The following is a 57671-nucleotide window of genomic DNA, read 5'->3' as shown; positions in this document are numbered from 1 at the left end:
TGGGCACCTGGCAGGTCTACTTCATCGATCCGCAGCCGGGCACCGCGCCGGACCTGGAGGCGCTGCGCCGCATCCTGCAGGCCGGCGACACGCCGGCCGCGCGCGAGGACGGGGCCACCAGCCGTCTGGTCGTGCCGCGCCTGGGCACGCGCTCGCCCTGGTCGAGCAAGGCCACCGAACTGCTGCGCGGCGCCGGCATCGCCGTGCACCGGGTCGAGCGCGGCACGCGCGTGGACCTGGCCGGCTGGCCGGACGATGCGGCCGCCCGCACGGCGCTGGACAAGCTGCTGCACGATCCGATGACCCAGTCGCTGCTGGCCGGCGTCGAGCAGGCCGGTGCGCTGTTCGAGGCGCCGCCGCGCGGCGAGCTGGCGCGTGTGCCGCTGGATGCGCTGGAAGCGGCCAACGCGCGCCTCGGCCTGGCCCTGGCGCAGGACGAGATCGACTACCTGCGCGCGCGCTACGCGGCGCTGGGGCGCGACCCGTCCGACGTCGAACTGATGATGTTCGCGCAGGCCAATTCCGAGCACTGCCGGCACAAGATCTTCAACGCCAGCTGGACCATCGACGGCCGCGCCCAGGAGCGCTCGCTGTTCAAGATGATCAAGCACACCCACCAGCAGACCCCGCAGTACACGCTGTCGGCCTACAGCGACAACGCCGCGGTGGTCGAGGGCCTGCCGGCGGCGCGCTACCGGCCCGATCCGGCCAGCGGTCAGTACCGCAGCGAGGCGGTGCTGCCCAGCGCCTTCCAGATCAAGGTCGAGACCCACAACCACCCGACCGCGATCGCGCCGTTCCCCGGCGCCTCGACCGGCGCCGGCGGCGAGATCCGCGACGAGGGCGCCACCGGGCGCGGCGGCAAGCCCAAGGCCGGCCTGACCGGCTTCAGCGTCTCGCACCTGCGCATCCCCACGCTGCCGCAGCCGTGGGAGGCCCCGCGCGCGCTCAACCCGCGCATGGCGCCGGCGCTGGAGATCATGCTCGACGGCCCGCTGGGCGGGGCGGCGTTCAACAACGAATTCGGTCGGCCCAACCTGCTGGGCTACTTCCGCAGTTTCGAGCTGCCCGAAGGCGCCGGCCTGACCCGCGCCTACGACAAGCCGATCATGCTGGCCGGCGGCCTGGGCGCGATCGACCGCTGCCAGGTCGAGAAGAAGACCCTGCAGCCGGGCGATGCGGTGATCGTGCTGGGCGGCCCGGCGATGCTGATCGGGCTGGGCGGCGGCGCGGCCAGTTCGGTCGCCTCCGGCGACAGCGCCGAGGACCTCGACTTCGCCAGCGTGCAGCGCGACAACCCGGAGATGGAGCGCCGCTGCCAGGAGGTCATCGACCGCTGCGTGGCGCTGGGCGCGGACAATCCGATCCGCTGGTTCCACGACGTCGGCGCCGGCGGCCTGTCCAACGCCATCCCCGAACTGCTGCACGACTCGGGCGTGGGCGGCATCATCGACCTGGACAAGGTGCCCAGCGACGATCCCTCGCTCTCGCCGCTGGAGCTGTGGTGCAACGAATCGCAGGAGCGCTACGTGCTGGGCGTGCCGCAGGCGCGCCTGGCCGAGTTCGCCGCGATCTGCGAGCGTGAGCGTTGTCCGTTTGCCGCGGTTGGTGTGGCGACCGCCGAGGAGCGGCTCGTTGTGGGATATGGCGTTCTCGGCGGCGGGATTCGGGATTCGGGATTCGGGATCGGCCAGACCGTCGCTTCCGCCCAATCCCCAATCCCCAATCCCCAATCCCCGCACCCGATCGACTTGCCGATGGACGTGCTCTTCGGCAAGGCACCGAAGATGCATCGCGAGACGGCGCATCCGGCGCCGGCGCGCTGGCCCGAGCTGAAGACCGAGGGGCTGGAGCTGCGCGAGGCGGGGCTGCGCGTGCTGGCGCATCCGTCGGTGGCGTCCAAGAGCTTCCTGGTCACCATCGGCGACCGCAGCGTCGGCGGGCTCACCGCGCGCGATCAGATGATCGGCCCCTGGCAGTTGCCGCTGGCCGACTGCGCGATCACGCTGGCCGGGTTCGACACCTTCGCCGGTGAGGCGATGTCCATTGGCGAACGCGCCCCTCTGGCGCTGCTGAATGCCGCCGCCTCGGCGCGCATGGCCGTGGGCGAGGCGATCACCAACCTCTGCGCCGCGCCGGTGCCGGCGCTGGAACACGTCAAGCTGTCGGCCAACTGGATGGCCGCGGCCAACCACGCCGGCGAGGACGCGCTGCTGTTCGACGCCGTGCGCGCGGTCGGCATGGAGCTGTGTCCGCAGCTGGGCCTGAGCATCCCGGTGGGCAAGGACTCGCTGTCGATGCAGGCGGTGTGGACGGCTGGGAATGGGGAATCGGGAGTCGGGAATCGGGAAGCGGCGGTCGCCGCGGTTGCCGACGCTTCTGCTTCGCCCACTCCCCATTCCCCATTCCCCATTCCCGGCGAAACGCTGAAAAGCGTTTCGCCCGTCTCCCTGGTCATCTCCGCCTTCGCGCCGGTCGACGATGCGCGCACGCAGCTCACCCCGCTGCTGTCGCGCGAGCCGGACACCGAGCTGTGGCTGATCGGGCTGGGCGGCGGCAAGCAGCGCCTGGGCGGTTCGGTGCTGGCGCAGGTGTTCGCCGGCGACGAGGCGCTGCCGGCCTTCGGCGGCGACGTGCCGGACCTGGACAACCCCGAGCTGCTGCGCAATTTCTTCGAGATGGTGCGCGAGGCGCGCGCGGCCGGGCTGCTGCTGGCCTATCACGACCGCAGCGACGGCGGTGCCTTCGCCGCGCTGTGCGAGATGGCCTTCGCCGCGCGTCTGGGCGTGGACATCGCGCTGGATGCCTGGGGCGAGGACGCCTTTCGCGCGCTGTTCAACGAGGAACTCGGCGCCATCGTGCAGATCGCCGCCGAAGACCGCGCCGCCTTCGCCGACCTGGTCGAGCGCCATGCGCTGACCGAATGCGCGCAGCGCATCGCCAAGCCCACCACCGCGCCGAGCGTGCGCGTCACCCAGGCCGGCCAGCCGCTGGCAGAGTGGCGCTGGGAGGAGCTGTTCGACGCGTGGTGGTCGGTGACCCACGCCATGCAGCGCCTGCGCGACAACCCCGAGAGCGCCGACGAGGAGCGCCACACCGCGCGCACCTTCGCCGAGCCGGGCCTGAAGCCCAAGCTGGTGTTCGATCCGGCCGAGGACGTGGCCGCGCCGTTCATCGCCACCGGGGCGCGGCCGAAGGTCGCGATCCTGCGCGAGCAGGGCGTCAACGGCCAGATCGAGATGGCCAACGCCTTCGAACGTGCCGGCTTCGACGCCTTCGACGTGCACATGAGCGATCTGATCGAGGGCCGCGTGACGCTGGAGCGCTTCACTGGCCTGGCCGCGTGCGGCGGCTTCAGCTATGGCGACGTGCTCGGCGCGGGCCGCGGCTGGGCGACCTCGATCCTGGAGCGGCCGGCACTGCGCGCGCAGTTCGCCGCATTCTTCGCGCGCGAGGCGACCTTCTCGCTGGGCGTGTGCAACGGCTGCCAGATGCTGAGCCAGCTCAAGGACATCATTCCCGGCGCCGAGCACTGGCCGCGCTTCCTGCGCAACCGCAGCGAGCAGTTCGAGGCGCGCACCGCACTGCTGGAGGTGGTGGAATCGCCGTCGGTGTTCTTCCGCGGCATGGCCGGCTCGCGCATTCCGGTGGCCGTGGCCCATGGCGAGGGCCGCGCCGAGTTCGATTCGGCGGTGGACCTGGCCGCCGCGCGCGTGTCGCTGCGCTATGTCGATGGCGATGGCCAGGTGGCCACGCGCTACCCGACCAATCCCAACGGTTCGCCTGAAGGCATCACGGGCCTCACCACCAGCGACGGCCGCGCCACCATCCTGATGCCGCATCCGGAACGCACGCCGCGCACGGTCAATCTGAGCTGGTCGCCGGCCGGCTGGGCGGACGATTCGCCGTGGCTGCGCATGTTCCGCAATGCGCGGGTGTGGTGCGGCTAGCGCCAGGTTTTCGACCCGCGCGACATTGCGCCGCACATATCGACGCCCATCGCTTGCGATGGGCGTCGTGCGTTATGTGACCTCTGTTCCTTTACGCGATATTCGTTGTCGCAATTTGCGCAGGCCATCTCGGCATGAAGTCGTTGAAATGGCTTGTTTTGCCGCGTCTTCGCATGGCGTTGCAATGCATGAACGGCACTTGACGTCAAGAAATTGACTCGCGGACTATCGATCCAGACGCATGACGCAAGTCCATGCGTTCGGTCCGCCATTAAATCCCCCGCAAGGTGGACCGTCGCCGTTCAACGAGAGAGAGACATCCGACTGCTGTGACCGTGTGCGCGAAGCGATTCGCGCGCCGACGGGGGTCTCTTGCCCGCAACAACACAACGCCAAGGAAAGGAACGCATGAATCGCATCTTCTGCAAGCTGTGGGATGCCCGACGCGGGCAGGTCGTGGTGGCCTCGGAACTGGCCTCGCGCCACGGCAAGGGCAAGGGGGCGCGCATGGTGCGGGCCGCGCTCGCCGCGGTGGTGGTGTTCGCCGCGCACAGCGCGCTGGCGCAATCGGTGGGCGGTGGTGTTGCCTCCGGCAAGGCCAGCACCGCGATCTCGCCGCAGACGGCCGACTGCGCCGATGCGGTCACGCGCACGGCGCGGGCCGGCGGCGGAAACGGCATCGCGATCGGCTGCGGCGCCGATGCCTCGGGCGATGCGTCCACGGCGGTGGGCTTCCAGAGCGAGGCCAGCGGCGCGCAGTCCACCGCCAGCGGCGCGGCCGCGCTGGCCAGCGGCGATGGGGGCGTGGCGCACGGTGCGCTGAGCGAGGCGTCCGGCGTGGAATCCACGGCCAGCGGCTACTACAGCGCCGCCACCGCCGACGGCGCCACGGCGCATGGCGCGGAGAGTGTGGCCAGCGGCATCGAATCGACCGCTGGCGGTTTTTTGTCCACCGCCAGCGGCGCCGGGGCGACCGCGCACGGCGCCGAATCCGTGGCCAGCGGCGACTACGCCACCAGCCTGGGATTGGCCGCGCAGGCCACCGGCACCAGCGCTACGGCGCTGGGTGAGTTCTCCATCGCCGGCGGCGAGGAAAGCACCGCGGTCGGCGGCTCGGCGCTGGGCGGCACCTACCAGACCCAGGCGCTGGGCGAGGGCGGCGCGGCCTTCGGCAACGGCGCCTGGGCCAATGGCGATTACGGCACCGCGCTGGGCTATCTGAGCTCGGCCGATGCGCAAGGCGCCAGTGCGCTGGGCGCGGGCGCGTGGGCGCAGGCCGGCGACAGCACCGCGCTGGGCTTCGGCGCGCACGGCGCCGCGGCCAACAGCGTGGCGCTGGGCGCGCGCTCGGTGGCGCAGCGCGAGAACAGCGTGTCGGTCGGCGATGCCGGCGCCGAGCGCCAGATCGTCAACGTGGCCGCCGGCACCGAAGCCACCGATGCGGTCAACAAGGCGCAGCTGGATGAAGTCGCCGCGACCGCCAATACCACCAGCACGTATTTCCAGGCCAGCGGCAGCGCCGACAGCGATGCCGGTGCCTACGTCGAAGGCGACAACGCCGTGGCCGCGGGCGAGGCCGCCAATGCCATCGGCAACGGCGCCTCGGCGCTCGGCGGCGGCGCCACGGCGGCCGGCGTCAATGCCACCGCCAGCGGCTTCAATGCCACCGCCAGCGCCGACTCGGCGACCGCGGTGGGCGGCACGCTGACCTATGCCGATCCGGACACCGGCGAGGTGCTGCTGGACCAGACCACCAGCGCCAGCGCGGTGGGCGCCAGCGCGCTGGGCGCCGGTGCGCAGGCCAGCGGCGCGTTCAGCACCGCCACCGGCGCCGCTGCCACGGCGGCGGGCCTGCAGGCCACGGCGAGCGGCTTCAGCAGCAGCGCGGCCGGGCTGGCCGCCACGGCCAACGGCGGCTTCGCCAGCGCGGCCGGGGACTTCGGCTCGGCCTTCGGTTATGGCAGCGAGGCGGTGGGCGTCAACGCGACCGCGCTGGGTGCGGGCGCCGCCGCGCAGGGCGGCAGTTCCACCGCGGTGGGCGAGAGCAGCCAGGCGCTGGGCGAGGAGGCGACCGCGGTCGGCGGCAGCACCTTCTTCGGCCTGATCGGCACGCGCGCCAGCGGCACCGGCAGCGCCGCGTTCGGCAACGGCGCCTGGGCCACCGGCGAATACAGCACGGCGCTGGGGCATAACAGCTATGCCGATGGCACCAGCAGCGCGGCGATCGGTGTCAACGCCTTCGCCGAGGCGGAGAACAGCGTCGCGCTGGGCGCCGATTCGGTGGCCTCGCGCGCCAACACGGTGTCGGTGGGCGATGCCGGCGCCGAGCGTCAGCTCACCAACGTCGCCGCCGGGACCGAGGACACCGACGCGGTCAACAAGGCGCAGCTGGACGAGGTGGCCACGACCGCCAACACCACGCGCAAGTACTTCCAGGCCAGCGGCAGCGCCGACAGCGACGCCGGCGCCTATGTGGAGGGCGATGACGCGATCGCCGCGGGCGAGGCCGCCAACGCGCTGGGCACCGGCGCATCGGCCTACGGCGCGGGCGCCGGCGCGGCGGGCAACCAGGCCACGGCCATCGGCCACAACAGCGCGGCGGTGGGCGAGGGCAGTGTCGCGGTCGGCGGCATGGGCCAGGCCTTCGATCAGTACAACAGCCCCATCGAGGATGCGGACGGCAAGCCGGTGCTGGTCGGCGCCAACGCCACCCAGGACGCCACCGCGGTCGGCGCCGGCGCGCAGGCCACCGGCACGGTGTCCTCGGCGTTCGGCTACGGCGCGCAGGCGCTGGGCGAACACAGCACGGCCGGCGGCTACAAGGCGCGCGCGGTCGGCGGCTATGCGGTGGCTTTCGGCGACAGCGCCTGGGCCAGCCAGGATTACGCCACCGCGGTCGGCGCCTATGCCTGGGCCACGGCCGAAGGCGCCTCGGCCTTCGGTCAGGGCGCGTGGGCGACCGGGCTCAACACCTCGGCCTTCGGCACCGGTGCCTGGGCCAGCGGCAGCGGCGCGACCTCGATCGGTTTCAACAGCTGGGCCCCGGGCGCCAGCGCCACCGCGATCGGTCGCGGCGCGTTCGGCTATGGCGACTACAGCATCGGCCTGGGCTACCAGGCGCTGGGCAACACGATCAACAGCATCGCCATCGGCACCAATGCGCTGGCCGACAACGAGAGCGCCATCGCGCTCGGCGCTGGCAGCGAGGCCACCGGCAACAACGCCGTGGCGCTGGGCGCCGGCGCGGTGGCCGCGCGCGACAACAGCGTCTCGGTGGGCGATGCCGGCGCAGAGCGCCAGATCACCAACGTCGCCGCGGGCACCGAGGACACCGATGCGGTGAACAAGGCGCAGCTGGACCAGGTCGCCGCCACCGCGCAGACCACCAGCAAGTACTTCCAGGCCAGCGGCAGTGCCGACAGCGATGCCGGTGCGTATGTGGAAGGCGACAACGCTGTGGCTGCGGGCGAGGCGAGCAATGCGATCGGCAGCGGTGCCTCGGCGTTCGGCTCGGGTGCCAACGCCAGCGCGCAGAACGCCACGGCAGTGGGCTTCAACGCCGTGGCCGCGGGGCAGAACGCGGCGGCCTTCGGGAACAACGCGCAGGCCACCGGACCTGCGAGCGTGGCTGTGGGCGGCGTGGCGGTGGACGAGAACGGCGATCCGCTGATCACCGTCGAGGGCGCGCCGGTCAGCACCGGCGCGACCAGCGCCAGCGTGGGCGGCACCGCGTTGGGCGCCAGCGCAGATGCCTCCGGCTTCGCCGCCACCGCCACCGGCGTGGGCGCGTATGCGGCCGGCGCGCAGGCCACGGCGGTGGGCGCGGTGGCCAATGCGATCGGCGACTACACCACCGTGGTGGGCACCTCGAGTGCGGCGGTGGGCACCAGTTCGACCGCGGTCGGCGGCGTGGTCGATCTGGTTCCGGGGCTGGGCGCGTTCGTTTCGACCCAGGCCAGCGGTGAATCGTCCAGCGCCTTCGGCGCCGGCGCGATCGCCGCGGGCGACTACAGCCTGGCCAGCGGCGTGCTCAGCGCGGCCGACGGGCTGGAGAGCACCGCGGTGGGTTACTTCGCCTACGCGCCTTCCGCCCTGTCCACCGCGCTGGGCGCCGAGACCTGGGCCAGCGGCGAGGCGAGCACCGCGATCGGTTACTACGCCACCGCATTCGGCGACAACAGCGTGGCACTGGGCGCCAATTCCAAGGCCACGCGCAACAACACGGTCTCGGTCGGCGATGCGGGCGCCGAGCGCCAGATCACCAACGTCGCCGCCGGCACGCAGGACACCGACGCGGTGAACAAGTCGCAGCTCGATGCGGTGGCGGCCTCGGCCGAAGGCACCAGCGCGGGCTTCCAGTTCTCCGGCAAGGGCCTGGCCAGTGCCGGCGGCAGCGATGCCACCGCGGCCGGTTCGGGGGCGAACGCCGCTGGCAATCGCAGCGTGGCGCTGGGCGCGGGCAGCGCGGCCAGCGGTGCCGGTGCCATCGCGGTGGGCGCGGCGAGCAAGGCCAGTGCGGTCAACGCCACCTCGGTCGGCCTGCAGTCCAGCGCGCTGGGCGCCAACGGCGTGACCGTGGGCTACAACGCCTTCGTGCGCCAGAGCGCGAGCAACGGCGTGGCGCTGGGTGCCAATGCGGGCGCGACCGGCGCCAACTCTGTGGCGCTGGGCGCGGGCTCGCGCACCTACGAGGCCGACACCGTCTCGCTGGGCAGCGGCAACGGCCGCGGCGGCCCGGCCACGCGCCGCATCGTCAACCTCAGCCAGGGCCTGCTGGCCGAGGGCAGCACCGAGGCGGTCACCGGCGGTCAGCTCTACCAGTCGCTGCAGGCCTATGCGCGCTACCTCGGCGGCGGCGCCTCGGTCGGCCCGCTCGGTGGGCTGACCACGCCGACCTTCATCGTCCAGGGCGATGGCTACAGCAGCGTGGGCGATGCGCTGGCCGCGCTGGATTCGAAGGTGACCGAGCTCGACGCGCGCGGCGGCACCGCCAGCGCCAGCAAGGTCGCCACCTCCGCGCGCAGGACGCTCAGCGCCGCCGCCCCGGCCAGCGTCGAGCCGGCAGCGGAAGAAGCGTCCACCGAGACGCTGCGCACCGCCGCGAGCGAGCGCTCCACGCCCGTTACCTCCACCGCCACTGCCGCCGCCACGACCGCCGCAGCGGTCACGCCGGCCTCCACCACGCTCGGCGACGCGGCCCAGGCCAATGCCGACAGCGGCACCGCGATCGGCGGCGCCGCCTATGCCGCCGGCCCCGGCGACACGGCCATCGGCAGCAACGCGCGGGTCAACGCCGACGGCAGCACCGCGGTCGGCGCCAATGCCACCATCGCCGCCGAGGCGACCAACGCGGTCGCGGTGGGCGAAGGCACCTCGGTCACCGCGGCCAGCGGCACGGCCGTGGGGCAGGGCAGCAGCGTGAGTGCGCAGAACGCCGTCGCCCTGGGCCAGGGTTCGACCAACGACCGCGCCAACACCGTCTCGGTGGGCAGTGCCGGCAACCAGCGCCAGGTCACCAACGTGGCCGCCGGCACGCAAGCCAACGATGCGGCCAACGTCGGCCAGGTGCAGGCCGGCGACGCGCAGTCGGTGGCCACCGCCAAGGCCTATACCGACAACACCGCCACGCAGACGCTGAGCAGCGCCAACAGCTACACCGACGCCAGGTTCAACGCCTGGAACCAGGACCTGGACGGCTACAAGCAGGGCGTGGACCGCCGCTTCGCCGAGCAGGACCGCCGCATCGACCGCCAGGGCGCGATGAACGCGGCGATGCTCAACATGGCCACCAGCGCCGCCGGCATCCACACCGAGAACCGTGTCGGCGTCGGCGTGGGCTTCCAGGGCGGCGAGAACGCGCTGTCGGTGGGCTACCAGCGCGCGCTCAGCGAGCGGGCCACGATCACCGTCGGCGGCGCCTTCAGCGGCGACGAACGCTCGGTGGGCGTGGGCGCCGGCTTCGGCTGGTGAGGCAACACCACGGGCCGTCGCCCTCGCGGCGGCCCGTGCAGGGATGGAACGCCGCCCGGCCCAGCCCGACGCGGCGCACATGCGTCATCGAACCCGGCCCGCCAGGCGCCGGGCTGACACTTTCACTTGCGCAAAGGGACGACCAGCAATGACCAGCACACCTCGCGGCATCCTCCTTCCGGCCCTCGTGCTCGCGCTCGCCGCCAGCACGGCCAGCCACGCGGCCACGCCGACGCAGACCACGCGCCTGCCCACGGCGGGCGCGGAGAGCGAGCAGAAGATCGGCCGCTTCATCATCACCTACCGCGACGGCAGCACGGCTGCCGCGTCCAGCGCGACCGGCGCCGCCGCGCGCGCTACTACGGCGCTGTCGCGCGCCGGCCTGAGCGCGCCCGGCCGCATCGCCACCGCCAGCCATCTGCGCCGGCTCGCCACCGGTGCCGAACTGGTCAAGACCTCGCGCAAACTCGACCGCGTCGAGGCCGAGGCCTTCATGCGCCAGCTCGCCGCCGACCCGGCCGTGCTGCGCGTGCAGCCCGACCTGCTGCGCCGCCCGGTGCGCGACATCCGCGCCCCGGCCGCGGCCGCGCCGGCCACCTTCACTCCCAGCGACACCTACTACGCCAAGTACCAGTGGCATCTGAAGGCGCCCGACGGCACCGCCACCCAGGGCGGCAACGCCAACAACGGCGGCGCCAACGTCAACAACGCCTGGGACCTGGCCGACGGCAACGGCATCGTCATCGCCGTGCTCGATACCGGCATCACCCGCCACGTCGACCTGAACACCGAGCTGGCCGGCGACGGCTACGACTTCATCACCGACAAGCTGATCTCCGGCCGCGACGCCGACGGTCGCGCGCCCGGCGGCTGGGACACCGGCGACTGGACCACCGAGGAGCCGTGGCTGAGCGCGTGCACCAACGCCGACAACCCGCCCGAGGACAGCACCTGGCACGGCACCCACGTGGCCGGCACCGCCGGCGCCGAGCTGACCAACAACGCCGCCGGCATGGCCGGTGTGGCCTACAACGCGAAGATCCTGCCGGTGCGCGTGCTGGGCCACTGCGGCGGTTACGACAGCGACATCGCCGACGCGATCATCTGGGCCGCCGGCGGCAGCGTGGACGGCGTGCCGGCCAACACCCATCCGGCCCAGGTCATCAACCTCAGCCTGGGCGGCAGCGGCGTGTGCACGGCCAGCGACGTCACCGGCCAGGCCGTGGCCCAGGCCAACGCGCTGGGCGCTACCGTGGTGGTCTCGGCCGGCAACAGCAATGCCGATGCGGCGGGCTATTCGCCGGCCAGCTGCCCAGGCGTGATCACCGTGGCCTCCACCGGCATCACCAGCCGCCGCGCCTACTACTCCAACTACGGCACCAGCGTGGAGATTGCCGCGCCCGGCGGCGGCGTGTATCCCAACGACGGCACCTCCGGCACGCCGACCAACGACGGCTTCGTCTGGCAGGCGCTGAACTCGGGCACCACCACGCCGGTGGACAACGACAGCGACTACGGCGGCTACGCCGGCACCTCGCAGGCCGCCCCGCACGTCAGCGGCGTGGTGGCGCTGGTGCAGGGCGCGCGTCTGGACGCCGGCCTGCCGCTGCTCACGCCCACGGAGGTGGTCGACCTGCTGCAGCGCACCGCCCATGCGCCGGCGGTGGCCCCGGTCGCCAACCGGCCCATCGGCGCGGGCATCGTCGATGCCGCCGCCGCGGTGAAGGAAGCCATCGCCACGCCGTGCGATCCGCAGACCGAGACCTGCGGCCCGCAGGCCACGCCGCTGACCAACAAGGTCGGCGTCACCGTCTCGGGCACCGCCGGCAGCGAGACGCTGTACAGCTTCGAGGCCGTGGCCGGCAAGACGCTGTCGTTCATCACCTTGGGGGGAACCGGCAACCTGTCGCTGTACGCCAGTTTCGACAAGGCGCCGACCAGCAGCGACTTCGACGCCAAGTCCACCCGCGCCGGCAACAACGAGACCGTGCGCTTCACCGCGCCCAAGGCCGGCACGTACTACCTCAAGGTGGTGGGCACCGGCGCCTATGCGGGCGCCACGCTGTCGGCGCGGCAGTAACGCCGGGCATCGCGCCGGGGCCCGGCCCCGGCGCGGCGTCGCCTGCGCAGGCGCGGTGCGCCGCGCCCCTGCCGCCGCGTCGCGGGCCGCTGTTAGAGTTGCGCCCCTACGCTGCGCAAGGGTCGTACGTGAACGCTGTCCCCGTCACCGCTCTGGAACCCCGCCTGTCCCCCTCGGCCGACGAACGCGTGGTCGCGGCCCTGCTGTCCAAGGGCAAGCTGAAGGAGGCCGACCTGGGTCGCGCGCGGCGCCTGCAGGAGGAGACCGGCGGCCACGTGCTGGCCCTGCTGCTGCGCCTGGGCCTGGTGTCCGAGCGCGACCATGCCGAGACCAGCGCCGAGGTGCTGGGCCTGACCCTGCTGTCGGCCAAGCAGCTGCCGGACGTCCCGCCCGAACTGCCCGAGGACGTGGCGCTGTCGCTGCGCTTCCTCAAACAGTTCCACGTCTGCCCGCTGGGCGAGGCCGACGGCGCGCTGTCGCTGTGGGTCGCCGACCCGTGCGACCCCTATGCCGTGGATGCGGTGCAGATGGCCATCGGCGGGCCGGTGCGTGCGGTGGTCGGGCTGCGTTCGGAGATCGACGACACCATCGAGCGCTGGCACGGCCAGGGCCGCAGCGCGATGGGCGCCATCGTCGAGACCGCCGACGGCGAGGCCAGCGGCGAGCTGGATGATGTCGAACACCTGCGCGATCTGGCCTCCGAGGCGCCGGTGATCCGCCTGGTCAACCTGGTGATCCAGCGCGCGGTCGAACTGCGCGCCTCGGACATCCACATCGAGCCGTTCGAGAACCGCCTGAAGGTGCGCTACCGCGTCGATGGCGTGCTGGAGGAGGGCGAGAGCCCGCCGGCCAACCTCACCGCCGCGGTGATCAGCCGCATCAAGATCATGGCCCGGCTCAACATCGCCGAGCGGCGCCTGCCGCAGGACGGGCGCATCCAGCTGCGCGTGCAGGGCAAGGAGCTGGACCTGCGCGTGTCCACCGTGCCGACCGCGCACGGCGAGAGCGTGGTGATGCGCCTGCTGGACCGCGAGACGGTGGTGTTCGACTTCCAGCGGCTGGGCTTCACCGAGGACTTCCTGCCGCAGTTCCTGCGCGTGCTGCAGCAGCCGCACGGCATCCTGCTGGTGACCGGCCCGACCGGTTCGGGCAAGACCACCACGCTGTACACCGCGCTGAGCCAGCTCAACACCGAAGACGTCAAGATCATCACGGTCGAGGATCCGGTCGAGTACCAGATCGAAGGCATCAACCAGATCCAGGCCAAGCCGCAGATCGGCCTGGACTTCGCCAGCGCGCTGCGCAGCATTGTGCGCCAGGACCCGGACATCATCATGATCGGCGAAATGCGCGACCTGGAAACCGCGCGCATCGCCATCCAGTCCGCGCTCACCGGCCACCTGGTGCTGTCCACGCTGCATACCAACAACGCCGCCGGCGGCATCACCCGCATGCTCGACATGGGCGTGAAGGACTACCTGCTGACCTCCACGGTCAACGGCATCCTGGCCCAGCGCCTGGTGCGCCGGCTGGAGCCGCAGCATGCCGAAGCGTATCCGGCCACGCCCGAGGAGATCGCCCGCTTCAACCTGCGCCGCTACCAACCCGATGGCGAGATCTTGCTGTACCGCCCGCGCGCTTCGGCCATCGCCCCGACCGGCTACCTGGGCCGCACCACCATCACCGAGTTCCTGGTGATGGACGACGCCCTGCGCGCGGCGGTGATGCGCCACGCCGGCATGGGCGAACTGGAGACCCTGGCCCGCAACGCCGGCATGCGCAGCATGTACGAGGACGGCATCGCCAAGGCCCTGGCCGGCATGACCACCATCGAGGAAGTCCTGCGGGTGACCGAGGATGCGTAAGGCCGCGCGTGTGCTTACAGATCGCGGTGGCAGTGACGGAGCAACGCCGCTGCGCGCCATCTTCAGACTCGTCATTCCCGCGAACGCGGGAATCCATGGACACGCAACGCGCCAGTCCACACTAGAAATCGTCATTCCCGCGAAAGCGGGAATCCATGGACGTGCAGCGCATCAGCCCCAAGCCCTCATTCCCGCACTCGCGGGAATCCCTGGACGTTCAAGGAAGAACGATGACCCGCGACCCCTGCGTCTATCTCCTGGCCAGCGACCGCAATGGCACGCTCTACGTGGGCGTGACCAGCAACCTCGTAGGCCGGACCTGGCAACACCGCACGCACGCCGCACCGGGCTTCACCGACCGCTACGGCATTACGCGCCTGGTCTGGTACGAACAGCACGACACGATGGAGTCTGCGATCCTGCGCGAGAAACGCATCAAGAAGTGGCGGCGCGCATGGAAGGTCCAATTGGTCGATGCCTTCAATCCGTCCTGGAGGGATTTGTGGCCGGACATCGTCGGCGCGGTGCCAAAGGCGGACGTCCATGGATTCCCGCGTTCGCGGGAATGACGGCTGACGGCTGCGTATTTCCGAGCTTTGCCTGATGCCCCTGTATCGCTACAAAGCGCTCAACGCGCGCGGCGAGGTGCTGGAGGCGCAGATGGAGGCGGCCAGCGAGGCCGAGGTGGTGGCGCGGCTGCAGGAGCAGGGCCATCTGCCGATGGAGGCGCGGCTGGCGTCCGAGGGCGGCGGGCTGGGCTCGTTCAAGCTGCTGCTGCAGCCCAATGCCTTCGGCGGGCAGCGGCTGGTGCTGTTCACCCAGCAGCTGGCGACGCTGCTGAGCGCCGGGCAGCCGCTGGACCGGGCGCTGACGATCCTGCTGGAGCTGCCGGACGAGGACAAGGCGCGCCACACCGTGGCCGATATCCGCGAGGCGGTGCGCGGCGGTGCGCCGCTGTCCACCGCGCTGGAGCGCCAGCACGGCACGTTCTCGCGTCTGTACATCAACATGGTGCGCGCCGGCGAGGCCGGAGGCACGCTGCACGACACGCTGCAGCGACTGGCCGATTACCTGGAGCGCAGCCGCGCGCTCAAGGGGCGGGTGATCAACGCGCTGATCTATCCGGCCATCCTGATGGTGGTGGTCGGGCTGGCGATGCTGTTCCTGCTGGGCTATGTGGTGCCGCAGTTCTCGCAGATGTACGAGAGCCTGGACGTCACCCTGCCGTGGTTCACGCGCATCGTGCTGGCGGTGGGGCAGTTCGTCGCAGGCTGGTGGCTGGCCTTCATCGTGCTGCCGGCGCTGGCGCTGCTGTGGATCGACCGCAAGCGGCGCGACACCGCCTTCCGCGATCGCTTCGATGGCTGGATCCTGCAGCGCAAGCTGATCGGCCCGCTGATCGCGCGGCTGGAAACCGCGCGCCTGGCGCGCACGCTGGGCACGCTGCTGCGCAACGGCGTGCCGCTGCTGGGCGCGCTGGGCATCGCGCGCAACGTGCTGGGCAACCGCGCGCTGGCCGCCGACGTGGAAGGCGCCGCCGATGCGGTCAAGAACGGCCGCGCGCTGTCCACCGCGCTGGGCGCGGGCAAGCGCTTCCCGCGCCTGGCGCTGCAGATGATGCAGGTGGGCGAGGAATCCGGCGCGCTGGACGCGATGCTGCTCAAGACCGCCGATACCTTCGAGGCACAGACGGCGCAGGCGCTGGACCGCATGCTGGCCGCGCTGGTGCCGGCGGTGACCCTGGTGCTGGCCGCGGTGGTGGGCGCGGTCATCATCGCCGTGCTGGTGCCGCTGTACGATCTGGCCGGTGCGATCAACTGACCCGCACACTGCTTTCCTCGACTTCGCAATACGGAATGGAAGACCTCTCATGCGCAACGCACGCTCCCTGACGCCTCCGCCCGCCCGCAGCGCCCAGGCCGGCTTCACCCTGATGGAAATCATCGTGGTGGTGATCCTGATCGGCGGCATCGTCGCCTTCGCCGCCAGTCGCATCCTGGGCAACGCCGACCGGGCCAAGGTCAACCTGGCCAGGGCGCAGGTGCAGACCGTGGCCGAGAAGGTGCAGCAGTTCGAGATGGACACCGGCCACCTGCCGGGCTCACTGTCGGATCTGGTGAGCGCGCCGGCCGGCACCGCCGGCTGGCTGGGGCCGTACGCCAAGGAGAGCGAGCTGAAGGATCCCTGGAACCACCCCTACCAGTATTCGGTGCCGGGCCAGCAGGGCCCGTTCGACCTGGTCAGCCTGGGCAAGGATGGCCAGCCCGGCGGCGACAGCGTCAACGCCGATATCGCCTACTCGCCCTGAGCGGTCCATGCGCGGCCGCGCCCGCCCCGGCAAGGGCCGCGTCCGGCGCCGGCCGGCGGGCTTCACGCTGATCGAAGTGCTGGTGGTGATCGCGCTGATCGCCCTGATCGGCACGCTGACCGCCGTGGCCATGAGCGGCGGCCTGCAGGGCCTGCGCCTGCGCGGGGCCACGCGCGAGGTGGCCGCGCAGCTGCGCTTCACCCGCGCCCAGGCCATCGCCACTGGCCAGCCGCAGCGCTTCACCATCGATCCGGCCGCGCATCGCTATAGCGCGCCGGGCAAGCGCGAAGGCCGCCTGCCCGAACAGTTGGGCGTGCGCTTCTACGGCGCGCGCCAGGCCGCCGCGCAGCCGGGGCAGGGCGCGATCGTGTTCTATCCCGACGGCGCCTCCACCGGCGGCCAGCTCGAACTGGTCGCCGGCCAGGCCACGCGCCGGCTCAGCGTGGCCTGGCTGACCGGCGAGGTGCGCGTGGATGGACAGGTAGGAGGCGCGCCATGAGGCGCCAGCGCGGCTTCACGTTGATCGAGGTGGTGGTCGCCTTCGGGCTGCTGGCGCTGGCCTTGACCCTGCTGCTGGGCGCGCTGACCGGCGCCTCGCGGCAGATCCAGCGCGCCAACCTGGCCGGACGCGCGGCGCTGCATGCGCAGAGCCTGCTGGCCCAGGTCGGCGCGGGCGCACCGCTGCAGCCGGGCGAACAGGACGGCGCGCTGGACGATGGCCGCTATCACTGGCGCCTGGAGGTCGCGCCCTGGACCGATCCGGGCCGGCCCGCCGACGGCCTGATCGACCCGGCCGCCACGCGCCTGCTCGAAGTGCGCCTGACCGTGCGCTGGGGCGAGGGCGAGAGCGAGGCGCTGCAATGGCGCAGCCTGCGCCTGGCCGCGGCGCAAGGCACGCCGGGCACATGAGGCGCAGGCTCCGTGCCCGGGTCGCGCCGCGCCGCGCCGCCGGCTTTACTCTGCTGGAGATCCTGCTGGCCACGCTGCTGCTGGCCGCCGGCCTGGCGGTGGGCTTCGCCACGCTGCGCGCGGCCACCGGCCTGGTCCATCGCGGCGAGGCCACCGCGGCGCGCAACGAACGCATCCGCGCGGTGCAGGGCTTCCTGCGCAGCCACCTGGCATCGGCCCAGGCCATCGCCTTCGCGCGCGATCCCGAGCGCGGCCTGGCCTACCGCTTCGCCGGCACCGGCACGCGCATGCGTTTCGTCGCCGACCTGCCCGACTATCTGGGGCGCGGCGGACCTTACCTGCACGACGTGTCCGCCACCGAGGACGGCAGCCGCCTGCAGGTCGACCTGAAGATGGTCCAGGCCGGCCAGACCATCGACGAGCCGGGCACGCCGCGCCCGCCGGAGCTGCTGGCCGACCGGCTCAAGTCGGTGCGCTTCCGCTATCGCGGCCTGCTGCCGGACAACGGCGGGCTGGGCCCGTGGCAGGACGGCTGGACCCAGGTCGAGGCGCTGCCGGTGCAGGTGTCCATCGAGATCGTGCCGGCCGATGGACCGCGCTGGCCGGACATGGTCGTCACCCTGGCCCAGGGCAGCGGCAGCACCCACGAGGTCACGCCGTGAGCCGCGTCCGTCCGCTGCGTTCGCCCGCCGCCCAGCGCGGCGTGGCCCTGCTGCTGGTGGTGTGGCTGACCGCGCTGCTGACCGCGCTGATCGGCGCCTTCGCCCTCGCCGCGAGGGTGGAGGCGCTGCAGGGACGCGTCACGGCGGAAGGCAGCGTGGCCCGCGAAGTCGCCCGCGCCGGCCTGGAGTACGCCATGCAGCGCGTGGACGACCAGGACCCGCGCAGCCGCTGGATTCCGGATGGGCGGCTCTACCGCTGGCGCTACGCCGGCAGCCAGGTGCTGGTGCGCATCACCGACGAGAGCGGCAAGGTCGATCTCAACCAGGTCGACGCCCAGACCCTGGCCAGCGTGCTCGTCGCCACCGGCGTCGAGCAGGCCCGCGCCCGGCAGTTGGCAGGCGCGGTGGTGGACTGGCGCGACGCCGATTCGCTGCGCCAGCCGGTCGGCGGCGCCGAGGACGGCGACTACGCCGAGGCCGGCCTGCCCTACGGCGCCAAGGACGCGCCGTTCGAGACCGTGGCCGAGGTCGAGCAGGTGCTGGGCTGGACGCCCGAGGTCTATGCGCGGATCAAGCCCTACCTGACCCTCTACGGCCGCGCCCAGCCCGACCCGACCTATGCCCAGGGCCCGGTGCTGACCGCACTGGGGCTGGACCCGGGCCTGATCCAGCAGCAGCGCGAGGCGGCCCAGCAGGTGGGCGCGCCGCAGGTCGGGCGCGGCACCGGCACGTATAGTATCGAGAGTCGTGCACAGCTCCCCGATGGCCGCCAGGCGGTCCTGCGGGCGGTGCTGCGCACGGGCGGTGGCCCCACGCCAGGGGCCGTGTACACCACGCTGCGCTGGGAGGAAGGTTGGGAACCCCGATGACGACACCACGCGCAGCCGCCCCGGTGCTGCCGGCCCTGGGTCGCTCCGTCGGCGCCGCCAGCGGCTTCCTCACCTGGTGGCGCGATGCGCTGGCCAGCTGGCTGCCGCCGCGCTGGCGTCGCCTGTTCGGCCTGGCCGCCGAGCGCCTGCTGCTGGTCCCGCGCGATGGTCAGGCGCAGCTGCTGCGCGCCGGGCTGGACGGGTCGGAGGCGCTGGCCGAGCTGCCCCTGCCGCTGTCCTCGGCCGAACTGGATGCCGTGCTCCATCCGCGCGTGGCCGGGCTGCCGCGCTGGGGCCTGCTGCCGGCCGTGCGCGTGCTGCGCCGGCCGCTGCTGCTGCCGGCCGCGGCGGCCGAGCGGCTGCGCGAGGTGGTGGGTTTCGAGATCGACCGGCAGACCCCGTTCACCGCCGAATCGGTGTACTACGACGCGCGCATCGTCGCCCGCCGCGGCGACGGCCAGATCGAGGCCGAGTTGGTGGTCGTGCGCCGCCAGGCCGTGGACCGCGCGCTGGAGGAACTGGGCTCGGTCGCCACCGGCCTGGCCGGCCTGGACGTGGCCGACGAGGCCGGCCAGCCGCTGGGCGTGAACCTGCTGCCGCCGGCGCTGCGCGTGCGCCGGGCCAGCCCGGCGCGGCGCTGGAACCTGATCGCCGCGCTGGCCGCGGTGGTGTTCGTCGTCCTGGCCGGCTGGCAAGTGCTGGCCAACCGCCAGGCCGCCGCCGACGACTTCACCGCCCAGGTCGAACGCAGCGCCGCGCAGGCGCGCGGCGTGGCCGCCCAGCGCCAACAGCTGGTGGACCTGGTCGAAGGCGCCGGCTTCCTGCAGCGCCAGCGCGCCGCGCGCCCGACCACCATCGAGATCCTCGACGAGCTCACCCGCCGCCTGCCCAACAACACCTACCTGGAGAAGGTCTCCATCGAGGGCGACCGGTTGCTGCTGATCGGCCTGAGCTCGGAGGCCCCGGGCCTGGTCAAGCAGCTGGAAGGCTCGGCGCTGTGGACCTCGCCGGCGCTGACCGGCGCCCTGCAGCAGGACCGCCGCACGCGGCTGGACCGCTTCAGCATGACCGCCCAGCTGGCCGGCGCCACGCCGCCCGCGTCCGCCGCCAGGAGGCCCAATGCGCGCCAGGAGTGAACGCCAGGACCGCTGGCTGGCCCTGGGGCTGCTGCTGGCCGCGCTGGCGCTGGCCTATCTGGTGCTGGTGCATCCGTGGTGGACCGTGCCGATGCGCGCGCTCGATGCGCGCATCGACGCGGCGCGCGAGCGCGAGCTGCGCGTGCGCACCCAGCTGGCCCAGCGCCCGCTGGTCGCCCGCCAGCTCGCCGCCGCGCAGGCCGCGCTGGGCAACCGGCCCGGCTTCCTGGCCGAACCCACCGCCGAGCTGGCCACCGCCGCGCTGACCCAGCGCCTGGAGACGGTCGTGGCCCAGGCCAGCCCGGGCAACCGCAGCTGCGCGATCACCAACCGTTCGCCGGTTCCGCAGCAGGGCACCGAGCGCTTCACCCGGGTCACCGTGCAGGTCACCCTGCGCTGCGGCGTGGACCAGACCGCCGCGGTGCTGCACGCGCTGGAATCGGGCAGCCCGCGCCTGTTCGTGGACAACCTCAACATCCTGGCGCAGACCTTCAACCTGCGCGCGCCCGGCACGGAGGATCAGAACGCCGGGCTCAACGTCAGCTTCGACCTGTATGGCTACCTCAAGCCGGCCGCGCAAGCCGCGGCGCCTGTGGCGGGAGGTACCCGTGCGCAGTGACACCCTGGGTGCGCGCACCTGGCTGCTGCTGGTGATCGCCGGCTGGGCGCTGCTGGCCTGGGTGCTGGCGCTGGCCGGCATGGGCCGGGCGATCGCGCCGCTGGCCGACGATCCGGCGCTGGTGCAGCGCCTGCCCGTGCTGCCGCCGCAGGCGCCCGAGCGCCTGGGGCCGGCCGACCAGTACGCGGCCATCGGCCAGCGCCCGGTGTTCGCGCCGGACCGGCAGCCGCATCCCTTCTTCCTCGAGGGGCAGGGCGAGGCACCCGCCAAGACCAGCTTCGACTATGTGCTGACCAGCGTGCTGATCACCCCGACGGTGCGGCTGGCGATCCTGCAGAAGCCCGGCGACGGCGGCCCGGCCTCGGCGGTGCGGGTCCGGGTGGGCGAGGCGCCGGCCGAGGCGCCAGCCTGGCACCTGACCGAGCTGGCGCCGCGGCAGGCGGTGTTCGACGGCCCCGAAGGCCAGCGCACGCTGGCCCTGCGCGTGTTCGACGGCCAGGGCGGGCAGCCGCCGACGGCGCTGTCCTCCGGCGGCCGGCCGCCGCCGGCCGGCATGCAGGCCGGGCAGGCGCCGCGCAGCTCGCCGGTGCCGCCGCCGCCGACCGCGCCCGCACAGGCGCAGAACCAGGCCCGCAACGCCGCCCAGGCCGGCGCCAGCGCCAATGCCGCGGCCGGCAGCCCGGCCCAGCAGGCGCCAGCTGAAACGCCGGTCACCCCCGAACAGCAGATGCAGGCCATCCGCGAACGCATCGAAGCCCGCCGCCGCCAGCTGCGCGAGCAGGGCGCCGGCGCGCCGACCGGCAACTAGCGCCTTGCCCCTGTCCATCGCATCGAACGATCCATAGAGTGCAGACATGACGTCACGCTTCGTCCTCCCGCTCAGTCTCCTGCTCGGCCTGCTGGCCGGCTGCGCCACCGCGCCGGTGCCGAACGTGCAGCGCCAGGGCAACCTGGCCAACCCGGGCGCGACCGCCGGCGCGGCGCAGACCTCGCCCATGACCTCGCCTGAGGAGCCGCAGACCGGACCGCAGGCGCAGATCCGGCGCGGCACCGGCCAGGTGATCAACCGCAGCGCCGCCGCCGCGCCGCCGCCGGCGCTACGCGGGGCCACCGGCGGCGGGGCGATGTTCAACTTCGAGGGCGAGTCGCTGCAGGCGGTGGTCAAGGCGATCCTGGGCGACATGCTGGGCCAGAACTACGTCATCGCGCCCGGCGTGCAGGGCACGGTGACCCTGGCCACGCCGCGCGCGGTGTCGCCGGCGCAGGCGCTGTCGCTGCTGGAGCAGGTGCTGGGCTGGAACAACGCGCGCATGGTCTACAGCGACGGCCGCTACAACATCGTCCCGGCCGACCAGGCGCTGGCCGGCACCGTGGCGCCGCGCTCGGGCGATGCGGGCAACGCGCGCGGCTACGAGGTGCGCGTGGTGCCGCTGCGCTTCATCGCAGCCAACGAGATGAAGAAGATCCTGGAGCCGTATGCGCGGCCCAACGCGGTCATCGCCACCGACCCGACCCGCAACCTGATCACCCTGAGCGGCTCGCGCAGCGAGCTGGAGAACTACCTGCGCACGGTGCAGATCTTCGACGTGGACTGGCTCTCGGGCATGTCGGTGGGCGTGTTCCCGCTGGAGACCGGCCAGGCGAGCAAGGTCGTGGCCGATCTGGAGAAGGTGTTCGGCGAGAACAGCAAGACCCCCAGCGCCGGCATGTTCCGCTTCATGCCGCTGGAGGGCGCCAATGCGGTGATGGTGATCACCCCGCAGGCGGCGTATCTGGACCAGATCCGCGACTGGCTCGAACGCATCGACAACGCCGGCGACACCCCGCGCCTGTTCTCCTACGAGCTCAAGTACATCAAGGCGCGCGACCTGGCCCAGCGCCTGTCCGAAGTCTTCGGCGGTGGCAGCGGGCGCGGCGGCGGTTCCACCAGCTCGCTGGCGCCGGGCGCGATCGGCACCTCGCTGACCTCCAGTGGCATGGACGGCAGCGGCAGCACGCTGCAGTTCGGCGGCAACCAGGACGGAAGCCGCAGCGACGATGGATCGAGCGGCCTGGGCAGCAGCTCGGGGCTGGGCGGTAGCAGCGGACGCAGCGGCTCGGGTTCGGGCGATGTGTCGCTCAATGCGCGCCAGGAAGGCAACGGCAATGTCACCCTGGAAGTGGAGGGCAGCAAGGTCGGCGTGGCCGCGGTGGAAGAGACCAACTCGCTGCTGGTGCGCGCCAACGGCAACGCCTGGCGTTCGATCAAGGACGTGATCGAGAAGCTGGACGTGATGCCGATGCAGGTGCATATCGAGGCGCAGGTGGCCGAGGTGGCGCTGACCGGCAAGCTCGCCTACGGCGTCAACTGGTACTTCGAGCAGCAGGGCCAGCAGCCCGATCCCAGCGGTCTGGTGGGCGAGGGCGTCTGGGGCCGCAGCATCACCAGCGGCACCGGCCTGACCTGGACCTTTCTCGGCAACAACGCCGCCGCGGTGCTGAGCGCGCTGGATCAGGTCACCGACCTGCGCCTGCTGCAGACCCCTTCGGTGTTCGTGCGCAACAACGCCCAGGCCGAGCTGAAGGTGGGCGAGCAGATCCCGGTCAATTCCTATTCGGTCAACACCGGCCTGAACTCGCAGACCTACAGCCAGGTGCAGTACCTGGACACCGGCGTGATCCTCAAGGTCCGCCCGCGCGTGACCAAGGACGGCACGGTGTTCATGGAGATCGCGCAGGAAGTCAGCTCGCCCGGCGCCTCGCCCTCCAACTGCGACGCCAGCGTCAGCGCCTGCAACGTGCCGATCAACACCCGCTTCGTGAAGACCGAGGCGGCCGTGCAGAGCGGTCAGACCATCATGCTGGCCGGCCTGATCACCGATTCGGTGACCAACGGTTCGTCCGGCGTGCCTTATCTGAGCCGGCTGCCGGTGGTGGGAGCGCTGTTCGGGCAGAAGAAGCAGGACACCAACCGCAGCGAAGTCATCGTCCTGATCACCCCGACCATCGTGCGCAACCCGGCCGAAGCGCGGAACCTCACCGACGAATACAGCCAGAAGTTCCGCGCCATGGAACCGCTGCACCCGCCGAAGGGCAAGTGAGCCCGCACGACGCCGCACCCCTGCCGATCGTGCTGCTGCCGGTCGGCGTGGACGACCAGGCGCTGGATGCCTGCCTGGGCGCGCTGGAGGACGGCACGCCGGCGGGCACGCAGGTCTGGTTGGCCGACAACGCCCAGGTCGGTCCGCGCGGGCTGGCGCTGATCGAGCGCTGGCTGGCGCGCACGCGCCTGAAGGCCGACTACACCCGCCGCCCGTATCCGCTCGGCGAGGTCGCGCACCTGGACGAGATGCTGCGCGCCTGCGCCGGGCTGGACGTGGTGGTGCTCTCGCCCGACGCCCAGCCGCTGCCGGGCTGGCTGAACCAGCTCGCCGCCTGCCTGGCCGGCGACGCCTCCATCGCCACCGCCACGCCGTGGTGCAACGCCGGCGAGGCCGCCGCCTGGCCGCGCGTGGGCGAGATCGCCCCGCCGCCGGTCGACCCGCAGCGCACCGCGCGCGCCTGCGCCGCCCTGCCGGCGACCTATCCGGAGCTGCCGGCCGCGGTTAGCCATGCGGTGGCCCTGCGCGGCCGTGCCCGCGCGCGCGCCGGCGGGCTGGACCTGGACAGCTATCGCAGCTGGTATGCCGCCCTGATCGACCTGTCGCTGCGCCTGTCCGGGCTGGGCTGGCGCAACGTGCTGTGCGAGACGGCCTTCGTCGCGCGCGGCGGCGAGGGCGGCCCGGACGAGGGCGACATGGACGCGCTGGCCGGGCGCTGGCCCGACTGGAATCCGCGCGTGGCCCGCTTCCTGATGGACGATCCGCTGCGCGCCCTGCGCGAGCGCCTGGAGGCCTGCTACGCGCAGGCGGGATCCACGGAACAACGTGAACTCTTCGGCTGACGCCGGCGGCATCGCCGCCATCGTGGTGACCCACCGCAGCGCCTCGACCATCGAGGCCTGCCTGACGCGCCTGCGCGCGGCGCGCGATGTCGTGCAGATCCGCGTGGCCGACAACGCCTCCGACGACGGCACGCTGGAGATTGTCCAGCGCCACGCCGCGCGCGATCCGCGCGTGCACTTCATCGGCAACCCCGACAACCCCGGCTTCTCGGTCGGCTGCAATCAGGGCGCGCGCGATTCGGACGCGCCCTGGCTGGCCTTCGTCAATCCCGATCTGATGGTCGAGGCCGACACGCTGGTGCGCCTGCGCGCCCATGCGCAGGCGCTGGGCAATGCGCTGCTCGGCGCCGACCTGGTCGGCGAGGACGGCGTGCGCGACGCCGCCGCGCGGCGGCGCGACCCGGACTTCGCGCAGATGCTGCGCAGTCCCGCGCGCGGCGCGCAGCTGGGCGTGCCGATGGACGCCGCGCAGGCGGTGCAGCCGGTGCAGGCCATCTCCGGCGCGCTGATGCTGATGCCGCGCACGCTGTTCGATGCGCTGCGCGGCCTGGACGAAGGCTATCGCCTGCATGCCGAGGACCTGGACCTGTGCCGGCGCGCGCGCGAGGCCGGCGCCACGGTCGCCGTGGCCAACGATGTGCAGGTGCTGCACGTGCGCGGCGTGTCCAGCCGCTCGCGGCCGCTGTTCGTCGAGTGGCACAAGCATCGCGGGCTGTGGCGCTATTTTCGCCGCTTCGAGGCGCCGCGGCGCTCGTGGCCGGTGCGGGTGGCGGTGTGGGCCATGATCGCCGGGCACGCGCTGCTCCGCCTGGCGCTGGCGGCGCGCCCGCGCTCCTAGCGCGCGCCGCCTGATGGGCCCCGCCGGCGCGTGCGTGCCGGCTTCGCGAGCCCGCCTGCGCGGGTCATCGAAATGGCGGGATGCGCCCTGCAAACGGCGAGAGCTCGGCCGCGCGCCTGACTAATGTCGGCGCTTGGCTCCCCACGGCCAGGCTGGCGTCGACTCGGCGCGCCTGGCGCCGGCGGAGCTCGCCGACCATCTCACTGGGGACATGATGAAGACCAAACTGCTCTGCGCCGTCGTGGCGGCGTGTGGATGCGGGCTGCCGGCGACGGCGCTCAAGGCGCAAACCTCCGATCGGGACTGGTATGCCGGCGCCAAGCTGGCCTACGTGGACAACGACCGCCTCCGCGTCGATCGCGCCGGCGTTGCCGCGGAGGCGCTGGTCGGCACCACCGCAGGTGCGCACTGGAACCTGGAGGCCAGCGCGCAGCTGGCCGACCTGGGGGACAAGGACAACATGGCGGTGGTGGCCGGGGACGCGCTGTATTTCTTCAACCGCGACGCCAGGATCGCGCCCTACGCGACGGCCGGGCTGGGCTATGCCTACGAGGGTGGACTGCCGCGTGCGTCGAGTCGAGCGGGGTTGATGATGCGCGCGGGGCTGGGCGTCGAGACGGCGCTCGGCCAGCGGTTCCGGTTGCGCCTCGAAGCGCGCTACCAGCGCCATGAAAGCTCCGGCTCGCGTGCGAGTCTGACCGACCCGATGCTGTCGGTCGGCGTGGTGATGCCGTTTCGTTGATCCCGGCGTGCGTGGCCCAGGGCGCTAGCGGCCCTGGGCGCGCGGGCCGCGCAGCAGTCTGCGCGGCCGCGCGCAGGCCTGGTGCAGCTGGCCGGCGATGCGGCCGCGTTCCTGCGCATCGAGCTGCCAGCGCCAGAACGCAACTGCGGCGATCGCGATCAGCGCCAGCATCGCGACGGCGCGAAGCAGCGGCTGGCCCGCGGGCAGCAGCAAAGGAGTCATCGCCGATGCCAGGGTGGCCAGGGCCAGGACCGCGCAGCGCCGCAGACAGGGGCCGGTGATGCCGGCCATGCGCCGGCTCATCCACCCGAGCAACGCCGCATCGAGCACCATGCGCAGGCTCCACGCCAGGGCCGCGCCGACGATGCCCCATTGCCGTGTCAGCGCGATCAGCGCCACGACGTAGAGCGGCAGTTCGATCATGTGCAACCGGGCCGTGACATCGGCACGGCCGTGGGCCTGGATGGCGTTGAAGGCGACCTTGGAGAAGCCGTTCACCAGCAGGCCGAGTGCCAGCACCTGCATCACCACGCTGCTGCGCAGGGCGAAGTCGGGCCCCAGCCACAGGCCGAGGAAGGGCTCGGCCAGCGCCACGATCAGCACGACCGGCACGAAGAGCCCGGCGGCGATCATCCGCGCACCGAGCGAGAACAGGCGATCCGGCTCGGCCTGGCTGGCGGCGAACCGGTTGGCCATCAGCGGAAACAGCACGCCGAACAGGCCCTCCGACACCACATTGAGCTTGAACACCACCTCGTAGGGCGAGGTGTAGTAGGCCACGGCCGAGGTCCCGAGCAGGGCGCCGATGAAGAAGCGGTCCATGTAGACCATCAGCGGCGAGATCACGTTGGACACGGTCATCCAGCCGCCGAAGCGCAGCAGCTCCCGCCAGGAGGCATCGCCATCGTGCGCGCGCGCCAGGCGGCCCACTTCGCGCGCGGTGGCGATCGCGTAGGCCAGCAGGGCGATGTAGCGCCCCAGCACCAGGGTGGCCACGACCCAGTCCAGCCGATCGGTGAAGGGCAGTACGCACAGCGGACCGCCGAAGGTCCACAGCCCGACCGGGGTGCGGATCGCATTGGTCACCCCGAAGCGATGATGCGCTTCCAGCACCCCGCGCAGGCCGGTGGACAGCACGACCGCGGGCACCGATGCGGCCAGCAGCAGGAAGGCGTTGCGCGTCTCGCCGCGCAAGGCCTCCGGCACCCGCAGCAGATCGGTCATCCAGGGCGAGGCGACCGCCAGCAGCACGCCGCCCAGCACGCCGAGCAGGCTCATCAGCGACAGTCCGGAGGTGACCACCTGCGCGACCTGGTCGGCGCGGCCACGGCCGAGCCGCTCGGCCACCAGCCGTGTCATCGCCCGGCCCAGGCCCAGATCGAACAGGCTGAAATATCCCACCACCATCCAGGCGATGGTGAGCAGGCCGAAGCGGTCCACGCCGATGTGGTGCACCAGCATCGGCACGGCGACAGCGGCCAGTACCAGCGGGATCACCTGGCCGCCGATGTTGTAGGACAGGTGGCGCGCGAAGCGATGCCCCGGCGCCTGGTCCGGCGTCGTCGAGGCGGTCATGACGCCGCCGCGGGCGCGCACGGCAGCACCGCATCGCCGATCGCCTGGCGGTAGCCTTCCACCGTGAAACGCTGCTGGTAGCTGCGACGCGCGGCGAGCGCCATGTCCTGGTAGGCCTGGGCATCCAGCGCGAGCGCGCGTTCGACCGCCGCGGCCAGCGCCTGCGCGTTGCCGGGCGCGAACAGAAAGCCATTGACGCCGTCGGCGACGATCTCCTGCAGGCCGCCACCGGCCGAGGCGATGACCGGCCGGCCGATCGAGAACGCCTCGATGGCGACGCGTCCGAAGGGCTCGGGCAGCAGCGAGGGAATCAGGACGAAGTCGGCCCATTCGAAATGCGGGCCAGGCTGGCGCACGAAGCCGATCCGTTCGACGGGGAAGCGGCAGTCGGCGGCGGTCTGATCCAGCGCGGTGAGCAAGGGCTCGTAGCCCGGGAAGACGTCGCCGACGATGCGCAGTTCGATCTGCGGCGCCGACGCCAGTCGCGCCAGCGCCTCCAGGGCGAACTGCTGGCCTTTCCAGGTGTTGATGCGGCCGATGATGGCGATCCGCCAGCGCCGATGCGCACCCGGCATGGTGGGCGGCGCGTCGGAGATCGGCGCCACGCCGTTGTGGATGACCCGCCCGGGCAGTCCGAACGCCAGCGCGGTGGCGTAGGAGTTGTAGATCACCTGCGCGCGCGAGAGGCGCAGCAGCGTGCGGAACAGCACCAGCGCGGTGGCGCCGGGGATTTCGCGCACATGGACATAGCCGCCGGCGCAGCCGCGCAGCGCCAGGATCGCGGACACGCAGACGGTGGTGTTGACGTAGCAGAGATCGTGTTCGGCCGCCAGCGCCCGGTAGCGCCGCCATGCCGCCGCGATGCCCGACAGGCTCTTCAATGGATGTCGCTTGAGCTCGATCTTGCGCAGGATGCCGCGCGGTTCGAAGCGGCATGCATCGGCCCAGGGCTCCAGCAGCGACTGCAGCGGGCCCGGCTCGGGGAGCACAACCTCGATGCGGGCCTGCGGATGACGCTCGCGCAGCGCCTGGACCGCGGCGGCGAAGCTGCGATCCGAGCCATACAGTTCGCTGCCCTGATGGATCGCCAGGATGCGAGGCCCACGGCTCATCGATAGACCTCGGCAAGAATGGAACGCGCGCCGCGGCGCCGCCCCGGTCCGCTGACCAGGCGCAGGACCGTCCAGGCGATGTAGAGGTGCACGCCCAGCCGTTCCAGCCGGTTGCGGTCGAACACGTGCCGCCACGAGCGCATGAGCCAGATCTTGCGCTGCACGTATTGCTCGGGGTCGCGCCTGTCGCGCAGCGCGGAGTCGTGGTCGAGCGTCCCACGGTGCACGTAGGCCCGGCCGCCGCGTAGGTTCAGCTCGCGGCACAGGCGGGTATCGATGCCGTAGAAGCGCAAGCGCTCGTCGAACGGGGCCGGCCCCAGCGACCACAGGAACCGTTGCGAGATGCACAGCCCGCTCATCATCGCGGTGAAGCTGCGCGGCAGCAGGGTGCCCGGTGTCACCCCCGGCAGGGGCGCGCCCTTGATCCAGCGCAGCCGGCACGGGCTGATCACGCGACCCTGATGGGCGATCCGCGGCACGTACATGTCGGCCGGGACGGCGCGCATGGCGGCGCACAGCGCGTCCAGGAAGTCCGGTTCGAAGCGCGAGTCCTGGTCGAACACCAGCACATACGGCGAAGCGGCGTGCAGGAGCATCGCGTTGTAGGCCACCGAGAGCGGCGCGTTGTGACCGTTCCAGGAATAGCGCCAGTCCGGCGCCAGGATGACGGCCTGGGCATCGGCTTCGGGCGAGTTGTCCCAGAGCTGCACACGCAGCTGTAGCTGCGTGCAGGCGGTTGTCGCGCGCAGCAGGCTCTGCACCGTCTCCGATTCGGCGATCTTGCGCCGGTAGAGCACCACGAACACGTCAATGCTGATCATGAGGGCCTCCCTGGCGCAGGCGCAGCACACGCGCCGGGACGCCGGCGGCGATGGCGAAGGCGGGGATGTCCCGGGTCACCACACTGCCGGCGGCGATGACGCAGCCAGGCCCGATCGTGACGCCGGCCAGCACGGTCACCTTGGCTCCGATCCAGCAGCCTTCGCCGATCTGGATGGGCGCGCGGGTCGTGCCTTGCACACGGATCGGAACGGACAGGTCGGCGTGGTTGTGGTTCTCCGAATGCGCGCTGAAGTACTGCCCGATGATGGTGTCCTCGCCGATGGAGACACCGCCGGACCCGCCGATGCTCGAGTACTCGCCGATCCCGCATCGGCGGCCGATCCGGATGTGGCTGCCAGGGCGCGCGATATCGGTGCCCGTGACCAGCCTGGAGTAGGCGCCGATACTCGATCGCTCGCCGAGGACAAGGCCGTCGCTGCCCAGTCCGCTGAGGATGACGCCATCGCCGATGGCCGCATGGCGGCCGATGACGATCCTGCGCACAAAGCGCAGGCGCACCGAGCGCCCGACGAAGCACGGAGAGATCCGCCGGTGCGTCGCCGCCAGCAGCAGGCCACGGCAGGCATGCATCCCTTGCTCAAGACCGTGCCGGAACAGGTCGCGTCCGTCGATGCCGGGGGCGATCCGCTTGCCCGGTCGTACGCGCGCCAATGCCTGCTCCAGCAGGCGGCGCATCAGCGCGGAGAGCACGTTGCCGGTCGCGGCCAGCGGCCCGCGCGATGGCGGTTGTGTCTGCGCACTCATGCGGCGACGTCGAAACGGCGCGCGTCGTGTCCGAGTTGGGCGAGGCACGCGGCGGTGACCAGGCCGGGGGAGCCCGCGCCTATGACCGTGATGTTCATGAAGGAGGCCAACTGCGACGGATGGGTGGGGCGCTGCGCCGGTGCATGCGTCGGTATGGCGCGCAGCGGCGAGAGGAACATTGTGGCCGCCGACCCGCGCACCGAGTCCGCCGATGGCGGCAGGGGACCGGATGATTGCCGGGCGTAACCTGATGTGTGCAGTAGCGCGGTGTTCGCAGCACGCGGCGCCGCGTGCGGGCCGCACTCAGGCCGGTGCCTGCGCCTCAGGACCTGTTGCGGCGTACGCCTCTCAAGGGGCGACGATCTCGAAGCTGGCCGCGAACGGCTGGCCGCTGCCGTTGACCGAAAACGTCACATGCGCGCCGTCGCTGACCTGGTCGAGCCGCGCGACGCGATGGCCGGAAACGTCCAGCGCGTAGATCGATGGGTTCGGCTGCCGCATGGCGAGCGTGACTGTGGCGGCGATCCTCTCCATCCAGATCGGTCCATCGACGACCTTGAGGCTCGAGGAATCGGTGGCGCCATCCGGCGACTGGATCGTCCACCAGTCGTTGATCATGTCCAGGCGCTCCAGGCGTTGCCGGTGCTGCCCGCTCATGCCCATCGTGGAGCCGGGCAGCGTGAGCAGTAGGTGTCTCGAATCGGCCAGCGGCCTGTCGTCCAGGCTGGTGAGGAAGGCGGTGACGAAGCCGCGGGATGGGGCCAGCAGTGAGAGCTCCAACATGCCCGATGCTGCGGTCTGGCCCGGCGGGAGCTCGCCGGAGATGCCTGCGGCATAAGCGGAGCCGAACAGGATCCGTTCGCCTGCCGGATCGTGGACGAGGTACGAGGTGGAGGTCTCGCCCTGCTTGTCGAAGACGCCGGCCTGTGCGGCGTCCGCGATCTCCAGCCGCCGTCCGGCGGCCGTGTCCGTCGCCAGGTCCATGGATTGATGGAGGTAGGCCGACAGCTTGCCGGAGACGTTGGTCAGCGCCGCATCGATCCTGTCGTCGAAGCGCATGGACACGACGGTCTCGGGCAGCGCCAGTCCCGCGTGCCCCTCGAGGAAGTAACGCGCGCATTGCGAGAACTGCAGCAGTTTGGTCCAGTCGCCCTTGAGGCTGAAGCTGGAAGGCGTGGCCTGATCGAGATCCTGGTCGTAGGCGTACGTGTACAGGATCAGGCCGTCCCAGTCCTGGCCGAGCGCGAACTGCGTGACGACGGGCAGCAGGTCCGATCCCTGCTCATTGGGCCATGGTTGATTGAACTCGCTGACCACGAACGGCTTCCCCTGCTGGCGGGCATAGGCCACGTTGAGCAGCGTGTCCTCGAAGGCATCCCCGAGCCAGCTGTTGGAGATCCTCCAGTTGGTCCAGTCCCACTGGCGCTGCGGGAACCAGTAATGGTCCACATAGAAGTGCGCATCGAGGAAGCTCGCCGACGCATTGACGTCGAGGTTGGCGAAGCCCCCGTGCTTCCAGCGTCCGGAGTGGATCACCTGGGTGCCCGAGACCGGCATGCGTTCGCCGACGTTCGTACGCACCGCGGCGACCATCCGCGCGATGTAGCCGCGATCCAGCGCAACGAAGAACTCGGCCGCGGCGCGCGCGATCGCGGGCGACTGACCGGAGCGCAGCATGGGCAGCGGCTCGTCCCCGAGTCCATGCGTGTCCCGGTAGGCCTCCCATCTGCGCTCCAACTGGTCGCGGAAGCGGCCCTGGACCAGCGTCGGCAGGCGATCTTCCTGCCAGGTGTCGATCAGCGTGGACTCGTTACTGATCTCGATCATCGCGATGCCCGGCATCTGTGCCGCATCCAGCGCCTGGGACAGGTTGGCGAGGTAACGCTCCTGCCACCGGATCATGTCTTCGTCGAAGATCTGCAGCGGCTTGCTCTGCGGCGGAATCTCATCGTCGGCCTGCAGTTTGGGAAACGTGTGGTTGGCGTGCAGGTTCAGATCGACGTAGATGCCGTGACGCGACAGGGTCACGATGAGCGTCTTCAGCGCCTGCGCGGCCTGCAGGTCGAGATCCGGATGCTGCGCATCGGCCAGGATGCCCACCGGGTAGCGGTCGCCCTGGCGGGCGGGCTGGTCGATGGCATGCAGGCGGACCAGATTGACGCCCAGCGTCGCCAGACGCTGGGCCAACCGCTCGGCCGCATCGCTCGAGGGAAAATTCGCCGACAGGGCGAGGTTGACGCCAAAGAAGCGGATACGGCGGTCATCGTCGGTGTCGGCAAGCAGATCGCTCCCCAGCGCATGGAAGTGGCCATCCCGGACGAAGATCCGGTCCGCCGGGCCCAGCGGGGCGCGCGGGGTCGAGCCGGAGGCCGGCAAGCCGACCGCGGGGGCGTCGAGCGGATCGACCGGAAGCTGCACGTACGCGATGTCATGCGGGGGAGCGCTGAAGCTCGTGCAGGCGATCCAGATGCAGAGCACCAGGGCCGCGCACGTGGTGGGCAGCAGTCGCCGCCTCATGCAGGCGCGGCCATCGGGTGCTGCACCTGCTCCGGCGCGGGCTCCGGCTTTTCGAGCAGTCGGAACCACACCAGGAACATGAAGATCTGGACGACGTAGAGATGCGAAAGCCCGGTCGAATAATGGAATCCGAACACGTAGAGCTGCGCGATGCTCAGGCTGATGGTCCCCAACGCCATCGTGTAGGCCGCGCGGTCGGCGGCCAGGCCCGACTGTGGGCCTGAGCCCAGCCTTCGCAGCGCTTTGGTCACCGGCGAGAACATCAGCCACACGTAGCCGACCGAGGCGACGCCGAAGACCATCAGCACCGAGATGTACCAGGAGTCCTTGTAGGTCTCGCCGTTGTTGGTGATGGCGCCAAGCCCGTAGCCCTGCGGCCTGAACTGTGCGGGGACCGAGGCGTACTGCGCGAGTCGGCCGACCGAGGAGGCGTCCAGGTCCGTCTTGGCCACCACGATCATGGCGAAGGAGAACAGCAACATGGCCACCGGCATCGCGGCCAGCTTGGCGAAGGACCTGATGCGGTAGACGTGGAGCTGCAGGGCGCAGAGCAGCGCCAGGGCCAGCATGACCCAGCCGATCCTCACGTTGGCCACGACTTCTCCGGCCAGCAGCAGCGCGATGACCAGCAACAGGCGCAGGCGACGATCGAAGCCGCGCGTGTTGGGGATCGAGAGGACCGCGTAGGCGATGACCATTGCGTTGAACAGGCTGTATTCGATGGCCGAGATGAAGAACCCGGTGGCCCGCAGCGAGTCGTCCCGCATGAACTGGTACTGGAGCATGCGCGACTCGGTCTCGATGCTCTCCTTCGAGCGGGCGACGAACTCGTAGTACCAGAGCTTGGTGAAGTCGCCGGTGAAGCTCAGGTACTCGTAGAGCGAGAAGACCGCCATCACGCAGGCCAGCGCGATCAGCAGGTTGATCGCCCTGCGTGCCGAGATGCGCCGCGGCAGGTCGGAAGCGGCGATGAGCAACGCCAGCAGCAGTGGGACGAAATAGCGCCGCCATTGCTGGATGCCGTCGCCCAGGCCGCTGCGCATCAGGCCGATGGCCAGGCCCAGCGCCGACAGCACGCAGATGACGGCCGCGATCCTGAAGACCCGCACCGAGACCACGCCGAAGCCCGTGCTGCGCCGCTGCATCATGTTGTACAGCAGCAGACCGCCGATGAAGTATTCCTTCCAGGCCTTGGAGATCAGCAGCAGCGTCGGCGGCATCACCTTGTCCAGGGGGACGAAGATCAGGTCGTTGGTGGCGACCAGCAGCAGCGTGGCATAGAGGAAGTACTGGCGCTTGCTGGTGAACAGCAGGGACACGCATCCGGCATAGCAGGACAGGAAGAAGAGCGTCAGCAGGCTGCTCATCTCGGCTGCACCTTCGCATCGCTTGCGCCGCTCTGCGCGCGCGCGATGGACCCGCTCCGGTTCCTGTTCACTCGGATCGGCCTTGCGTGCGATCGCCGACGCCTGAGGCGAGCGACTGTCGCCTCACAGCGCATTGCTCAGACCGTCCGCGGCAGGGCATTGGCGGAGGGGCTGGCCTCACGCTTCCCGCCCGGGCGCTGTCCGGCGTGGAGCTGGTACTCGAGCAACGCCTCGTACTGGGCCAGCACGAACGGCCAACGGAACTCGCGATCGAAGCGCTGGCGGCTGGCCTGGCGCAGTGCTTCGATCGCCTGCGGATCGGCCAGCAGCGCCGACAGATGCATGTCGCAGTCGATCACCGAATGGAAGTAGCGCGCGCCGTCCTGGGCGACCCAGCGGTTGAACGGATTGTCGTGGGCGATGACCGCGTTGCCCGCGCCCAGCGCTTCCACCAGGGAAGGATTCGTGCCGCCCACCGTGTGGCCGTGCACGTAGAACAGCGCGTGCCGCCGCAGCGCCCGCAGCGTGGCGGTGTCGTAGATCGCACCGGGGAAGTCCACCTCCGGACTGGCGGCGTCCAGCACTTGGCGGTGATAGGCATTGCCCTGCGGCTCGTAACGCCCCAGGACCACCAGGCGTGCGTCGCGGCGGCGGCGCGAGAAGGCGGTGACGATCTCCAGCAGCGAGTTCTCCGGCTCGGGCCGCGCGATGACCACGCCGTATCGGGCTCCCTTGAGTCCCAACGGCTCCAGGGCCTCGTCGCCGATGTCTTCGATCAGGTCGGCGCCGTAGGGGATCATGGCGATCTTGTCCGCCCGCACGCGGGTTGCCAGATGCTGCGCGATCTCCGGGTGGTCGGCGATCAGATGATGGCCGGCCCAGCAGCCGATGCGCTCATTGGCCCAGAGCCACAGGCGCTCGTGCGTGCGCCACTTGCGCCGCTTCCATTCCAGACCGTCCATGTTGATCACGTTGGTCACGCCGCACCAGCGCAGCCAGGTCGAGAACAGGGCCGTGTTGTAACCCAGCGTGAGCACCAGCGGCGCACGGGCCCGCGCGGCATGGCGGATGGAACGCCAGTCGAAGGCCATGGTGCCGCGCGCGCCACTGGCCTTGACGCCGATGGTGACCCGGTGCACGCCCTGCCACTGGTCCTCGATCACCGGCTGTTCCTGTTCCGGGCCCGCCTGGCAGTACACCGTGACGCGCCAGCCGCGCTGCACCAGATGCAGGGCCAGCCGTTCGGCGAAGGTCTCGAAACCGCCATGCATGGCGGGAATGCCACGCGTCCCCAGGATCGAGATCTGACGATGGGGCATGGCTTGTTCCTTCTGTAGGCACATCGCAGCGACGGCGTTCATCATGCGCAGCGCGCGGCTGGCCGATTCGGCCGAATTGGGCGCCATTTCCGTCAAGCCCCGCGTACGCGATGGCGGCCCTTGCCCAGGGAATGTCCGAAAGCGGCATCGCCGCCCTTCCAGCATGTCGGCTCGTCCATGAGCGGGCCTGATGCAGGGCCCGCGCATCCTGACCGGCTTTGATCGCCGTTCCTGATGTCCAGTGCCAAGCCGTGGAGAAGACCCCTTGCGCTGCGATGACCTGACCGGGGCATCGCAGCGCTTTTTTCTCGCGCAGGTGGCGACGCGTCGGTTCCCGTGCGGCGTGCCGCTCGCGCGCCACGGGGGTCTTCGCGGGACTGGTCATGGCGATCATGGCTGCCGGCTGTGCTTGCCGCGCAGGGGGTTGGATCTGGTCAGGAATCGCGCATGCGTTTTGCTCTGCTGTTTCGTCGGCTGCGGCGTCGTAAGTTCAATCTCCGCCTGCTCTTGCTGCTGCTGGTCGTCGCGGGCGTGTCGCTGTCCGGTTGCGCCATGCTGCCGGCGTCGCGCTTTCCGGCGCCGCTGGAGCGCGCGGATGAAGCCTCGGAACTGGTCCAGAACGGCATCCACTTCAGCCTGCAGCGGATCGAGCCGGGCATGCCGGCACAGCCAGAATCGCCTGCGCACGCGCCGGTGTCCGAGGCGCCTGACGCCGACGGCGCGCCACAGGACTATGTGGTGCAGGCCGGCGACACTCTGCGGGTCACCGTCTGGGATCATCCCGAACTGAACAATCCCGGCCTGGGCGCGCTGACCTCGGCGACGGGCAACGCCGGCGTACCCGCTGTGGAGACCTTGCGCATGAGCGGGGCCAGTTCGCTGGACGCGCAGGCACGCCTGGTCCAGCCCGACGGCACGCTGTATTTCCCGTACGTGGGCACGGTCAAGGTCGCAGGACTCGACGTGCCGCGCATCCGCACGCTGCTGACGCGTCGCCTGAGCGCGGTCATCCCCGCCCCGCAGCTGGACGTGGCGGTAGTGGGCTTCCGCAGCCAGCGCGTGTATGTGGCCGGCGCCGTGCGCACGCCCGGCGCGCAGCCGCTGACCGACGTGCCGATCACGGTCGCCGATGCGCTGGCGGCCGCCGGTGGTTATGTGGAAGGCGCCGACCTGCAGTCGGTCAGCCTCAATCGCGGCGGCAGGACCCGCACGCTGGATCTGTACGCCTTCTTCTTCCAGGGCGACCTGACCCAGAATCCGCTCCTGCGCAGCGGCGATGTCCTGAATCTGCCGCCGCGCCGGGACAAGAAGGTCTTCGTCCTGGGCGAGGTCGCCAAGCCGGGCTCGCAGGTCATGCCGCTGGGGCCGATGAGCCTGTCTGAAGCGCTGGCCGATGCGGGCGGACTGAATCCTGTCTCGGCCAATGCCGCGCAGATCTATGTGTTCCGCGCGGGCGACCAGCCCCAGCAGGTCAAGGTCTACCAGCTCGATGCAATGAATCCCGGGCTGCTGGTCCTGGGCGATCGTTTCGTGCTGCGTCCGCGCGACATCGTGTTCGTCGATCCCGCCAACCTGACCCGCTTCTCGCGTGTGGTCTCCCAGATCCTGCCGCTGGCCAGCTCGCTCTACATGACCAGCGCGGCGGCCAATCGCTGATCCGCGCATGGTCGACGGATCCTTGCTGAGACTGGCGGTGTGCTGCCGCATCAACCTCGTTCGCAGCCCGATGGCCGAGGCGGTGTTGCTCGCGCGGCTGGGGGCGACGGGCGAGGTGCAGGTGCGCTCGGCCGGGCTCGAGGCGATCACCGGGCTGGAGCGTCCGCGCGGCGTGCTGGATGCGCTGGAGGCGGCCGGCTATCCGCCTCCCCCGAGCGCCTTCAGCCGCCGCCTGGACGCGCAGCTGCTGCAGTGGGCCGATCTGGTGCTGGTGATGGAAGCCAGCCAGCGCCAGACGCTACTGCGCCTGGCCCCGGCCGCGGCGGCCAAGGTCTGGCGCCTCGGCCATTGGCAGGCCACCGAGGTGGCCGACCCTGACGGGCTGGCGCCGCAAGCACTGGCCGCCACCCTGAGAACGATCGAGACCTGCGTCGGCAGCTGGCTGCCGCACCTGCAATCCCCTCTTCACCAGAGCGACCCGATCCGCCCATGAGACCCACCACCCCACCAGCCGCCGACAGTCCTGAAGAGGACGAGGTCAATCTGCTCCTGCTGTTGCGCAATGTCTCGACGCATCGCCGGTTGTTCCTGCTGGTGGCCGGCGGCGTGTTCGCCCTGGCGCTGGTGTACCTGCTGTCCGCGCAGCCGACCTACCGGGCCCAGGCGCTGCTGCAGATCGATGAGGACCAGGGGTCCATGCTCGGTGCGTTGTCCGATGTGGCCGGCGCGCTGAATCTCAACAAGTCCATCGACGGCGAGCTGGACATCCTCACCTCGCGCACCGTGATGGGCGAGGCCATCGACCGCACCCAGGCGCAGCTGGACATCGAGCCCAGGCACCGCATTCCGGTCCTGGGGCGCCTCTACGCGCGCCTGGCCACGCCGCCCAACGGATTGGCCGATCCTCCGCTGGGACTGTCGGAGCTGCCCTGGGGCGGCGAGCGCCTGCGCCTGGCGCATTTCGAAGTGCCGCGCGCGCTGTACGGCAAGCCCTTCGTCCTGACGGCCGGCGAGGACGATGCCTGGACCCTGAGTTCGCCCGACGGCGAGGAGGTCGCGCGCGGCAGGCTGGGACAGCGGATGGACTTCAACGTCGCCACCCGCTTCGGCCCGGGACGCGGGTCGATCCAGGTCGAGGAACTGCGCGCGCGCAGCGGCGTGAGCTTCGGCGTCACCGCCTCGTCGCTGCAGACCGCGTTCGAGGAGATGGGGCGCCGGGTCAAGGCGACGGAGACTTCCAAGGATTCTTCGATGATCGAGCTGACGGTGAGCGGCAGCGATGCCGAGCGCACCGCCGACTTCGCCAACGCCCTGGCGCGCGCCTATGTCGCGCTGAACATCCGTCATCGCGCCCAGCAGGCGCATCTGAGCCTGCAGTTCCTGGAGCACAGGCTGCCGGCGCTGCGCGCGGAGCTGACCCGCGCCGAGGACGCGCTCAACGCATATCGCATGCGCAGTGGCACCATCGACGTGGAGCAGCAGAGCGAGGCCCTGCTGACGCGCGTGGTCGAGCTGACCCGCCAGCAGACCCTGCTGGAACTCAACCGCGAGGCCAGCGCGCAGCAGTTCCGTCCCACCCATCCGGCCATGCGCATGCTCGAGGCGCAGCACGCGGCCGTGGCCGAGGCGCTGACGCAGGCCGATGCGCAGATCCGCGTGCTGCCCGCCGCGCAGCAGGAGTACCTGCGCCTGGCGCGGGATGTGGCGGTCGATACGCAGCTCTACACCGCGCTGGCGGCCAACAAGCTGCAGCTGGAGGTCGCCGAGGCCGGCACCACCGGCACGGCGGCCATCATCGACCCCGCGCTCTCCCCGGAACGACGCCACTGGCCCACGACGTTGCCGGTGCTCGCCGGCGGCCTGATGGGCGGCCTGCTCCTGGGCTTCCTGGCCGTGCAGGTGCTGGCCGGCATGCGCCGTGCGCTGCACGACCCGCTGGAGGTCGAGCGCCTGAGCGGCGCCCCGGTCTACGCCGTGGTGCCGGAGAGCAAGGTGCAATCGCGCATGACCCGCGTGCGCGGCGGCAGTGAAGACCCGCTCTACCATGCGCTGCTGTCGCGACAGTCGCCGACCGATCCCGGGGTGGAGGCCTTGCGCACCCTGCGCAGCACCTTCCGCCTTGCGCTGCGTGAGGCGGGGCGTACCGCGGTGGTGTTCACCGGGCCCACCGAGGGCGTCGGCAAGACCTTCGTCACCGCCAACTTCGCCTATCTGCTGGCGCTGACCGGCGTGCGCGTCCTTTTGGTCGACGGCGACCTGCGGCGCGCCGGACTCGGGCGCTATTTCCCCGATTCGGTCGCCGCGCCTGGCCTGTCCGATGTCCTGGCCGGGCAGGACACGCTGGAGGCCGCCATCCAGCGCACCGACCAGGAGGGGCTGGACCTGCTGCCTTCCGGGCGCCATCGGGTCTCCAACCCCGGCGAACTGCTGGCGCGTCCGACTCTGGACGTCGTGCTGCGCGAGGCCGAGCAGCGCTACGACTACGTGATCGTCGATTCGCCGCCGGTGCTGCCGGTCGGCGATGCCATGACCCTGGCGCGCGCCTGCGGCGCGGTCTTCATCGTCAGCCGCTACGAGCTCACCAACGGGCGGCAGCTGGTTCAGACCCTCAAGCGTCTGACCCAGGTCGAGGCGAAGATCTGCGGGCATGTCTTCAACGGCCTGCGCGCCAGCCGCTACGGCGATGGATACGGCTACGGCTATGGGTACGGAACCTACGGGGCGGACCCCAAGCGCTGAGCCCGGTCATGCGCGCAGCGGCATTGGCCCTGCGCGCGTGCCCGGACAGGCATCGCTGCAGCGCGGCGCCCGCAGGAAGATCTCAGATCAGTGAGGCGAACGAGCAGGGCAGGGCGCTGGCTCCTGCCGTGATGCCGCTCGCCGGGCGTTGGCGCACGGCCGGACAAGCCAATCGCGCGTCAGCGGCAGCCTTCGCTGACGTTGCCCAGCGTCTCCAGCGTCGGTGCGGCCAATCCCGGAAGACGCTGCAGGTTCATCGCACCGGGCAGCAGCCCGTTGGCCAGCTCCGCGCCGAGATCGGCCGTGCGCAGCGCATTCCTTCCCTGCGTGGCACGCTTGGCCAGGCCGGTGCCGTGGCAGCCGAGCGAGATCGCAGCCGGATCCTGGATCGCGGATGGATCCTGTCCGGAGCGCCGGCCAGGCGCGCGCCGGGCCATGCCGGACTGCAGCGAGCTGTCGATGCCCGGGATGGCCTGCTTCTGCTGCTCCGGCGAGGTCAGCCCGATGGCCTGCTGACTGGCGCGGATCAGCGCCATGTACGGGTCTGGAGACGTGCGCCGCCCGGTCCGTGGCGGCAGGGCGGGGTCACGCGCCAGGCCAAGGCCCGGCGCTTGCAGCGGGGCCAGGGCCGCAGCAGCTTCCTGCGCGTGGCCGGGCGCGATGCCGGCCGCACAGAACGTCAACGCCAAGGCGGCCGCCGTCGCCGCGCCGATCGAGCAGGGCCTAATAGGCATTGCGATGCACCAGGCCCTTGTGCACGGTCATCGCCACGATCTTCAGGTCCAGCGCCAGCGTGCGATGCTGGATGTAGTGCAGGTCGTGGGCGACGCGCTCGCTCATCTTCTCCAGGCAGTCGATCTCGCCCCGCAGCCCGTTGACCTGGGCCCAGCCGGTGATGCCCGGCTTGATCCGGTAGCGATACATGTAGTCGCGCACCAGTTCCTTGTACTGATTGTCGTGCGGAAGGGCGTGCGGACGCGGCCCCACCACCGACATCTGTCCCTTGAGGACATTCAGGAACTGCGGCAACTCATCCAGGCTGGTGCGGCGCAGGAGCCGGCCCAGACGCGTGACGCGCGCATCGTTGCGGCGCGCCTGGCTCAGGGTGCCGGGGCCTTCGCTGTGGACGCGCATGGTGCGGAACTTGTAGATCGTGAAGCGGCGCCCGTCGGCGCCCATGCGCTGTTGCAGGAACAGCGCCGGGCCGGGCGAGTCGATCCGGATCGCGAGCGCGATCAGGGCCAGCAGCGGCGCCAGCATCAGCAGCACCGTGGCGGAGAAGGCCAGATCGAAGGCCCGCTTGCCGAGCGGATGACGCGACTGCCAGGGCATGCCGACCAGATGGATCCCGCCGGCACCCCTGCCGGTGCGCGTCTGGTCCAGTCGGGCGAGCGGGTAGGCGCGCAGATCCGGAATGAAGCGGATATCGACGAAATCCTGGCGGAACTCCTGCACCAGCCGCTCCAGCGACGCGGCCTGATCCAGCGGCGCCAGCAGCCAGAGCTCGCGGATGGCGCCGCCGCGCAGCAGCGAGCGGAAGGTGTCGAAGTCGCCGATCACCGGCAGCCCCTCGCGTTGCGCGCCGGTGGCCGCGCCTTCCTCGTACACCAGCGCCGGCCGATAGCCCGGCCCTGGCCTGCGCAGCAGCTGCGGCAGCAGCAGCGTCGAATCGGCGCTGACCATCAGCGCCACCCGGCGCGCGCGGGATCCGAGCTGGAGTCGCCAGGACTGCGCGGCATTCAGGCCCAGGCGCGCCAAGGACAGTGCACCGGCGGCCTCCATCGTCGTCAACAGCAGCGTATGCGAATTCATTGGACCGGACTCCGGTTGAAGCGTTGCGGTGCCACGGCCCGGGCCCTGGTGCCGGCGCGATACTCGCCCGGGCTGCGCGCGAGGTGCTTGCGGAAGATCTTGGCGAGTCTGCCGCCATCGCCGATGCCGCAACGCCGCGCGATCTTGTCGATGGGCAGGTCGGTCTCGGTCAGCAGCTTGCAGCTGCGGCGCAGGCGCACGCCCAGCAGATAGTCCGAAGGCGTCATGCCCAGTTCCAGCTTGAAGCGACGCAGGAAGTTGCGCTCGCTCATGGCCACCGCGTGCGCGGCATCGGCGATGCTGACCGGCTGCTCGTGGTGGGTTTCCAACCAGCGGGCCGACGCCAGGATCTGCTCGGTCACGCGCGTGCGCGCCACCGGACGCAGGACTTCCGGCTCGGCCGGTGCCTCGGTCTGCGCCGGCCCGTGCAGCTCCAGGCAGCGCGCGGCGACCAGCTCGCCCAGGTCCGCGGCGATCATCGCCATGGCGGCGGCGAACGCGGTGCGCTGTTCGCCGGTGCTCTTCACGAACAGACCCGCCGCTTCGATCAAGCGCCGGCCCTCGGCGATCGGCACGATCATGACGCCCAGCTCGTGCTGGTCCCGCAGCCACTGGCATAGCCGCGGGCTGGCCTCCAGCGTCGCCGCACCCACGCCACCGGCCACGAACACGATGCGCAGGCGCTGCCCGCGCGGGGGCGGCAAGCGTTCGGTAGCCACATGCATGCCCGAGGCGCTGGCCACGGTGCCACCGGATTCGGACAGCAGCACGGGCATGTAGAGGCGTTTGAAGCCCGAGGCGCGCTGCTCGATGGCATTGGCGGTACACAGCAGGTCGATCAGGGCCACCACGTCGGCCAGCCCGAAGCCGTCGAAGACGACCAGGCCCAGACGATGTGAGAGGTTCAGTCGCTCGGCCGGGAAGGCGGGCAGGCGGCTGACGGACGACTTGATTCCGGTGATCACGCTCATGTTTTCCCCTTGAAGCTCTGGACGAGCCGCCCTCCCGCGCGGCTCGCAGTTCGCGCCCGGCCCGCCGGCTCGCGGCGTGGCCGTGGCTGATGTCCCGCCCTCCCAGCGGGTCTTTGCAAGCGCGCGGTCCCCGTTGCCCATTGCGACCGAGCAGAAGGACCTGGCTCGCCCAAGCGCTTGTGCTGCGGCCGCTCGTCCCCCGATCAGGCCGCGCTTCTACAGACCGGCGGCAGGCAGACGCGCGACGGCGGCCATGCTCCCGCGGGTCGCGCGATGGCCAGGCCTTGCAGGCAGTTGACGCCGCCGGCCAGGGCCACGGCGGTGTCGCTTGCGCGTTCGACGCCTTCGGCGACCACGTACGGCGCGATGCTTCCGCCCAGCGCGACCAAGTGCGAGAACTCGCGCGCCCCGGTGATGCTGCGCATCGCTTCGGCCAGGAGCGTGCCGCTGATCTTGACCACCTGGGGCAGGATCTGGCGGACGAAGTCCAGCCGCGTGTGGCCCTCGCCGAAGTCATCGATGGCGATCTGGCAGCCCAGCGCGCGCAGGCGCCCGACGAAGGTCTTGGCCGACTCGAAGTCGCCCAGCGGCGCCGTCTCGGTGATCTCCAGCGTCAGCCTGGCGGCGACGGTCGGCTGTTCCTGCAGCCTCTTGATAGGCCCATGCCACCAGGCGTCGTCGACGAGACTGTGCGAGGACAGGTTGCAACCGGCGTGCAGGGTGGGCTCGCGCTCCAGGCGTTCGATCACCGCGTCGAGCACCACACGATCCAGCAGCCTGACCAGGCCCAGACGCTCCATGGCGGCGACCAGGCAGGAGGCGCCGATGCCGGGCTGATCCAGTCGCAGCAGGGCCTCCTGATACAGCGAGGCGTCGCGTCGATCGCCGGCGTTGCGTCGCATGATCGGCTGGAAGGACAGGCCGACCTCGCCGCTGCGTAAGGCCTCATGAAAGGCCAGGGCCAGGGCCATGTCTTTCTCGTAGCGCTCGCGCCAGATCCAGCCGCACTGGACCGGTTCCAGGATCGGCGCGCGGCCGCCCAGGCGCTCCAGCTCCTGCGGCGGATAGGGCCCAGAGGTCGAGCTCAATCTGACTTCGCCGACAGTGACCACCGGCAGCGCGCGCTGCCCCAGGTGCTCCAGCGGCAGACCCGCGAGCTGGAGTTGCCAGTGCTCGGCGAAGGACCCGGCCTCGGCGATCCACGCGACGAAACGGCGATCGCCCGCCTGCTTGATCGAGTGGCCGGCCAGATGCATGCGCCACTGCAGTGCGGCCAGGGCCGCGCGCGCGAAGGTCTCGCCGTAGGCCGCCGCCAAGTGGTCGCGGTTATGCAGCTCGACCAGCAGATGGCAGCCCGATGCCGGCGGCGGAAGCTCAATGCGGCTCATGCGCCGCTCCCCAGGCAGCCGCGTGCGTCCTCGGCCCGCTCACCTCCTGGATCGCGGGCAGACCACCGCGATACGCCGGCTGACGCGCGTACGAAAACGGTCCTTTCTGGAAGGATCGGGGCGCGTGAAGGAATACCGCGGATAGCTTGAACTCTTGGCGATCAATTCGACATGAAAAGTGCTGGGACAGAAAGGACCATTTCTGTCAAATGTCGATCCGCCACCGCCACTCCCCGAAGCCCGAGCGCAACCCCGGATCAAGATGCCCAAGGCGCATCGCATACAGGCAGGCAGTGGGGACGACGCGCTACACCCGATTTCGCGACCGTGGGCTCGGGACGTCCTGGGAGGCCGAGCGACTCGGCGTCCGGCCGATCAGGACGCGATGGCCAAACCGCGCAGGCGCGGTGCGTGCGTTGCTTGTCAAGGCAGCTGCGTCACTGCAGGAGGGTGACTGCCTTCGCTGTATCGGCCGCGAAGTCGCCGATCGGAACGCGGAGTCCCCCATCCTGTTCATACAACGCATAATCACCGTGTTCGTGGATTCCGCGGCCTGGCCCAAGCAGGGCCCAGGCGGCGGAACAGTCAATCAGGGGGGGGCAGGCGCGTGCCCCATTACGCCGTCAGGCCTGGTCCTGACGGCGTGGTCTACGCGTGCACTGCGTGCGACCGGCGGAGCCCGATGCCACCTGGTGGGCAGTGTTGGAAGACCATGCTAAGAGCAAGACAGAGCGACCAGACACGACATGCGACATTGACGGAACAAGAGTTGGGCAAGCGCAGGCCGCAGGTTCGCACAGGCGACTGCGCATGCTTGACCAGTGCCATGTTCGAACGCTGTCTTCTCTGGATTTTCCGCTGGATCCGCAGATGTGGTCCCACCCGGCGCGGTTGGCAACACTGGGGGGCGTCACCATGATCATCGGCTACGCGCGCGTCTCGACGGGCGACCAGAATCTCGATCTGCAGATCCTGGCGCTCAAGGCCGCCGGTTGTACCAAGATCTATACGGACCAGGGTGTCTCGGGCAGGCACGGCAGCCGCCCGGGCCTGCACAAGGCGCTGCGGCGACTCAAGCCGGGTGGGAAGCTCGTCGTCTGGAGGTTGGACCGGCTTGGCCGCTCGTTGATCAATCTGGTCCAGCTGCTGGATGTGCTGGGCGAGCGCGACATCTGCTTCCAGTCCCTGACCGAGAGCATCGACACGGCCTCATCGGGAGGCCGCCTGGTGTTCCACATCATGGCCGCGCTGGCCGAGTTCGAGCGCTCGCTGATCAGCGAGCGGACGCGAGCCGGCCTGGCCGCTGCGCGTGTGCAGGGCAGGAAGCTGGGCCGAAGGCCATCGCTGACGGTCGAACAGTGCGTGGAAGCCAGCGAACTGGCACAGCTGCGTGGCTGGGACTCGAAGCAGCTGGCCAAGCATTACGGCGTCCACCCGCGCACGCTGGCCAGACTGATGGCGCAACAGCAGGACCAGGTGGAGCCGGCGTTGATGAAGGGCGGGCGCGTGGTGGACTAGCGGCGCGGGCGTCGACGCCATCGCCGTGCCCGCGCGGTGCACAATGGCCGCATGATCATCCAATCGCTGCTCGACACCGACCTGTACAAGTTCACGATGATGCAGGCGGTGCTGCATCAGCACCCTGCCGCGCAGGTGCAATACCGCTTCAAGTGCCGCACGCCGGGCATCGACCTGGCCGCGCACCTGGACCGCATCTCCGAGGAGATGGACGCGCTGTGCGCGCTGCGCTTCACCGCGGACGAGCTGGACTACCTGCGCGGGCTGCGCTTCGTCAAGCCGGATTTCGTCGACTTCCTCGGCCTGTTCCACTTCGATCGCAAGTACATCACCCTGCGCGCCTCGGACCAGGTGCCCGGCGAGATCGCGCTGGAGATCGAGGGGCCGTGGCTGCACACGATCCTGTTCGAGGTGCCGCTGCTGGCGATCATCAACGAGGTGTACTTCGATGCGCTGGGGCAGGGCGATCTGGTCGAAGGCGAGCGCCGGCTGCAGGCCAAGCTGGCGCGCCTGCGCGCCATCCCCGACGCGGCCGGCTGCGCCATCGCCGACTACGGCACGCGCCGGCGCTATTCGCGCGCCTGGCACGCGCGCCTGCTGCCGCAGCTGCGCGACGGGCTGGGCGAGCAGTTCGTCGGTACCAGCAACGTCCACTTCGCCTACCGGTACGGCATGACGCCGCTGGGCACGATGGCGCACGAGTGGCTGCAGGCCTTCCAGGCGCTGGGCCCGCGCCTGCGCGATTCGCAGGCCGCCGCGCTGGAGGCCTGGGCGCGCGAGTATCGCGGCGACCTCGGCATCGCGCTGAGCGACGTGGTCGGCACCGATGCGTTCCTGCGCGACTACGACATGTACTTCTGCAAGCTCTTCGACGGCATGCGCCACGACTCGGGCGATCCGCTGCGCTGGGGCGAGCGGATGCTGGCGCACCTGGCCGCCAACCGCGCCGACCCGCGCGCCAAGACGCTGGTGTTCAGCGACGGCCTGGACGTGGACCGGGTGGCCGAGCTGTACGCGCACTTCAAGGGGCGCTGCCGCCTGGCCTTCGGCATCGGCACCAACCTGACCAACGATCTGGGCCCCAAGGCGCTGAACATCGTCATCAAGATGACCCGCTGCAACGGCCAGCCGGTGGCCAAGCTGTCCGACTCGCCGGGCAAGAGCATGTGCGACGACCCGGGCTATGTGCGCTATCTGCGGCAGGTCTTCGGGCTGCCGCCCGAGCAGGATCTGTGACCTGCGGCAAGCTTTCGATCACCGACAACTTGGCGGACTTGACACCTATTTTGGCGTAATTTTCACTCTGTCTTGACGCCGCAGCCGACGGCGATCATCCGCCGCTTCGGGCGGATCAGGGGTGGCGCCGGGGTGCTCGACATGACGCTTGTACGCGCGGCTGCCACGCTGTGGCTGCTGCTCCTTCTGGCTGGCTGCGGCGGCGGGGGTGGCGGCGGGTCGTCCTCCGCCTCGTCCTCGCCCTCCACGCCGGTCACCACCCCGACCACGCCCAGCGACAAGCCGACCACCGATGCGGAGGCGGCGCGCTTTCTGACCCAGGCCAGCTTCGGCCCGACCAAGGCCGACATCGCCCGCGTGCGCCAGATCGGGTACGGCGCCTGGATCGACGAGCAGATCGACGCGTCCAAGACTGCGCCGACGCTGATGGAGCCGCACATCCTGTCCATCCCGGTGGCCAGCCTGAGCTACGCCGAGCGCCGCAACTACTGGCTGTGGCAGGCGGTGACCGCCAAGGACCAGCTGCGCCTGCGCATGGGCTTCGCGCTCAGCGAGATTTTCGTGGTCTCCGACCGCGACTACAACACGGCCAACTTCGGCCGCATCGCCAACTACCAGGACATGCTGGACAGCAATGCGTTCGGCACCTACCGCGACCTGCTGGAGAAGGTCACCCTGCACCCGGCGATGGGCACCTACCTCAGCCACATCCGCAACCGCAAGGCGGTCAGCTACAAGAACGGCCAGGGACTGACGGTCACCATCGTCCCCGACGAGAACTATGCGCGCGAGGTGATGCAGCTGTTCTCCATCGGCCTGGTCCAGCGCAACGCCGACTTCACCGTCAAGACCGATGCCTCGGGCAACACCATCCCCACCTACGACCAGGCGGTGGTGAGTGCGATGGCGCGTGTGTTCACCGGCTGGTCGATCAATGGCGCGACCAAGGACACCTTCTACAAGGGCCTGCCGGACAACGACGCCAAGCCGATGACCTGCGTGCCGGACTACCACGACGACCAGCCCAAGACCATCTTCAACGGCATCGTCATCGCCGAAGGCAACGACTGCACCAAGACGCTGGCCAAGGCGCTCGACGCGCTGGCCAGCCATGCCAACACCGCGCCCTTCATCAGCCGCCAGCTGATCCAGCGCTTCGTCACCAGCAATCCCAGCCCGGCCTACGTGGGCCGTGTGACCAAGGTGTGGGCCAGCTCCAACGGGGATCTGGGCAAGGTGATCAAGGCGATCCTGATGGACACCGAGGCGCGCACGGCGCCGGCCGCCACCGACACCAGCTACGGCAAGCTGCGCGAGCCGCTGATCCAGCTGACCACGCTGTGGCGCGCCTTCGACGCCAAGTACGTGCCGCGCGACGACGGCCAGTACGCGTTCTCCTTCGGCGCGTCCTACGACTTCAGCGTGTCGCTGGGCCAGGACTCGCTGCGCTCGCCGTCGGTGTTCAACTTCTTCTCGCCCGACGCGCGCCTGCAGGCCGCCGATGGCGTCGATGGCCTCTATGCGCCTGAGTTCGACCTGCTCAACGACTCCAGCTTCGTGAGCACCTTCAACGAGGTGTGCAACGCCGCCTGCGGCAATCTGAAGACCGCCGCGCCGACCGCGCGGACCAACGCGCCGGTGCTCGATGCCACCAGCCTGCAGGCGCTGGCCGATGCCGGCAACCACGCCGGCATGGTCGATGAGATCTCCGCGCTGCTGTTCGCCGGCAACCTGTCCGCCGACACCCGCGCCACGATGATCGACATGCTCAACAAGCTGCAGACCGAGAAGCGCAGCAGCGCAGAGCGGGTGCAGTCCCTGGTCCAGCTGGCGCTGGCCTCCCCCGATTTCGTGATCCAGCGATAGGAGCCGCACGAACATGTCTCGACAGGTCAATCAGGACCGCCGGACCTTCCTGCGCTCGCTGCAGCTGATGCTGGCCGGCGGCGCCGTCGCCGCGACCCTGCCGCAGTTCGAACTGGTCGGCCGCGCGCTGGCGCAGAGTTCCACCGCGGTGGGCACCGGCAACTACCGCGCGCTGGTGTGCATCTTCCTGTTCGGCGGCAACGACTCGTTCAACATGCTCATCCCGCATGTGCAGACCGAGTACGACGTCTACCTCAAGAGCCGCGGCGGCGTGTACGACGCGGCCGCCAACAGCCAGGGCCTGGGCATCGCCCGCGACGCGCTGCTCAAGGTCACCGACACGGCGGGCAAGGCCTGGGGCCTGCACCCGGCCTGCGCCGGCATGAAGACCCTGTTCGACAACCGCGAGCTGGCGTTCATGGCCAACGTCGGCACGCTGGTGCAGCCGACCACCAAGGCCGAGTACACCGCCAAGGCTAAGCGCCTGCCCTACAACCTGTTCTCGCACAACGACCAGCAGGCGCTGTGGATGCGCGGCGAGTCGGAGCTGCGCAGTTCCAACGTCGGCTGGGGCGGCACCCTGGGCGAGCGCATCAAGGGCGCCAACAGCGGCGGCTTCACCGCGCTGCCGCCGACCATCTCGCTGGCCGGCAACAACCTGTTCCAGACCGGCACCTCGATCTCGCCCTATGTGATGTCCACCGGCGGTCCGGCGGCGCTGCGCAACTTCGAGAACGTCAACTCCACGCCCGACCGCATCCGCCGCGAGGCGCTGGCCGCGCTGGTCAAGCATCGCTACACGCCGCTGATGCAGGACCAGTACGCGCTGCAGGGCGAGAGCGCGATGCTGATCGGCAGCACCATGCGCACCGCGCTGGATGCGAACAACGGCGGCGACATCGCCACCGTGTTCCCGTCCGGCAATGGGCTGGCCTCGCAGCTGCGCATGATCGCCCGCTCGATCAAGGCCAGCCGGACCAGCGCGCTGGGGCAGAACCGGCAGATCTACTTCGCCAGCATGGGCGGCTTCGACACCCACGACGGGCAGATGGTCGCCAATGGCCAGCCGCGGCTGTTGGGGCAGGTCTCCGATGCGCTGTTCGCCTTCCGCAACGCGCTGGTGGAAATCGGCGCGCTCAACGACGTGGTCAGCTTCACCAACAGCGACTTCGCCCGCACGCTCAACAGCAACGGCAATGGCACCGACCACGCCTGGGGCGGCGTGCAGCTGATGATGGGCGGCCCGCAGTCCTCCGGCGGTCCGCTGGCCGGCGGCCGCGTATTCGGCAGCTATCCGATCCTGGAGTTGAACGGCGACCAGGCGGTCGATCGCGGTCGCATGATCCCGACCACGTCGACCAACCAGTTCGGCGCCACCTTCGCCCAGTGGATGGGTGTGGGCGCCTCGGACCTGGCGGCGATCTTCCCGGGTCTGGGCAACTTCGCCAGTCCGATGCTGGGATTCTTGGCAGCGTGAGGCGGGAGCGTCACGTAGCGCGATTCGTGAACCCGCGCTGATGGATCCGTGTACGTCGTTGCGTGCGGGTCCCTTCGCTCAGATCAAGTTGGTAAGCTCGAATACAGGCAGGATAGATTGATGCTCGTCACATAAAAGACTGCGCTGACCAAGCGCGGCGCGGCGCGAAAGAAATTGATGTTTGACGTTTCAAACTTAAGACCCGGTCTGTTGCGAAGCCTTCATGCGCGGTGGGTTCGACCCAGGTTCACCGCATGCACGCCGGCGCTGTTGTGCCTGGGCATTGTCGCCGCGACCTGTCCCGGCGAAGCGTTGGCCGGTGCCTGGGTCCAGGACGATGGCAAGACGCTGCTGATCCTTAGCGCCAGCCACTCGGACAGCGGCGTGGCCTTCGACGATGCGCATCGGCGTACCCGGTTTCCCGACGACGGCAAGAGCCAGCTCGACCAGCTGAACCTCTACGTCGAGCACGGCGTCACGCCGGACCTGAGCTTCATCGGCAACTTCTATGCCGACCGGGTCGGCTATCGAAATGACGCCGGCTACGGCAGCCGGACCACGAGCGGCTTGGGCGACCAGGAAGTCGGGCTGCGCTATCGGCTCGATCCGGGCGGAGGGCAGGGGCAGTGGGTCGGTGCGGCTCAGTTCCTCCTCAGCATTCCTGCCTACGATCGCGACGACGAGCCGGCGATCGGCCTGGGCGATTACGGCGCGGAGTTGCGCTACAGCGTTGGCCGCGGCTACCGGCTCGGCCAGCACGACGCGTATCTGGACATGGGTCTGGCCGCGCGCCTGCGCGGCGCCGACGCTGCCGACGAGATGAGGCTGGACATCGCCACCGGCGTGGCGCTGACGCCCAGGTGGGTGCTGCTGTCCGAATTGAATGTGATCCAGGGCCTGGGCAACGGACGCGGTTGGAACCGCAGCAACCTGATTGCCAGCAATAACTACGACCTGACCAAGCTGCGCCTGTCGATGCTGCATACCTTGCCGGGAGGGGCGCAGCTGCAGCTCGGCGTTCAGCAGGTGGTGGCCGGTCGCAACACCGGAGGCGGCACCGCCGTGTTCGCCGCTGCGTGGTGGCGCTTCTGATGGAAGGGTCGCGTTCGCTGTCCGGAGACGTGTTCCCGTGAATGTGCAGGCAGACCCGGCGCGCGTCCTTGGGGGTGTCCCCCTGTCCCTTGGCGGCTCCAGGCAGATCGGCCAGCGCCTGGTGGAAGCAGGTGTGATCGATGGCGAACAGCTGGAGAGTGCACTGGCGCTGCAGCGCCGCTGGCACTCGCGCCTTGGCGACGTCATCCTCGCCCAGCGCTGGACCTCGGCGCTGAAGTTCTATCCGGTGCTGGCCGAGCAATTCGGCCTCCCCTTCGTCAACCTCCTTGAACAGTCGCCGGATGCGGCATCGTTCGATGTCGATTGTGCAGCCGAGTACCTGAAGCGACTGGCGGTACCGTGGCACCGGGAAGGCGAGGCGATGGTGGTCGCGGTGGCCGACCCGGGTGAGGCCACCTTCGCCTGGGCGCGCAGCCTGTACGGCGATGACGTGCGCTTCGTGGGGACCTCCAAGTTCGACATCATCTGGGTGGTGCAACGGCTTGCGGCCGCGCGCCTCACCGACGATGCGCTCAATCTTCTGGCGGTACGCGACCCTGAGCATTCGGCGCGTACCGTGTTCACACGCGGTCAGCGCATGGTCGCCTTGGGTATCGGCGTGGCGCTGGTGGTCGCGCTGTGCCTGCGGCCGATCGCCACGCTGATCGTGCTCGACGCACTGCTGGCGCTGTGTTTCCTCGCCACGTTCCTGTTCAAGTTCACGCTGATGTGCCTGGGCGCGCGACGCAAGGTCGACATCCGCGTCGACGAGCAGGACATCGCGCAGCTGGATGACGCCGACCTGCCGGTCTATACCGTGCTGGTGCCGATGTACAAGGAGCCGGATGTCCTGCCGATCCTGGCCAGCGCGCTGCGCAAACTCGATTACCCCACCTCGAAGCTGGACGTGAAGCTGGTGCTCGAAGCCGGCGACATCGAAACCATCGAAGCGGCCAAGTCGCTGGGTCTGGAAGCGTTCTTCGAGATCATCCGCGTGCCCGAGTCGCAGCCCAAGACCAAGCCGAAGGCCTGCAACTACGCGCTGCAATTCGCACGCGGCGAGTTGGTGACCATCTATGACGCCGAGGACATGCCTGAGCCCGACCAGCTCAAGCGTGTGGTGGCGACCTTCCGGAAATCCGCGCCGGAGGTGGCTTGTGTGCAGGCGCGCCTGAACTACTACAACGCCGATGAGAACTGGCTCACGCGGATGTTCACGTTGGACTACACGCTGTGGTTCGATTTCTTCCTGCCTGCGCTTGAATACCTACGCATCCCGATTCCGCTGGGCGGCACGTCCAACCATTTTCGTCTAGAGGTGCTGCGCGGTATCCACGCCTGGGATCCTTATAACGTGACCGAGGACGCGGATCTGGGTGTGCGTCTGATCAGCCAGGGCTATCGCGTCAGCGTGGTCAATTCGACCACCTTCGAGGAAGCCAACGTCAGCATCCCCAACTGGATCCGTCAGCGCTCGCGCTGGCTGAAGGGCTACATGCAGACCTGGCTGGTGCATATGCGCGACCCGGTGCACTTGTACCGATCCACCGGGTTCCGCGGCTTCTGGGGGTTCCAGTTCTTCATCGGTGGCGGTTTCTTCACCGCGCTGGCCGCGCCCGTGCTGTGGCTTATCTATCTGGTATGGCTGGTGCTGGGCTTCTCCACATTTCGCGACCTGCTGCCGCGCGCGCTGGATTACCTCAACCTGTTCAACCTGCTGGTGGCCAACTTCTTCTTCATCTACATGACGCTGGTGGCCAGCCTCAAGCGCGGCTACCAGCACCTGGCGCCTTACGCGCTGACTGCGCCGTTCTACTGGTTGCTGCAGTCGATCGCCGCCTACAAAGGCGCCTGGCAGCTCATCCGCAATCCGTTCTATTGGGAGAAGACCACGCATGGCATCAGCAAGTACGTTGCCGAGCAGCGCAAGGTCGCCCTGGAAGACTGAGCCCTGGGCCCTGCGCGATGCCCTGCCGGCCCTGGCCGCCGCGCTGGTGTTGCTGTCGGCGCTGCTGGCCTGGTCGGTGGCGCAAGGCCTGATCGATGCGCGCTATGTCGCCGGGCCGCAGATCGCCGGCGCGACGGCGCAGGCGGCCGGCAGGGTGACGCTGGGCATGCTGTATCCCAATGGCATCGCGGCGCTAGCGGTGTGGCTGGGCAGGATTGGCAGCATTCCGGCGTGGTGGCCGATCGTTCCCGATCTGCTCGCGGCGGCGGCGACCATTGCGGTGCTGTGGCACGACCTGGCTGCGCGGCTCGGGCGGCGTTGGGCGTGGGGGCTGGCCATGCTGTTCCTGCTGCAACCGCTGTTCGTCGGCGCGGCGCTGTCCGGCAATGGCGAAGCGGTGATGCTGCTGGCCCTCTATGCGGTCGGGCGTGGCGCGTTGCGGGTGCGGCGGGCGGCCGACGTGGTCGGCTACTTGGTTCTGGCCAGCTGGATGCTGATGCTGTTCATGGCGGACGTCCGCGCCTGGGTCGTCATCGTCGCGTTGGCCGTGTGCCTGTTCCCCTGCGTGCCGCGAGGGCTGCTGGCGCGCGCGCCGCTGACCTACCACCTGGCGGTCTTCCTGCCGGTGGTGTTCACCGTGCTTGCCCTGCTCTATACCTGCTGGTGGTGGAATGGTGACACGCTGGCCTGGCTGCGGGACACCTGGGCAGGCGGTAGAGGTTTGCTCGTGCCCACCGAGGTGTTCCGGGCCCAAAGGCGGCCCCTCGTGTGGGGCGCGGGCGGCATCGTTGTGGTCGCGTTGCTTGCCCTGTCGGGAAAGGGAGCTCCGCAGGCGTGGCGTGCGACGTACGCACTGGCCGCGGCCGTGCTCTGCGCTGTCATTGTTGTCGCATTCGCACGCGGCGCCTGGCCGGGCGACTATGCGGTGCTGTTGCTCGCCCCAGCGGCGCTTGCGGCCGGCCAGTGCCTGCCCGCACAGCGAGGCTGGTTGATCGGCGTGTTGTTGCTGGGTGCGTTATCGGGCGCGCCGGAGGTGTTCGCGCTGGTTACCGGTTAGGCCGTCGCCCGCGCGCTGTCGGCACGATCGTGGAAGAATCCTTCCGGAGTTGGCGGCCACCTGCAGGAAGGCGATGAACGCGGCGAAGAAATGGGCGATGGCTTTACTGGCGCTCGCGCTGGCGAGCGGCTGTTCCGCGACGAGCCGTGGGCCGTGGCTGGGCGCGAACGTCAAGGTTTCCGAGGATGCGCCCTGGGGCAGCAAGGCCGCCGGGCAGTCGCTACGCAACCTGGCGGACGCGGGCGCGCAGACTGGCCTGCTGGTGGCCTTCCTCTGGCAGGAGACCCCGGCCTCGCAGACCCCCGTGCTGGGCAGCGACAGCAGCGTGGAGCGCCTGCGTGATGCCGTGCGGCAGACTCGCGCGGCCGGACTGCGGCCCATCCTCAAGCTGCATGTCTGGGTGCCGGGCCACTGGGCCGGCGAGATCGATCCTGCCGACAAGGCCGCCTGGTTCGCCGCCTACGAGAAGGCGATCCTGCCCCTTGCGGCCATGGCGCGCGAGGAGCGCGTGGAGGCGCTGGTGCTCGGCACCGAGTTGCGGCGTCTGCAGAATGCGCCGCAGTGGACGACGCTGGCGACCTCGGTGCGCAAGGTGTACCCGGGCAGGTTGGTCTACGTGGCCGACAGCATCGACCAGGCCGAAGCGTTCCCTTACTGGTCGGCGTTCGATGTGGTGGGCACCAGCCTCTACCCGGCCTTGCCAGGCGACCTGCGCGAGCGTGGCAACGCCATGAACGATGTGGCCGCGCGTCTGCAGGCCCTGGCGGAACGTCAACAGCGGCCAGCCTGGGTGGCCGAGCTGGGGCTGCGCTCCGCCAGTGGAAGCCTGGGGGCGCCGTGGGAAAGTCCCGAGCAGCGCACCGCGAACGTCGACCTGGCTCTGCAGGCGCGCGTGCTGGGCGAATGGAAGCAGGTGCTGGCGCGGCACGGCGTGGCCGGCATCGGCATCTGGTGCTGGTACACCGATCCGGCGGCCGGCGGCGCGAGCGACAGCGACTTCACCGTGCAGAACAAGCCCGCGCAGGCCTTCTTCCGCGCGGGTTTTGCGCCGCAGCGGTCTCCATGATTTCTTTTGCCTGAGGCCCTCGCGCTCGGGCCGGACAGGTCGCGTTGGGGAACCGGCGCCTGGCGCGATCATTGGAGCCACTTCTAAGCGCGTGTGCGAGGATCCAGGAAACGAACGCCAACCGTGCAGGTCCATGGCGCGCTGCGCCCAACAGGAGACGACAACATGATCCGCAACATCGTCCGCATGGGAACCCCCGTGCTGCTGGCCCGGGCCGAGCCGGTCGAGCACTTCGCCACCGGCGAGCTGCGCGACCTGGTCGATGACATGTTCCAGACCATGGACGAGGCCGGCGGCGTGGGCCTGGCCGCGCCGCAGGTGGCGGTGAGCAAGCGCGTGATCGTGTACGGCTTCGAGCACAACGCGCGCTATCCCGACGCGCCCTCGGTGCCGCGCACGGCGCTGTTCAATCCGCTCATCGAGCCGCTCACCGACGAGTTGGAGGACGGCTGGGAAGGTTGCCTGTCCATTCCCGGCCTGCGCGCGGTGATTCCGCGCCATCGGCGGATCCGGGTCAGCGGCTGGAACGCCGGGGGCCAGCGCGTGGAGCAGGTCGCCGAAGGCTTCCATGCGCGCGTGATCCAGCACGAGGTCGACCACCTGGACGGCATTCTGTATCCGTCGCGGATCAAGGACTTCTCCACGTTCGGGTTCACCGACGTGCTGTTCCCGGAGATCGGCGAGGGCAAGTGAGCCGAGGCACGCCACACGCGGCAAGGCACGGCATTAACGCCACGCTGCTAGCCTGCCGGCCTGTCCACGGATCTTGCGAAGGTAGGCCATGAAGACCACGCCCCATTCCCTGAAGATCGCGCTGATGCTGGGCGCGCTGGCCTTGGCTGGCGCCGCGCAGGCGCAGGATTTCAAGCAGTTGCTCAAGCAGCACACCGGCCAGGCGGCGCCGGCTGGCGGCGAGGCGGCCGGTGGGCTGGGGGCGCTTGGCGGGCTGTCGCTGCCGGCGATCGGTGGCAACACCGCGGGCAATGCGGCCGGTGTGCTGCAGTACTGCGTGCAGCGCAAGTACCTCAGCGCCGATGCGGTCACTGGCGTCAGGGACAAGCTGCTGTCCAAATACGGCCTGGGCGGGGCGCAGAAGCCCGAGCAGTCGCCGGACTACCAGCGCGGCCTGATGGGCGTGCTCAAGGGCGAAGGCGGGCAGTCGTTCAACCTGGACGCGGTCTCGGGCAAGCTCAAGGACAAGGCCTGCGACTACGTGCTGAACAACGCCACCAAGCTGATCTGAAGGTGGGAGCCGCCCTTGTGGCCTTTTCGGCCAATGGCGGCGATGGGACATTACCGGAAAGAGCCTATCGCCGCCGGCGACTCCCGTAGAGCGCAGCTTGCTCCGCTGCGTTTCGGCCGGATCACAGGGAAGCCCCAGCGGAGCAAGCTCCGCTCTACAGGGAGAGATGGTCGCTCACATCCAAAACGAAGGCCGCCCGCGGAGGCTCTGCAGGCGGCCTTTGCTTTGGATGGTTGCAACGCTCGGTTTAGAACGCCGGCGCCCCGAGTGAGGGCGCCGGGAATCTCCATCACGGCAGCGAGTAAGCCACCAGCGCGTCGCTGATCGGGGTCTCCATGAAGTGGTGGCCGCCGGCCATCTGCACCACGTACTGCTTGCCGTTGACCGTGTAGGTCATCGGGGTGGCCTGGCCGCCGCCGGGCAGCACCGAGGTCCACAGCACCTTGCCGGTCTTCAGGTCGATGGCGCGCAGCAGGTTGTCGGTGGCCGCCGCGACGAACACCAACCCGCCGGCGGTGATCGCCGGGCCGCCGTTGTTGGGCGTGCCGATCTGGATCGGCAGGCCGGTCGGCAGGCCGAGCGGGCCGTTGGCGCGGGCCGTGCCCAGCGGCTGCTGCCAGATCACCTTCTGATCGTGCAGGTTGATCGCGGTGATCATGCCGTAGGGCGGCTCGTTGCACAGGGTCTTCAGGCCCGGGACCATGAAGGCCGACACCGAGATCGCATACGGCGTGTCCTCCATCGCGCCGGGGCCTTCGGCGCCGCCCTTGCCGGGCGTGTAGCGCGGATCGTCGATCGAGTACAGGTCCTGCGCGTCGGCCTGCTTGCGCGGGATGTAGTGCTCGTACATCGGGGTGACGTTCCAGTTGGCCACCAAGATGCCGCGGGCCGGGTCGTAGGCCACGCTGCCCCAGTCGCTGCCGCCGTTGTAGCCGGGGAACACGATCCACGGCTGCTTGAGCTGCGGCGCGGTGAACTCGCCGGTGTAATGCGCCTGGCGGAACTTGACCCGGCAATACAGCTGGTCGAAAGGCGTCATGCCCCACATGGTCGATTCCTTCAGGTCCGGCATGCCCAGACGCGGCATCCCGGTCGACCACGGCTGGGTGCTGGCGCGGCTCTCGCCGGGCACGGTCACCTTGGTGTCGGCCGGGCGCTCCTCGACCGGCAGCAGCGGCTTGCCGTTGCGGCGGTCGACCACGAACAGCTGGCCGCGCTTGGTCGGGATGATCATCGCCGGCACCGGCGTGCCGCT

The 57671-nt window shown here is 70.2% G+C and carries 44 protein-coding genes (2 of these 44 running past the window's edge); 31 read left to right on the top strand and 13 right to left on the bottom strand.

The features are described 5' to 3' along the window. From purL to WFQ05_RS13955, 18 genes are all read left to right on the top strand, one after another. Positions 1-3950, top strand: the 3' portion of a protein-coding gene (gene purL / locus WFQ05_RS14040) for a phosphoribosylformylglycinamidine synthase (RefSeq protein WP_337054269.1). The gene continues 94 nt to the left of window position 1, outside the view; only the last 3950 of its 4044 coding nucleotides appear in the window; the start codon falls outside the window, past its left edge; the stop codon is at positions 3948-3950. 408 nt (positions 3951-4358) lie between these two features. After that, positions 4359-9920: an ESPR-type extended signal peptide-containing protein gene (locus WFQ05_RS14035; protein WP_337054268.1), complete on the top strand. Its 5562-nt coding sequence runs from the start codon at positions 4359-4361 to the stop codon at positions 9918-9920. A gap of 148 nt (positions 9921-10068) precedes the next feature. Next, entirely contained in the window at positions 10069-12000 is a 1932-nt protein-coding gene (locus WFQ05_RS14030) for a S8 family peptidase (RefSeq protein ID WP_337054267.1), read from the top strand. Positions 12001-12128: 128 nt separating this feature from the next. After that, positions 12129-13865, top strand: a complete 1737-nt coding sequence (gene gspE / locus WFQ05_RS14025; protein ID WP_337054266.1) for a type II secretion system ATPase GspE — start codon at positions 12129-12131, stop codon at positions 13863-13865. A gap of 230 nt (positions 13866-14095) precedes the next feature. After that, on the top strand, positions 14096-14434 hold the full coding sequence (locus tag WFQ05_RS14020; RefSeq protein ID WP_130533928.1) for a GIY-YIG nuclease family protein: 339 nt from the start codon (positions 14096-14098) through the stop codon (positions 14432-14434). Positions 14435-14468: 34 nt separating this feature from the next. Continuing rightward, positions 14469-15686, top strand: coding sequence for a type II secretion system F family protein (locus WFQ05_RS14015; RefSeq protein WP_130523134.1), 1218 nt, complete (start codon positions 14469-14471; stop codon positions 15684-15686). A 49-nt stretch (positions 15687-15735) separates the two neighbouring features. Further along, the gene (gene gspG, locus WFQ05_RS14010; RefSeq protein ID WP_130515354.1) at positions 15736-16173 is read left to right on the top strand and encodes a type II secretion system major pseudopilin GspG; all 438 of its coding nucleotides are present in this window, start codon (positions 15736-15738) and stop codon (positions 16171-16173) included. A gap of 7 nt (positions 16174-16180) precedes the next feature. Next, on the top strand, positions 16181-16672 hold the full coding sequence (locus tag WFQ05_RS14005) for a GspH/FimT family pseudopilin (protein WP_165424293.1): 492 nt from the start codon (positions 16181-16183) through the stop codon (positions 16670-16672). Continuing rightward, positions 16669-17082: a prepilin-type N-terminal cleavage/methylation domain-containing protein gene (locus tag WFQ05_RS14000; RefSeq protein ID WP_130523137.1), complete on the top strand. Its 414-nt coding sequence runs from the start codon at positions 16669-16671 to the stop codon at positions 17080-17082. The genes WFQ05_RS14005 and WFQ05_RS14000 overlap by 4 nt, the downstream gene beginning before the upstream one ends. After that, positions 17079-17744 carry a type II secretion system protein J gene (locus tag WFQ05_RS13995; RefSeq protein ID WP_337054265.1) on the top strand — a complete coding sequence of 222 codons (666 nt, stop codon included), beginning with the start codon at positions 17079-17081 and terminating at the stop codon, positions 17742-17744. The genes WFQ05_RS14000 and WFQ05_RS13995 overlap by 4 nt, the downstream gene beginning before the upstream one ends. After that, positions 17741-18613, top strand: a complete 873-nt coding sequence (locus WFQ05_RS13990; RefSeq protein WP_337054264.1) for a type II secretion system minor pseudopilin GspK — start codon at positions 17741-17743, stop codon at positions 18611-18613. The genes WFQ05_RS13995 and WFQ05_RS13990 overlap by 4 nt, the downstream gene beginning before the upstream one ends. After that, positions 18610-19749, top strand: a complete 1140-nt coding sequence (locus WFQ05_RS13985; protein WP_130533932.1) for a PilN domain-containing protein — start codon at positions 18610-18612, stop codon at positions 19747-19749. Before WFQ05_RS13990 ends, WFQ05_RS13985 begins: the two co-directional genes overlap by 4 nt. Beyond that, entirely contained in the window at positions 19733-20368 is a 636-nt protein-coding gene (gene gspM, locus WFQ05_RS13980; protein WP_131658475.1) for a type II secretion system protein GspM, read from the top strand. The genes WFQ05_RS13985 and gspM overlap by 17 nt, the downstream gene beginning before the upstream one ends. After that, positions 20358-21176, top strand: coding sequence for a general secretion pathway protein GspN (locus tag WFQ05_RS13975; protein ID WP_131658474.1), 819 nt, complete (start codon positions 20358-20360; stop codon positions 21174-21176). The genes gspM and WFQ05_RS13975 overlap by 11 nt, the downstream gene beginning before the upstream one ends. A 46-nt stretch (positions 21177-21222) precedes the next feature. Beyond that, positions 21223-23448: a type II secretion system secretin GspD gene (gene gspD / locus WFQ05_RS13970; protein WP_131658473.1), complete on the top strand. Its 2226-nt coding sequence runs from the start codon at positions 21223-21225 to the stop codon at positions 23446-23448. Then, complete coding sequence (locus WFQ05_RS13965; protein WP_130523144.1) at positions 23445-24290, top strand: glycosyltransferase; 846 nt, start codon at positions 23445-23447, stop codon at positions 24288-24290. The genes gspD and WFQ05_RS13965 overlap by 4 nt, the downstream gene beginning before the upstream one ends. Then, on the top strand, positions 24274-25128 hold the full coding sequence (locus tag WFQ05_RS13960) for a glycosyltransferase family 2 protein (protein WP_337054263.1): 855 nt from the start codon (positions 24274-24276) through the stop codon (positions 25126-25128). Before WFQ05_RS13965 ends, WFQ05_RS13960 begins: the two co-directional genes overlap by 17 nt. A 214-nt stretch (positions 25129-25342) precedes the next feature. Then, positions 25343-25870 (top strand): outer membrane beta-barrel protein, encoded by a 528-nt coding sequence (locus WFQ05_RS13955; RefSeq protein WP_337054262.1) that lies wholly within the window; start codon positions 25343-25345, stop codon positions 25868-25870. Between the two features lie 24 nt (positions 25871-25894). On the opposite strand, the gene WFQ05_RS13950 is transcribed toward WFQ05_RS13955, so the two are convergent. The 8 genes from WFQ05_RS13950 to WFQ05_RS13915 form a co-directional block, all read right to left on the bottom strand. Then, a complete protein-coding gene (locus tag WFQ05_RS13950) occupies positions 25895-27445 on the bottom strand; it encodes a flippase (RefSeq protein WP_337054261.1) in 1551 nt (516 codons plus the stop codon). After that, positions 27442-28557, bottom strand: coding sequence for a glycosyltransferase (locus tag WFQ05_RS13945; RefSeq protein ID WP_337054260.1), 1116 nt, complete (start codon positions 28555-28557; stop codon positions 27442-27444). Before WFQ05_RS13945 ends, WFQ05_RS13950 begins: the two co-directional genes overlap by 4 nt. After that, positions 28554-29378, bottom strand: coding sequence for a glycosyltransferase (locus tag WFQ05_RS13940; protein WP_337054259.1), 825 nt, complete (start codon positions 29376-29378; stop codon positions 28554-28556). Before WFQ05_RS13940 ends, WFQ05_RS13945 begins: the two co-directional genes overlap by 4 nt. Beyond that, on the bottom strand, positions 29365-30144 hold the full coding sequence (locus WFQ05_RS13935) for an acyltransferase (RefSeq protein ID WP_337054258.1): 780 nt from the start codon (positions 30142-30144) through the stop codon (positions 29365-29367). The genes WFQ05_RS13940 and WFQ05_RS13935 overlap by 14 nt, the downstream gene beginning before the upstream one ends. Next, the gene (locus WFQ05_RS13930; protein WP_337054257.1) at positions 30141-30323 is read right to left on the bottom strand and encodes a hypothetical protein; all 183 of its coding nucleotides are present in this window, start codon (positions 30321-30323) and stop codon (positions 30141-30143) included. Before WFQ05_RS13930 ends, WFQ05_RS13935 begins: the two co-directional genes overlap by 4 nt. Before the next feature lie 169 nt (positions 30324-30492). Then, positions 30493-32661: a hypothetical protein gene (locus tag WFQ05_RS13925; protein ID WP_337054256.1), complete on the bottom strand. Its 2169-nt coding sequence runs from the start codon at positions 32659-32661 to the stop codon at positions 30493-30495. Then, positions 32658-34028: a hypothetical protein gene (locus WFQ05_RS13920; protein WP_337054255.1), complete on the bottom strand. Its 1371-nt coding sequence runs from the start codon at positions 34026-34028 to the stop codon at positions 32658-32660. Before WFQ05_RS13920 ends, WFQ05_RS13925 begins: the two co-directional genes overlap by 4 nt. A 137-nt stretch (positions 34029-34165) precedes the next feature. Further along, positions 34166-35347, bottom strand: a complete 1182-nt coding sequence (locus tag WFQ05_RS13915) for a DUF1972 domain-containing protein (protein ID WP_337054254.1) — start codon at positions 35345-35347, stop codon at positions 34166-34168. A 447-nt stretch (positions 35348-35794) separates the two neighbouring features. On the opposite strand from WFQ05_RS13915, the gene WFQ05_RS13910 reads away from it, so the two are divergent. The 3 genes from WFQ05_RS13910 to WFQ05_RS13900 are packed head-to-tail and all read left to right on the top strand — an operon-like array spanning position 35795 to position 39742. Continuing rightward, a complete protein-coding gene (locus WFQ05_RS13910) occupies positions 35795-37003 on the top strand; it encodes an SLBB domain-containing protein (RefSeq protein WP_337054253.1) in 1209 nt (402 codons plus the stop codon). 7 nt (positions 37004-37010) lie between these two features. Next, positions 37011-37496 carry a hypothetical protein gene (locus WFQ05_RS13905; RefSeq protein WP_337054252.1) on the top strand — a complete coding sequence of 162 codons (486 nt, stop codon included), beginning with the start codon at positions 37011-37013 and terminating at the stop codon, positions 37494-37496. Then, positions 37493-39742 (top strand): polysaccharide biosynthesis tyrosine autokinase, encoded by a 2250-nt coding sequence (locus tag WFQ05_RS13900; RefSeq protein WP_337054251.1) that lies wholly within the window; start codon positions 37493-37495, stop codon positions 39740-39742. Before WFQ05_RS13905 ends, WFQ05_RS13900 begins: the two co-directional genes overlap by 4 nt. A 179-nt stretch (positions 39743-39921) precedes the next feature. Here WFQ05_RS13900 and WFQ05_RS13895 read toward each other — a convergent pair whose 3' ends face one another. From WFQ05_RS13895 to WFQ05_RS13880, 4 genes are all read right to left on the bottom strand, one after another. Further along, complete coding sequence (locus WFQ05_RS13895; protein ID WP_337054250.1) at positions 39922-40278, bottom strand: hypothetical protein; 357 nt, start codon at positions 40276-40278, stop codon at positions 39922-39924. Between the two features lie 187 nt (positions 40279-40465). Beyond that, positions 40466-41554: an exopolysaccharide biosynthesis polyprenyl glycosylphosphotransferase gene (locus WFQ05_RS13890; RefSeq protein ID WP_337054249.1), complete on the bottom strand. Its 1089-nt coding sequence runs from the start codon at positions 41552-41554 to the stop codon at positions 40466-40468. Continuing rightward, complete coding sequence (locus WFQ05_RS13885) at positions 41551-42525, bottom strand: helix-turn-helix domain-containing protein (RefSeq protein ID WP_130515401.1); 975 nt, start codon at positions 42523-42525, stop codon at positions 41551-41553. The genes WFQ05_RS13890 and WFQ05_RS13885 overlap by 4 nt, the downstream gene beginning before the upstream one ends. Before the next feature lie 203 nt (positions 42526-42728). Beyond that, on the bottom strand, positions 42729-43913 hold the full coding sequence (locus tag WFQ05_RS13880; RefSeq protein WP_337054248.1) for an EAL domain-containing protein: 1185 nt from the start codon (positions 43911-43913) through the stop codon (positions 42729-42731). A gap of 810 nt (positions 43914-44723) precedes the next feature. Here WFQ05_RS13880 and WFQ05_RS13875 point away from each other — a divergent pair. The 10 genes from WFQ05_RS13875 to WFQ05_RS13830 all read left to right on the top strand — a co-directional run bounded on the left by WFQ05_RS13875 (position 44724) and on the right by WFQ05_RS13830 (position 56416). Next, positions 44724-45431 carry a recombinase family protein gene (locus WFQ05_RS13875; RefSeq protein WP_328590591.1) on the top strand — a complete coding sequence of 236 codons (708 nt, stop codon included), beginning with the start codon at positions 44724-44726 and terminating at the stop codon, positions 45429-45431. 51 nt (positions 45432-45482) lie between these two features. Next, positions 45483-46667, top strand: coding sequence for a nicotinate phosphoribosyltransferase (gene pncB / locus WFQ05_RS13870; protein ID WP_337054247.1), 1185 nt, complete (start codon positions 45483-45485; stop codon positions 46665-46667). Positions 46668-46808: 141 nt separating this feature from the next. Next, positions 46809-48533, top strand: coding sequence for a DUF1800 domain-containing protein (locus WFQ05_RS13865; protein WP_337054246.1), 1725 nt, complete (start codon positions 46809-46811; stop codon positions 48531-48533). A gap of 13 nt (positions 48534-48546) precedes the next feature. Then, complete coding sequence (locus WFQ05_RS13860) at positions 48547-50010, top strand: DUF1501 domain-containing protein (RefSeq protein WP_337054245.1); 1464 nt, start codon at positions 48547-48549, stop codon at positions 50008-50010. A 177-nt stretch (positions 50011-50187) separates the two neighbouring features. Beyond that, the gene (locus WFQ05_RS13855; protein ID WP_337054244.1) at positions 50188-51102 is read left to right on the top strand and encodes a hypothetical protein; all 915 of its coding nucleotides are present in this window, start codon (positions 50188-50190) and stop codon (positions 51100-51102) included. 82 nt (positions 51103-51184) lie between these two features. Beyond that, on the top strand, positions 51185-53050 hold the full coding sequence (locus WFQ05_RS13850; RefSeq protein ID WP_337054312.1) for a glycosyltransferase family 2 protein: 1866 nt from the start codon (positions 51185-51187) through the stop codon (positions 53048-53050). Next, on the top strand, positions 52998-54107 hold the full coding sequence (locus WFQ05_RS13845) for a hypothetical protein (RefSeq protein ID WP_337054243.1): 1110 nt from the start codon (positions 52998-53000) through the stop codon (positions 54105-54107). The genes WFQ05_RS13850 and WFQ05_RS13845 overlap by 53 nt, the downstream gene beginning before the upstream one ends. A 73-nt stretch (positions 54108-54180) precedes the next feature. Further along, positions 54181-55173 carry a glycosidase-like protein gene (locus WFQ05_RS13840; protein ID WP_337054242.1) on the top strand — a complete coding sequence of 331 codons (993 nt, stop codon included), beginning with the start codon at positions 54181-54183 and terminating at the stop codon, positions 55171-55173. Positions 55174-55338: 165 nt separating this feature from the next. Further along, positions 55339-55866, top strand: a complete 528-nt coding sequence (gene def, locus WFQ05_RS13835) for a peptide deformylase (RefSeq protein WP_337054241.1) — start codon at positions 55339-55341, stop codon at positions 55864-55866. 88 nt (positions 55867-55954) lie between these two features. Further along, complete coding sequence (locus WFQ05_RS13830; RefSeq protein ID WP_337054240.1) at positions 55955-56416, top strand: DUF2501 domain-containing protein; 462 nt, start codon at positions 55955-55957, stop codon at positions 56414-56416. 289 nt (positions 56417-56705) lie between these two features. Here the strand turns inward: WFQ05_RS13830 and WFQ05_RS13825 are convergent, their stop codons facing one another. After that, positions 56706-57671, bottom strand: the end of a protein-coding gene (locus WFQ05_RS13825) for a membrane-bound PQQ-dependent dehydrogenase, glucose/quinate/shikimate family (protein WP_337054239.1). It continues 1452 nt past the right edge of the window; 966 of the gene's 2418 nt are visible here — the last part of the coding sequence; its start codon lies off the right edge, out of view; it ends in the stop codon at positions 56706-56708.

Source organism: Pseudoxanthomonas sp. USHLN014, assembly GCF_037153335.1.
In the GTDB taxonomy this organism is placed as follows: domain Bacteria; phylum Pseudomonadota; class Gammaproteobacteria; order Xanthomonadales; family Xanthomonadaceae; genus Pseudoxanthomonas_A; species Pseudoxanthomonas_A winnipegensis.
The sequence above is the reverse complement of the archived record's forward strand: the minus strand, read 5'-3'. Positions and strand labels throughout refer to the sequence as shown.

What these genes read in the sequence shown, in the direction of transcription:
- WFQ05_RS13925 (WP_337054256.1), bottom strand. Translation starts at nt 32,661, where the DNA reads ATGAGGCGGCGACTGCTGCCCACCACGTGCGCGGCCCTGGTGCTCTGC.
- WFQ05_RS13830 (WP_337054240.1), top strand. Translation starts at nt 55,955, where the DNA reads ATGAAGACCACGCCCCATTCCCTGAAGATCGCGCTGATGCTGGGCGCG.
- WFQ05_RS13865 (WP_337054246.1), top strand. Translation starts at nt 46,809, where the DNA reads ATGACGCTTGTACGCGCGGCTGCCACGCTGTGGCTGCTGCTCCTTCTG.
- WFQ05_RS13945 (WP_337054260.1), bottom strand. Translation starts at nt 28,557, where the DNA reads ATGAGCCGTGGGCCTCGCATCCTGGCGATCCATCAGGGCAGCGAACTG.
- def (WP_337054241.1), top strand. Translation starts at nt 55,339, where the DNA reads ATGATCCGCAACATCGTCCGCATGGGAACCCCCGTGCTGCTGGCCCGG.
- WFQ05_RS13875 (WP_328590591.1), top strand. Translation starts at nt 44,724, where the DNA reads ATGCTTGACCAGTGCCATGTTCGAACGCTGTCTTCTCTGGATTTTCCG.
- WFQ05_RS13840 (WP_337054242.1), top strand. Translation starts at nt 54,181, where the DNA reads ATGAACGCGGCGAAGAAATGGGCGATGGCTTTACTGGCGCTCGCGCTG.
- WFQ05_RS13985 (WP_130533932.1), top strand. Translation starts at nt 18,610, where the DNA reads ATGACGACACCACGCGCAGCCGCCCCGGTGCTGCCGGCCCTGGGTCGC.
- WFQ05_RS13845 (WP_337054243.1), top strand. Translation starts at nt 52,998, where the DNA reads ATGGCATCAGCAAGTACGTTGCCGAGCAGCGCAAGGTCGCCCTGGAAG.
- WFQ05_RS13915 (WP_337054254.1), bottom strand. Translation starts at nt 35,347, where the DNA reads ATGCCCCATCGTCAGATCTCGATCCTGGGGACGCGTGGCATTCCCGCC.
- WFQ05_RS13950 (WP_337054261.1), bottom strand. Translation starts at nt 27,445, where the DNA reads ATGACCGCCTCGACGACGCCGGACCAGGCGCCGGGGCATCGCTTCGCG.
- WFQ05_RS14030 (WP_337054267.1), top strand. Translation starts at nt 10,069, where the DNA reads ATGACCAGCACACCTCGCGGCATCCTCCTTCCGGCCCTCGTGCTCGCG.
- gspD (WP_131658473.1), top strand. Translation starts at nt 21,223, where the DNA reads ATGACGTCACGCTTCGTCCTCCCGCTCAGTCTCCTGCTCGGCCTGCTG.
- WFQ05_RS13880 (WP_337054248.1), bottom strand. Translation starts at nt 43,913, where the DNA reads ATGAGCCGCATTGAGCTTCCGCCGCCGGCATCGGGCTGCCATCTGCTG.
- pncB (WP_337054247.1), top strand. Translation starts at nt 45,483, where the DNA reads ATGATCATCCAATCGCTGCTCGACACCGACCTGTACAAGTTCACGATG.
- WFQ05_RS13890 (WP_337054249.1), bottom strand. Translation starts at nt 41,554, where the DNA reads ATGAATTCGCATACGCTGCTGTTGACGACGATGGAGGCCGCCGGTGCA.
- WFQ05_RS14005 (WP_165424293.1), top strand. Translation starts at nt 16,181, where the DNA reads ATGCGCGGCCGCGCCCGCCCCGGCAAGGGCCGCGTCCGGCGCCGGCCG.
- WFQ05_RS13860 (WP_337054245.1), top strand. Translation starts at nt 48,547, where the DNA reads ATGTCTCGACAGGTCAATCAGGACCGCCGGACCTTCCTGCGCTCGCTG.
- WFQ05_RS13930 (WP_337054257.1), bottom strand. Translation starts at nt 30,323, where the DNA reads ATGTTCCTCTCGCCGCTGCGCGCCATACCGACGCATGCACCGGCGCAG.
- WFQ05_RS13905 (WP_337054252.1), top strand. Translation starts at nt 37,011, where the DNA reads ATGGTCGACGGATCCTTGCTGAGACTGGCGGTGTGCTGCCGCATCAAC.
- WFQ05_RS13885 (WP_130515401.1), bottom strand. Translation starts at nt 42,525, where the DNA reads ATGAGCGTGATCACCGGAATCAAGTCGTCCGTCAGCCGCCTGCCCGCC.
- WFQ05_RS14020 (WP_130533928.1), top strand. Translation starts at nt 14,096, where the DNA reads ATGACCCGCGACCCCTGCGTCTATCTCCTGGCCAGCGACCGCAATGGC.
- WFQ05_RS13995 (WP_337054265.1), top strand. Translation starts at nt 17,079, where the DNA reads ATGAGGCGCAGGCTCCGTGCCCGGGTCGCGCCGCGCCGCGCCGCCGGC.
- WFQ05_RS14000 (WP_130523137.1), top strand. Translation starts at nt 16,669, where the DNA reads ATGAGGCGCCAGCGCGGCTTCACGTTGATCGAGGTGGTGGTCGCCTTC.
- gspG (WP_130515354.1), top strand. Translation starts at nt 15,736, where the DNA reads ATGCGCAACGCACGCTCCCTGACGCCTCCGCCCGCCCGCAGCGCCCAG.
- WFQ05_RS14035 (WP_337054268.1), top strand. Translation starts at nt 4,359, where the DNA reads ATGAATCGCATCTTCTGCAAGCTGTGGGATGCCCGACGCGGGCAGGTC.
- WFQ05_RS13920 (WP_337054255.1), bottom strand. Translation starts at nt 34,028, where the DNA reads ATGAGCAGCCTGCTGACGCTCTTCTTCCTGTCCTGCTATGCCGGATGC.
- gspM (WP_131658475.1), top strand. Translation starts at nt 19,733, where the DNA reads ATGCGCGCCAGGAGTGAACGCCAGGACCGCTGGCTGGCCCTGGGGCTG.
- WFQ05_RS13940 (WP_337054259.1), bottom strand. Translation starts at nt 29,378, where the DNA reads ATGATCAGCATTGACGTGTTCGTGGTGCTCTACCGGCGCAAGATCGCC.
- WFQ05_RS13955 (WP_337054262.1), top strand. Translation starts at nt 25,343, where the DNA reads ATGAAGACCAAACTGCTCTGCGCCGTCGTGGCGGCGTGTGGATGCGGG.
- WFQ05_RS13855 (WP_337054244.1), top strand. Translation starts at nt 50,188, where the DNA reads ATGTTTGACGTTTCAAACTTAAGACCCGGTCTGTTGCGAAGCCTTCAT.
- WFQ05_RS14015 (WP_130523134.1), top strand. Translation starts at nt 14,469, where the DNA reads ATGCCCCTGTATCGCTACAAAGCGCTCAACGCGCGCGGCGAGGTGCTG.
- WFQ05_RS13900 (WP_337054251.1), top strand. Translation starts at nt 37,493, where the DNA reads ATGAGACCCACCACCCCACCAGCCGCCGACAGTCCTGAAGAGGACGAG.
- WFQ05_RS13895 (WP_337054250.1), bottom strand. Translation starts at nt 40,278, where the DNA reads ATGGCGCTGATCCGCGCCAGTCAGCAGGCCATCGGGCTGACCTCGCCG.
- WFQ05_RS13910 (WP_337054253.1), top strand. Translation starts at nt 35,795, where the DNA reads ATGCGTTTTGCTCTGCTGTTTCGTCGGCTGCGGCGTCGTAAGTTCAAT.
- WFQ05_RS13935 (WP_337054258.1), bottom strand. Translation starts at nt 30,144, where the DNA reads ATGAGTGCGCAGACACAACCGCCATCGCGCGGGCCGCTGGCCGCGACC.